Source organism: Cupriavidus sp. CuC1 (assembly GCF_044627735.1).
Classification (GTDB): domain Bacteria; phylum Pseudomonadota; class Gammaproteobacteria; order Burkholderiales; family Burkholderiaceae; genus Cupriavidus; species Cupriavidus ulmosensis.
The window spans coordinates 1-47232 of sequence record NZ_JBIUHC010000080.1 but is presented as its reverse complement, the minus strand read 5'-3'; the positions used below and the strand labels follow the sequence as shown (position 1 = coordinate 47232).

The following is a 47232-nucleotide window of genomic DNA, read 5'->3' as shown; positions in this document are numbered from 1 at the left end:
GGTTCCAATGACAGCACAACGCGGCCGAAAGGTATCGCAGGCTTGCGAATAAGAGAGTGGACTTGCAGCAGCTGCGGTGTTGTACATGATCGCGATACCAATGCCGCGTTAAACATTCTCCGATGCGGACGTGCATCGCTAGTAGTAGGAATCCCCGTCCTTTAGGACGGGGAGGACGTCAAGAAAGCTCCTTCGGTGATGCCATGACCGAAGGTTAGGCGCTTGACATCTATGCCGGTAGCCTATATTTATCGATGCGAACCATCTACGGATTAGATATATGCTCGACGGTGTCTCGCTGGACCAGTTGCGCACATTCATTGCCGCGGCCGACGAGGGCAGCTTCTCCGCCGCAGGCCGCAAGCTGCGGCGCGCACAGTCGGTGGTGAGCCATACGCTCGCCAACCTCGAGAGCCAGATCGACGTGCAGTTGTTCGACCGCAACGGCCGCTACCCGCGCTTGACCGAACAAGGCACTGCGTTGCTGGCACAAGCACGGATGGTGGTAAGCGGCATGGACGGCTTCAAGTCAAAGGCACGCGCGATTGCGGAGGGGCTTGAACCGGAGCTGTCGGTGGTGGTCGATGTCATGTACCCGATGGCTTCGCTGACCGTGGCGGTCGGCGAGTTTCGCGATGCGTTTGCGCACACGCCGCTGCGCCTGTACGTCGAGGCGCTGGGTGCGGTCCTGCGGCCGGTGCTCGACGGCGTTTGCCGGCTCGGCATCAGCGGGTCGATGCCCGCCGTTCCGGAAACGCTCGACGCGGAAAAGCTGCTCGATGTGCCGATGGTCACCGTGACCGCGCCATCGCATCCACTGGCAGCGCACAGAGGTGTGATCCGCCAGCGTGAACTGGAGCCGCACGTCCAGCTGGTCCTGACCGACCGCACCACCCTTACCGAGGGCAAGACCTTCGGCGTATTCGCGCCGCTCACCTGGCGCCTGGCCGACCTGGGCGCCAAACATGCCTTCCTGCGCGCCGGCTTCGGCTGGGGGCACATGCCGGTTGCCATGGTGCAGGAGGATCTCGATGCCGGCACCCTGGTCAAATTGCGCCTGGAGAGCTTCCAGCCGCGAACCCCGCCCATTGCCATGTTCGCCGTCTACCGCAAGGACACGCCGCCCGGCCCCGCCGGCCGCTGGTTCCTCAATCGGCTGATGCAGCCGTTGCCAGGCTCGTCGAAATAGACGTCGAGCCCTACCCCCGCCGTTCGGCAAGCCGCCCCTAAAAAAAGCTTGCTTAGTCATGCTTATGCCCACCTGCCGTTTTGAACGCGAGCCCTCGAGCGGCGCCATCAGCACTGCGGCAAGGCCGGCCATGGGACTATGGACTAAGATAAGCGCTTCTCTTCCGACCTGTCCGGGCCCGCCCCATCCATGACCGCCAACGACAACAAAGCGCCGCCGATGAACGTGAAGACGGCGTTGCGCGTGCTCGAGATCATCGAAACCTTCGCGCGCGAGCGGCGCGCGCTGTCGCTCTCGGAACTTGCCCGGCTGCTGGCGGTGCCGGCATCGAGCTGCCTGGCGCTGATCCGCACCCTGACCTCCCTGGGGTATCTCTACGAGACCGGGCGCCGCCAGGGCTATTACCCTACGGGCCGCCTGCTGGCCATGGCGCAGCAGATCGCGCGGCACGACCCGGTGCTGGACCGGGTGCACGGCACCATGAACGAGCTGCGTGCCGCCACCGGCGAGACCGTGGTGATCGGCAAGCTGCATGAAGGCAGGTGGGTGGTGTACCTGGACGTGCTCGAATCCCCGCACGCGATCCGCTATATCGCCACCGCCGGCGAGCGGCGCGAGCTCCACGCGAACTCGATCGGCAAGGCCTTGCTGTCCGTCATGCCCGATGACGAGCGCAGCGCGCTGATCGCGCAGCTCAGCTTCGAGCGCTTCACGCCCCGCACCATAGCGAACGCGGCGCAGCTGGAAGCCGAGCTCAAGACATCCGCCGAACAGGGCTGCTTTATCAACCTGGGCGAGTCGCTGCCCGACGTTGGCGCGCTGGCCTGGCCGGTGCGCCTGTCGGGCGAATGCTACGGGATATCCATTGCCGGGCCGGCCTACCGCATCGAGCCCGCGCTGACGCGTTTCTCGGCCATCCTCAGGACGGCCTGCTCCGCGCTCGAGCGCGACGAACGCAGCCGCTTCGCGCAATAGCCATCGGCATATCCGCCGTCAACCCGCGGCGGTCGCCTCCGGCATGCCGCACTCGCGCAGCAGGTCGCGCAGTTCGTTGATGACCGGGAACACCTCCTGGTTCCAGTCGGCGCCCTGCTTGTCATGCGCCTCCTGCTCGCTCTCGACGATCCAGCGGTCCTCCTTGAAGATCCGCTCGGTGAACCACACCAGCAGCGGCCATGCCAGATCCAGTATGCCGGGAATGCCCGGCTTCTTGATCGACAGCAGGCCGAACGTGCGGTTGGTGCGCTGCTCGGCGTCGAGCGGCACGTAGACGATCCACAGGTCCATCACCAGCGTGGCATCCCCGGTACGGATCTGCAAGGTCTGGTAGGGATACAAGGTGCGCACCGTCATCACGTCCTTGCCGTCTTGCCCGCCCTTGCTGCCGCCGCCGAACACCAGTGCCTCGCCCACCGGCTGCTTGCCCTGCTCGCGGGAGAAGGTGTAGTCCACCTCGACCCAGCCATCGCCGCGACGGCGGCCGAGCGAGCGGGCGCGCATCTGCCCCATCTGCCGCCGGTGCAGGAACTGATGGTTCATGTCCATCAGGTTCTCGTGCATGAAGGAATAGTGACATTTGACCTCGCGGCCGAATCGCCGCGTCTTGTAGGCCTTGTTGGCCACCGAGCCAAGGCTTGGCAACGGGGTTTCGTCGGCCAGCACCGCGCTGCCGGGGAACACGAAGATCAGCCCCTCCACCTCGCGGCACGGATAGGAGCGCACGCCGTTGGGCAGGCGCTCGCGGCCCAGGTAAGGCACGTCGATGCAACGGCCCGTGCAGTCGTAGGTCCAGCCGTGATAGCAGCAGCGGATCGATTCGCCGTCGACCACGCCCGCATGCAGCGGCACCTGCCGGTGCGCGCAACGATCCTCGAGCGCGAATACCGCGCCGGACTCCGTGCGCACCAGCACGATCGGCTCCCCGGCAAAGCGCACGCCATGCGCCTTGCCACGCTTGACCTCGCGCGACCAGGCCAGGGGATACCAGTGATCGGGATGGATGGTGACGCGGCGCAGGTCGCGCAGCGGGGCTTCGGCGGGGCTATCGCTATCGTTGGCACTGCTATCTAGCAACGGGACTGCATGCATGGGGGACTTCTCCTCGCAAGACTGGAATCTCGATTGGCCGACTGCGTGGCTGGAACTCACTCGGTGATCAGTCTACCCGAAGGCGAGCCAAAGCATGTATGGCCGGCCACGCCCGACGGCAAGCAAACGCCATCGGCGGGTGGCAAGATGCCCCATCCGGGCGCCGTCAGGGCGCGGTAATGCGGGAAGCCGTGCCATCCCGGGCACACAGCCGGCGGCAGGCCAGCAACGGCAGGCGCAGCAGGAAGCCGGCCAGCAGGCGCGCGTGCATCCCGCTCAGCAAGAGGTTGTCGCGCACGTAATTGAAATGCGACACGCCGCCTTCCCCGGCGCTGAAATAGCGCACCGGCGCATCCAGGTTCAGCGGCCGCACGCCTTGCCAGCACATGCGCACCACCGCCTCGGGATCGAAATCGAAACGGCGCATCCAGCGCTGCTTGTGCATGACGGCACGCAGCGGCGCGATCGGGTAAACGCGAAAGCCATAGAGTGAATCGCCGATGCCGGCCCAGAGCGTTTCCAGGTTGGCCCAGGCGTTGGAGATACGGCGCCCGTAGACCCGCACCTTCGGCGCGCTGGCATCGAAGACCGGACGGCCGAGCACCATGGCCCGCGGGTTACGTTGCGATGCCGCCATGAAGGGCGCGATCAGGCCGGCCGGATGCTGGCCGTCGGAATCCATGGTCAGCACGTGGGTGAACCCTTGCGCGGCGGCCTGCTCCAGCCCGTGCAGCACTGCCGCGCCCTTGCCCTGGTTGCGGGGCAGCACAAGCACGCGCAGGCCCGGGTCGGCCGCCGCCTCCTGCTGCAGCCACTCGGTGCTGCCGTCGGTGCTGCCATCCACCACCACCCATACCGGCGACCAGTGGCGCCGCGCCTCGCGCACAGTGTCGCGAACCTTGGACCCCGGGTTATAGCTGGGAATCAGGACGAGATGAGTGGTGGAAGGCTTAGTCATGCGAAGGTGAATCTGAGAGTGAATCTGAAAGTGAATCTGGAAACAGTGAAAAAACAAGAACCGGGGCGTGCGCGGCAACCACGTAAACCCGGCCGCTCAGACATGGTGCACCGCAGCGCAGCCAGCCTTGCCGGGACGCAGCGGCGCCATCTCCGGGCATGACAGCTCAGCCTCATAGTATTGCGCCAGTTCGGCCATGAACCCGCGCTCGCTGTCGGGGGGATCGAAACGCCGGCCCAGCCGGACGCGATAGCAGACCGGCATATCGGGCTTGCGAAAAAACGGCCAGCCCTTGCCCAGGAACGGCGAATCGGTCTCGATAAACAGCGTCTGCACCGGCACGCCAGCACGCTTGGCGATCAGCCCGACGCCGCCCTTGAAAGCATTGACCGGGTAGCGTGTGGTGCGCGTGCCTTCGGGGAACACCAGCACCTGGCCGCCATGCCGCAGTTCCTGCACGGCACTGCGGATCAGGCCGGTCAGCGTGTCGTTGCGGATATAGCGCGCCAGCCTGGCGGCAGCGCCGAGGAAGGGATTGTCCGCCACCTCGGCTTTCATCACGCAGGCCGCCCCAGGCAGCCGCGACAATACCAGCAAGGCATCCAGCAGGCCGGGGTGATTGGCCGCCAGCACGAGGGGCGGCCCGCCGCGCAGGCTGTCCAGTTCGCGCAGGTCGAAGCAGCAAGCGCCCATGGCGGCCAGCGCCCCCAGGTAGAAGCGGAACATGCCCATGATCACGAAGCGGCCAAAGCGCTGCCCCAGCCCGGGCGGCAGCAGCCAATAGCAGGCCACGGCAAAGGGTGCCCATAGCAGCGAGATCAGCGCCAGCAGCAACATGCCGGCGTAGAACGCGGCGTACTCGGCCGCCACCGTGGCCTGGCCTTGCAAGGTTTCGCGTAGTTGCCGGAGCATCAAGGCACCTCCCTGGCCGCGCTCACGCAAACACTTCCAGCCCGTGGCCGGCCGATGCCTCGATTTCCACCAGCAGATCGTCGCGGCAGATGTCGGCCTGCACGTAGGCGATCGGCATGCCGGGCCCCACTGCTTTCTCCAGTTCCGCGCGCACGCTGGCGAGCGTGCCACACTCCTGCGGATGGCGAACGTAGACCCGGTAGGCGAGTTCCGGCAAACCAAGGCCGGGATGGCCGTCGCGCGCGCCCTGCTCCAGCACGGCGGCGATGTTGGCAATGCTCTCGCGCGTTTGCGCGGCCACATCGCCAATGTGCACCGTGCGATGGCCAACGATGCTGGCGGTGCCGGAGACAAACAGCACGGGCGCGGCGCGCTCGTCCTGCTCCTGCGCCTGCGTACTGGGCTGCATACCGGGCTGCGTACTGGCCTCCCACAAGCCGGCACGCGCAAAGGTCGGGCTGCGCGGGCCGTATTGCGCAGGGTAGCGATAGGCGCTGACCTGGCGCGGATTCTCCACCGCGACAGGCGCCCGCGGGCTGGCCAGGAAGCCGATCGACAGCGCGCGCTGCGCCACGGCCTGGCCCACCGTGCCAAGCGCGCAGGCCGCCGGCACATTGCCCACGATCTCCCGGTGGCAAGCGGTGAAGGCATCCTGGCGCCCGATATTGAACTGGCGATATCGCTCCATGCCGGACTCTTCGGCATTGATATCGGCCACGTAGTTCCATACCCGCACCAGGTAGGGATAACCCTGTGCATCCAGCAGGCCGAAGATGTCCCGATAGGCCCGCTCGGTGGCGAGCTGCAGCGTGGCGCCCGATGCACCGGCAAAATCCGCCTCGCGCAGCGTGACGCTGCCGAACATCAGGCCCAGCGCAGCGTCCACGCGGAAATGCACCACGCCGTGCCGCCCGGTGGCGGGCTGGGCCATGGCACCCCAGGCCGCATTGCTGCCGTGCCAGACTTCGCAAACGACCGGATCCTCGCCCAGCGGCGGCGTGGCCACGCGCAGCAGCGGCAGGTCCGCGCCGGCAAGCCCAGGCGGTGGCGCACCGCCGCCATACCAGACGGCGCCCAGCGCGCCCTCCAGCCAGCCCGGCCGCGCCGCCGCCAGCGCACCGGCCGTGTATTGCGCCAGCCGCAGCGGTGTTGCGTTCATCGCATCGCGCTTCATTGGCTGGCCACCGTGCCGGTGTCGTCGAGCGGGCGGATATTGCGGCGGCGTTGACGCCATGCGCCCAGCGAGCGCCGGCAGTTGACCAGCGCCACGCCGTAGTAGAGCACCTTGAAAGCCAGCAGCGAGCGCCAGATCGGCGTCTTGCCGTAGATGTCGCCAGCCAGCACGGACAGCAGCGCCTCTTTCATCCGCAGCAAGTTGCGCGGCCCCATGAACAGATCGCGCATGGTCGGCGTCGTAATGCGGTAGATAAACCAGGAGAACTGCCTGGGCCCGTGACGCACGACCTTGTCGAAACGCTGCAGCGCAGCCTGCGCCCCGGCGGGTTGGCGCAGGCAGGTTTCGATGGCATCGGCCGCGGCAAAGGCGCTGGTCATGGCCAGCATCACGCCCGACGAGAACACCGGGTCGATAAAGGCATAGGCGTCGCCAAGCAGCACGTAGTTCGGGCCGAAGGTCTGCTCGGTCACGTAGGAATAGTTGCCGGTAGCTTCCACATCCGCGATCAGCTCGGCATCCGCCAGGCGCTCCGCCAGCGCCGGACACAGCGCGATGGTGTCGGCGAAGAAGTCCTTGAGCGGCTTGTTGCGGCGTTTGAGGTAATACGGCCAGGTCACCGCGCCCACGCTGGTGGTCCCGTCCGAGAGCGGGATGAACCAGAACCAGCCGTGCTCGAACCAGAAGATCGTGATGTTGCCTTCGTTCTTGCCAGGATGACGCCGCGCGCCGCGAAAGTGCCCGTACAGCGCGGAGCTGTTGTGCTTGGGATTGCGCAGCTTGGTCTTGAAGCGGTTGGCAAGAAACGTGTCGCGGCCCGACGCGTCGACCACGAAGCGCGCCTGCCAGTCCTCCTGGCTACCGTCGTCCCGCACGGCATGCACGACGGCGCCCGCGTCCTGCGCAAGGAACGCCACTTCCTTCACCCGGCATTGCTCGATCACTTGCGCACCCTTGCGCGCCGCATTGCGGAACAGCAACTCGTCAAAGGCAGAGCGACGCACATGGTAGGCATAGGGCATCGACTTGTCCCAGGCATCGGCGAATTCAAAAGCCTGGCCGCCTTCGTGCCACGGCGAGACGAACTCGGCGGCCCATTTCTCGATGGAGATGGCCCGCACTTCGCCGGCCACCCCCAGGCGCTCGAACAGCGGCAGGTTGGCGGGCAGCAAGGATTCGCCGATATGGAAACGCGGATGGCTCGCCTTCTCCAGCAGCGTGACCTGGAAGCCGCGCTCCGCCAGCAAGGCCGCGGCGGTAGACCCGGCAGGACCGCCGCCGATCACCAGCACATCGCACTGGCGCGGGCCGGAAGCCAACAACGCGGCCGGCATGCCGCCACCGGCGCTGGAATGGGCATTGTTATCCATCATGTCTTCTAGCATCCCGCGGCCGCCCTAGGCCATGCCACCATTGATCGAGAGCGTCTGGCCAGTGACGTAGGCCGCCGCGTCCGACACGAGGTAGGCGACCATGGCCGCCACTTCCTGCACGCTGCCGGCCCGCCCCGCCGGCACCAGCTGCCGGATGCGCTCGACCGGAAACGCCTGCCCAATCATGGGCGACTCGATGACGCCAGGCGCCACGGCGTTGACGGTCACCCCGCGCGAGGCCATCTCGATCGACAAGGAGCGCGTGGCCGCGATCAGCCCGGCCTTGGCCGCCGCATAGTTGGCCTGGCCGCGGTTGCCCATCAGCGCCGCCACCGAAGCCATGTTGACGATGCGGCCCCAGCGGGTGCGCATCATTGGCATCAGCAAGGGCTGGGTGACGTTGAAGAAGCCGTTGAGCGAGACATCGATCACGCTGCGCCATTGCTCGCGCGTCATGCCGACCATGGGGGCATCGTCATGGATGCCGGCGTTGTTGACGAGTATCTGCACCGGCCCGTCGGCCAGGATGCGCTGCAATGCAGCGTCGGTAGCATCGGCATCGGTAACATCGAAGGCGATGGCATGCGCACGTCCGCCGGCGGCGCGAATCGTTCCGGCCGCCGCTTCGGCCTGGGCAAGATTGCGGTTGGCGTGGACCCAGACCTCGTGGCCGGCCTGCGCCAGCGCCACGCAGATCGCTTGCCCAATTGCACCACTGCCGCCGGTGACCAGCGCCAACTTGCGCTTCTCTTGCTGCTCCATCCACGCTCCCACAAGCGGCTGCTTCGTTACGGTCACAGGCACCTCTTCCGATACCCGTACAGATACCGCACATTGGTGTGCGTTGTCTGTCCTATTGCCTCTGACATCCCGGGCCGTTGACCCAAAGGCTTCAACGGGACCGATTCTCTGCCGTAAAAGCGGCAAGGCTGCCGAGCGAGGCGAAAATCTCGTGGTTGTGAGGATTATCGGAGCGCAACTCGAAGCCGTATTTCTTGGATATCAGCAGGGCAATTTCCAGGATGTCGATGGAATCCAGGCCAAAGCCCTCACCATATAGGGGCGTCTCGGCAGAGACGTCTTCCGGCTCGATATCGGTGATATCAAGTTCACCGATGATCAACTCGGCGAGTTCATGTTCCAGTTCGGTCATCGTCGCAACGTTGGAAATATCGAGGGGGTCCGCATGCACGCTACAGCGGTCGTGTGGCGCCGGGGCATGCGTGAAGTGAGACTGCTACTGTATACTTCGGCACCGTCTTTGGGGCTGATGCTACCAAGGCGGGGTAAATCCCACTAGAAAAGAGAAGTTTGGTAACAACATTGTTCACCACTTCCGGAATCATCGCTCCACTTCCGCAGTCTTCACGCTATATGCTCTCGTCTTGCTTCCCGGTGCCCAGACAGGCGCCGGTTCGTCCTGTCGGGCGCCATTGCAGGGCATGTGATCCTTGCAGCCGGCAAGACGAGCGCCACCCGTACCCACATAGCGCCCCCACATGTCATCTTGTGATCCATTCGCGTCCCGCCGTGCCGCCGACGTGTCCGCCAGACCGGCGGACGACAGCCTCATCGGCAGCCAAACCGCTGCACCCAAACAGATGCCGGGCACGGCACATGCGGCCGGCGAACATCCGCTGCGCCGGCACGGATGGGTAATCGTTGCTGCACTTTTCGCCTTGTATGAATACGCTTTGCACCGTGTGGCCCAGCAGCCCGGCGCGCAGGTGGCCGGTTTGCTGCTGGGTGCCGCGCCTTTTGTCCTGCTGGCGCTGAGCTTCAGCTGGCGTTCCGGCTGGCGGCTCCCCCTGCTCATTTTGCTGGGGCTCGCCTGTGCCGGCCTGTGGCTGCTGCGCGCCCCGCTCTCGCTGCATTTCGGGTGGACCTACTATTTGCAGCACATGGGCGCAAACACCGCCCTCGGATTGATGTTCGGCCGTAGCTTGCGGCGCGGGCAGACGCCGCTGTGCACCCAGTTCGCCGCCATCGTGCGGGGACCGCTCTCCCCCGCGCTGAAACGCTACACGCGCGCCATCACGCTGGCGTGGACGCTGTTCTTCGCCGTCATGGCAACGGTATCCACGGCCCTGTTCGCGCTTGCGCCTATCGCCACCTGGTCCACCTTCGCCAACCTGTGCAGCCCGCTGCTGGTGGCACTGATGTTCGTGGCGGAAGCGGGCTGCCGCCGTTTTGCGCTCCCGGGACTGGCCCATGCCGGCGTCCGGGAAGCGATCCAGGGCTACCGCGCGGCCATGGCCGCGCGCGCCGGGCTGTCGCGTTGATGCCGGCCGCCCCAGCACATCGGCAGTCCGACATCGTGCGCACCTTTCCGCTGGTTTCGCACGCCTCGCAGGACAGCATCATTGCCTACCATCTCGGCCAGGCGGTGACGGTGCGCCGGTTCCTGGCCGACGTCATGCGGCTTGCCGCCGAGTTGCCGCCGGGTGGCCATGTCTTCAATGTCTGCGCCGACCGCTATTGCTTCACGGTAGGACTGTGCGCCGCGCTGCTGGCCGGCAAGATCAGCCTGTTGCCGTCCACCCATACCCCGGAGATGGTGCGCCAGCTTGCCTCGTTCGCACCCGACGCCTTCTGCCTGCACGACACGCCGGATTGCGATATCGCGCTGCCGCGCTTGCGCATTCCCGCGTTCGTCGGGCAAGCCACCGATGCACCCGCGGCCGAGGTGCGCATACCGTCGATTCCTGGCGAGCGCGTCATGGCCTATGTGTTCACCTCGGGTTCGACCGGACAGCCGGTGCCGCACCGCAAGACCTGGGGCTTCCTGGTCAGCAATGTGCGCGCCGCGGCGGCACGGCTGGGCTTGCAGGATGGCCGCGCCTATACGCTGGTGGGCACCGTGCCGCCCCAGCATATGTACGGTTTCGAGTCCACGGTATTGCTGGCCTTGCAGGGCGGCATCGCGCTGAGCGCGGCGCCTACCTTCTACCCCGCGGATATCCGCGCTGCGCTGGAAGCCGTGCCGCGCCCGCGCGTGCTGGTGACCTCGCCGGTCCATCTGCGCGCGCTGCTGCTTTCTCCCGGCAAGCTGCCGCACGCGGACCTGGTCCTGTCCGCCACCGCGCCGCTGTCGGAGAAGCAGGCCTGCGAGGCGGAGGCGCGCCTGGCGGCGCCGCTGATGGAAATCTACGGCAGTACGGAAACCGGCCAGCTGGCTACGCGCCGCACCGCGCAGACCAGCGCCTGGGAGCTGTTCCCCGAGGTGAAGCTGGAAGCGCGCAGCGGAGCCGGGGAAGATGAACAGATCTGGGCCGCGGGCGGCCACGTGGAACAACCCGTTGCCATGGGCGACGCGCTGGAACTGCTGGACGAAACCCGTTTCCTGCTGCACGGCCGCAAGGCGGACCTGATCAATATCGCCGGCAAGCGCACCTCCCTGGCTTACCTCAATCACCAGCTCAACGCCATCGCGGGCGTGGAAGACGGCGTCTTCTTCATGCCGGACGAGCAGCCCGAGGGCCATGTGCAGCGCTTGATCGCCCTGGTGGTGGCGCCGCGCCTGCGGGCCGCGCAGATCCAGCAAGCGCTGCGCGAGCGCATCGATCAGGCCTTCCTGCCGCGCCCGCTGCTGTTCGTGGATACCCTGCCGCGCAACGCTACCGGCAAGCTCCCGCACGAGATCCTGGCGCCACTGGTGGCGAAACTGCAGGCGGCCCAACGGCGCGGCGACACGGCATGAGGCGCGCGGACCAACCCGGCCACCGCCCCGAGCAAGGCGAAGCGAGCGCTGCGGCCAGCTTCGTCATCGCGCCCGATCACCCCGCGATGGCCGGGCATTTCCCCGGCCATCCGGTGGTGCCGGGCGTGGTGCTGCTGGATCACGCGATCATGCTGATCGGCGCGGCGCTGGCGCAACCGCTGGAGATCTTCCAGATCGGTTCGGTCAAGTTCCTGAGCCCGGTATCGCCCGGAGAACCGGTGACGCTCACGCATGAAACCGATGCACGCGGCACCATCCACTTCACGCTCGACGCCAACGGCCGTGACGTAGCAAGCGGCACGCTGACCCCACCGGGGCCGGCGCCGCAGTCCGGGGAAAACGGCGCATGACGTGGCCTGCCAAGCGACAGCAAGCCGCCAGCGCCGACTGGTCCAGCCGTGAGGAGCGCAGCAACACCACCTTGCTGCGCATCATGAGCTGGCTCTCGTTGCGGCTGGGCCGTCGGTTCGGGCGCGCCGTGCTGCGCCTGATCACCGCTTACTTCGTGCTGTTCTCGCCAACCGCGCGCCATGCCTCGCGCGCCTACCTGGACCGCGTGCTGGGACGCTCCGCCGGCTGGAGCGACGGTTTCAAGCACGTATTCACCTTCGCCTCTACCATCCACGACCGGGTCTACCTGCTCAACGAACGCTTCGACCTGTTCGACATCCGCGTGCATGGCGGCGAGCTGGTGGACGCGGCCATGGCGCGAGGCGGTGGCGCCTTCCTGCTGGGTGCGCACATGGGCAGCTTCGAAGTGATCCGCGCCGTGGGCCGCCTGCGACCCAACCTGCGGGTGGCGATCACCATGTACGAGGAGAACGCACACAAGCTCAACGACTTGCTTGAAGCCATCAACCCGGCCATGCGCCAGGATTTGATTGCGCTCGGCCGCATCGATGCCATGCTGAAGGTGCGCGAATACCTGGAGCGCGGCTTCATGATCGGCATGCTGGCCGACCGCACGCTCTCGCAGCGCGCCACCGATCCCGTGCAGCAGTGCGATTTCCTCGGCGCGCCGGCGGGCTTCCCAACCGGCCCGCTGCGCATGGCGGCCATGCTGCGCCGTCCCGTGATCTTCATGACCGGGCTGTACCGCGGCGGCAACCGGTACGATATTCATTTCGAGACGCTGGTGGATTTCTCGCACGTGGCGCGCGGCCAGCGCGAGCACGAAGTCCAGGCCGCGCTGGCGCGCTACGTGGGCATGCTGGAGCGTCACTGCCACGACGCGCCGTACAACTGGTTCAACTTCTACGACTTCTGGCAGTCCGGCCCGCCGCTTTCCAGCGCGCCGCCGCCCGGCAACGAGCCCTGACCCATGCCCCGATCCCCGAACGCCCGCCAGCCCTGCCGTCTGCGTATTCTTGCACGGCTGTCCGTGCTTGCCTGCATGGCTGGCGCGCTTAACGTGGCCACCCCGGCGCTCGCGCAGGCCGCCGAGCCGCCCGCCACCGCTTCCGCGGCCTGGGGCGTGGATCAGCTGATGTCCGCGCTGGCGCAGCGCAAATCCGGGCGCGTGCGTTTTACCGAGACCAAGTATCTCGCCATGCTCGAGCGTCCGGTGGTGTCGTCGGGCGAGCTGGTCTTCGTGGCGCCGGATCATCTGGAAAAGCGTACCGTCACGCCCAAGCCGGAGAACCTGGTGCTCGACGGCGACATGATGACGGTGGAGCGCGGCGGCAAGCGCTTCGTCATGCCGCTGCAGAACTACCCCGAAATCGCGGCCTTTATCGAGAGCATCCGCGGCACCCTGGCCGGCAACCGCAATGCGCTGGAGCGCTACTATCGCCTCGGCATCGAGGGCCGCGCCGCGCGCTGGACGTTGACCCTGACGCCGGCTGATTCGCGCATGGCGGGCATCGTCAAGCAGATCCGCATCGACGGCGCTCGGGACACGCTCGACAGCGTGGTGATCGTGCAGGCCGACGGCGACCGCTCGGTGATGCAGATCAAGACCGCCGGCACACCATGACCGGACAGGCTCGCGGCGACAACTGGCGCCAGCGCCTGTCCGGGCGGCCGGCGCGCGTGGCGGTCGGCCTGTGGCTGGTATTCCTGCTGGCGTGCGCCGCGGTGGTTTCCCGCACCAGCTTCACCGCGGACTTGTCCGCCTTCCTCCCGCGCGCGCCCAGCGCGGAGCAGCAATTGCTGGTGGACCAGTTGCGTGAAGGATTGGTCTCGCGCCTGATCCTGCTTGGCATCGAAGGCGGCGACGCCGCCGGGCGCGCCGCGCTTTCCAAAGCGGTGGCGGCAAAGCTGCGTGCCGATCCGCGCTTCTCCTCGGTCAACAATGGCGAGCCGGTCAACCAGGCCAGCGATCAGCGTTTCCTCTACGCGCATCGCTACCTGCTCAGCCCCACGGTGACGCCCGAGCGCTTTTCGCCGGACGGGCTGAAGGCGGCGGTGAGCGAGAGCTTCGACCTGCTCGCCTCGCCAGCGGGACTCTTCACCAAGACGCTGTTGCCACGCGACCCCACTGGCGAAATCACCTCCGTGCTGGGCCAGCTCGACAGCAACCAACGCGTGCCGCTGCGCGACGGCGCTTGGATCTCGCGCGACGGCAAGCGCGCCGTGCTGCTGGCGCAAACCGCCAGCGCTGGCTCCGACACCGACGGCCAGGCAAGCGCCATCGCCGCCATCCGCCAGGCCTTCGGGCAAGCGCGGCAAGCACAAGCCGGCGCCGAGGCTTACCGCCTCATGATGACCGGCCCTGGCGTGTTCTCCGTGAGCACCCGCGACACCATCAAGCGTGAAGTGGAGCGCCTGTCCACGCTGGGCATCTGCCTGATCGTCACGCTGCTGTTGCTGGTGTACCGCTCGGTGCCCACGCTGCTGCTCGGGCTGGTGCCGGTGGTTTCGGGCGCGCTGGCCGGGGTGGCCGCGGTCAGCCTGGGCTTTGGCGGCGCGGTACATGGGCTGACGCTGGGTTTCGGCACCACGCTGATCGGCGAGGCGGTCGATTATTCCATCTACCTGTTCGTGCAGTCCGCCCAGTACACGCATGGCGGCCGGCGCGACGAGCGGGCCTGGGTCGGCGCGTTCTGGCCCACGGTGCGGCTGGGCGTGCTGACCTCGATCTGCGGCTTTGCCTCGCTGCTGCTCTCGGGTTTCCCGGGGCTGGCCCAGTTGGGGCTGTATTCCATCGCCGGGCTGGCCACGGCAGCCCTGGTCACGCGCTTCGTGCTGCCGCGGCTGGCGCCGGCCAAACTGCGCATGCGCGACGTCACGCCGCTGGGTACGCGCCTGGCCCGCATCGCCACGCAGGCCCACCGGCTGCGCTGGCCGATGGCCGCGCTGCTGCTGGCCGCCGGCACGGTGCTGCTATTGCAGCGCGGCCCGCTGTGGAGCCAGGAACTCGCCTCGCTTAGCCCGGTGCCCGAGCGGGAACAGGCACTCGATGCCTCGTTGCGCGCCGACCTTGGCGCACCGGACGTGCGTTACCTCGTGGTGTTGTCCGGCCCCGACCAGGAAAACGTGCTGCAGGGCGCGGAGCGCGTGGCCCGGGAGCTGGACCCGCTGGTGGCGCAAGGCGTCATCGCGGGCTACGAGAGCCCGGCGCGCTACCTGCCCAGCCTGGCCACCCAGCACGCCCGGCAGGCCAGCCTGCCACCGCGGCAGGAACTGGCGCAACGGCTGCAGGCAGCGGTAGCGGATCAACCCGTGAAGCCCGGCCTGTTTGCGCCATTCCTGGACGAAGCCGAGCAGGCGCGCAGCGCGGCGCCGCTGCGCCGGGAAGACCTGCGCGGCACCTCGATGGCGCTCGCCGTCGACGGGCTGCTAACCCGCCGCGGCGAGCGCTGGAGCGCCACGCTGCCGCTGCGCGCGCCCGCGACGGCAACGCAGGGCAAACCGAGCCTGGACGCGGCGCCGATCCGCGCGGCCATTGCGCGCGCCGGCTTGCACGATACGCTCTTTGTCGACCTGAAGAACGAATCCGACCATCTCTACGGCAGCTATATGCGCGAAGCGCTGCACCTGTCGCTTGGCGGGCTGGCCGCCATTGCCGTGCTGCTGGCGATCGCGCTGCGCTCGCCGCGGCGCGTGCTGGGCACCTTGCTGCCGCTGGCTGCAGCCACGCTCGTGGTCGTGGCGGGACTGGCCGCCAGCGGACGGCAGCTAACCATCCTCCACCTGGTCGGCATGCTGCTGCTGATCGCGGTGGGCTCGAACTACGCCCTGTTCTTCAACGGCGGCGGCCGGCAGGACAGCGCCATTTCACCGCATACCCTGGTGTCCCTGATGCTGGCCAACATGACCACGGTGGCGGCCTTTGGCCTGCTCGCCTTCTCGAGCCTGCCATTGCTGCAAGCGTTCGGCATGACCGTTGGCCCCGGCGCGGTGCTGGCGCTATTGTTCTCGGCTATCCTGGCACCGCCTGCGCTGTTGTCCGCGCCGGCCAGGAACCAACCATGAACCCCATGACCCATTCCCCTGGCATCCAGGACACCCGCCCGTGGCGTCCCGGCGCCCTGGTCAGCGGTACGCTGGCGTTACATGCCGGCGCTGCCGCGGCCATCGTCGCGCAGCCCGCGGCCCTGCCTTGGGCTGCCGGCGGCGTGATCGCCTCGCACCTGCTGCTGACGGCGGCCGGGTTGTGGCCGCGCAGTACCTGGCTGGGACCGAACCTGCTGACGCTCCCGCCAGCGGCACAAGGCTGCGTGGCCCTGAGCTTCGACGACGGGCCCAATCCTGAGGTGACGCCGCGCGTGCTGGACCTGCTGGACCAGCACCGGGTGCAAGCCACGTTCTTCTGCATCGGCGCGCGCGCCGCGCGGCACCCCGCGCTGGTACGCGAGATCGTGCGGCGCGGGCACGCCGTGGAAAACCACAGCCTGGACCATCGCCATCACTTCTCGCTGTTTGGCCCGGCCCGGCAGATGCGCGATATCGCCGCGGCACAACAGGTGCTGACAGAGCTGACCGGCACCGCGCCGCGCTTCTTCCGCGCCCCCGCTGGCCTGCGCAATCTCTTTCTCGAACCCGTGCTGTGCCGGCTTGGCCTGCACCTGGCCAGCTGGACGCGGCGGGGCTTCGACACCGCCGCCGCCGGCGATGCCGGACGCGTCGCGGCCCGCTTGCTGGCGGGCCTGGCCGAGCGCGACATCCTGCTGATGCACGACGGCAACCCGGGCCACGATCATGCCGGACAGCCATTGGTGCTGGCGGCGCTGCCGCGCGTGCTGCGGGCCATCGAGAGCGCTGGGTTGCGCTGCGTGACGTTGCGCGATGCCGTGCCCGAAGCCACGCGCTGAGACACGCGCTGAAACACGGCGCCACCCAGCGGTTGGTGACGTGGCCCGCACAGGCCTTTTGCTACAATCTGCGCACCGCGCAAACGGATCCACAACGCAGTGTCCCCCCTTCTTTTCTCGCACTACACCGCCACCAGTTGCCTCGGGCATGGCCTCGACGCCACCCTGGCGGCACTGCGCGCGCAACGCGGCGGCCTGGCCCCCTGCGGCTTCAGCGATATCAAGCTGGATACGTATATTGGTGAAGTCGCGCAGGTGGACGAGACCGCACTGCCCGAGGCGCTGGCCGAGTTCGACTGCCGCAACAACCGGCTGGCGCAACTGGGACTGGAACAAGACGGCTTTGCCGAGCAGGTGCGCATGAGCGCGGACCGCTACGGCGCGCACCGCATCGGCGTGTTCCTTGGCACCAGCACCGCCGGCATCCTGCAGACCGAGCTGGCGTACCGCCGGCGCGACCCCGATACCGGCGCGCTGCCGGCGGGCTTTCATTACCGCGGCAGCCACAGCCCCTACTCGCTGGCGGAATTCGTGCGGTGCTACTTCGCCCTGCGCGGGCCGGCGGTGTCGATCTCGTCTGCCTGCTCGTCTGGCGCGAAGGTGTTCGCCTCGGCGCGCCGCATGCTCGAGGCGGGGCTGATCGATGCGGCCGTGGTGGGCGGCGTCGATTCGCTGTGCCACACCACGCTCTATGGATTCAATTCGCTGGAACTGGTTTCCAACCAGCCATGCCGGCCCTACGATGCGCAGCGCAACGGGATATCGATCGGCGAAGGCGCCGCCTTCGGGCTGCTAGAGCGCCTGCCCGCGGCAAGCGCCGGCGATGACATCCTGCTGCTGGGCATTGGCGAATCCAGCGATGCCCACCATATGTCCGCGCCGCACCCGCAAGGACTGGGCGCCCGCATGGCGATGGCGCAGGCGCTGGCCGGCGCCGGCCTGACCCCGGCGCAGATCGACTACGTCAACCTGCACGGCACCGCCACGCGCAGCAACGACGCGGCCGAAGGCAAGGCCATGCTGGACCTGCTGCCCGCCGTCCCGTGCAGCTCCACCAAGGGCGCGACCGGCCACACGCTGGGCGCCGCCGGCGCCATCGAAGCGGTGATCTGCGCGCTGGCGCTGCGTCACCGCCTGCTGCCGGCGGGCATCAACACGACCGAGCCGGACCCCGAACTGCCGCTCGACTACCTGCTGCAAAACCGCGAGCAGCCCGTGTATCGCGTACTGAGCAACGCCTTTGGCTTTGGCGGCTCCAACTGCAGCCTGTTGTTCGGGCGTGCCGATTCGCCAGATTGAACCTACCCATGCAAGTCAGCGCATTCATCGAAGGCCTCGGCCTGCTAGGCCCCGGCTTCAAGGATTGGCCGCAAGGCGCCGCCGTGCTTGCCGGCACGCTGCCTTACGCCAGCGAACCGACCAGGCTGCCGCCACCGGCCGGCCTGCCCCCGGCCGAACGGCGCCGCACCGGTCCCTGCGTCAAGTTGGCGCTGGCACTTGGCCAGCAAGCCGCGGCGGTCAGCGGCATGGATGCGGCGGCCCTGCCGACCGTGTTCAGTGCATCCAGCGGGGACGGCCAGAACTATCACCTGATCTGCGAAGCACTCGCCAGCGACGACCCGCTGATCTCGCCGACGCGCTTCCACAACTCCGTGCATAACGCGGCGGCGGGCTACTGGGGCATAGCCTCCGGCGCCATGGCATCGTCCAATGTGCTGTGCGCGCGCGACGGCAGTTTCGGCGCCGGCCTGCTGGACGCCCTGTGCCAGGTGGCGGTGGACCGCGAAGCGTGCCTGCTGATCGCCTATGACACGGACTATCCGGAACCGCTGCGCAGCCACCGGCCGATCCCCGACGCATTCGGCGTGGCGATGGTGCTCCTGCCCGAGCCTACCGCGCGTTCGCTCGCGCGTATCGACGTGACGCTGACCGATGCACCGGCGAGCCGGATGACGGACCCCGGGCTGGAACGGTTGCGCCAGGGCATACCCGCGGCACGGGCCCTGCCCCTGCTGCAGGCGCTGGCGCTGGGTGGCCCGAGCGAAGTGGTGATCGACTATCTGGACGATTTGCGCCTGCGGGTGGCGACGACGCCTGCCGCGTCGGCATGACGTCATGAATCCGGACACGGCACCGCTGAGGCACGCCTGGATTGCCGCGCATATTCCGCATCAGGGCACCATGTGCCTGCTGGACAGCGTGCTCGACTGGAGCCCGGAATTCATCCGTTGCGAAGCCACCAGCCATACCCACCCCGATAATCCACTGCGCGCCCATGGACGCCTGGCGGCCGTGTGCGGCATCGAATACGCGGCGCAGGCCATGGCCGCCCACGGGGCTGCGCTGCAACAGCCCGCGCAGCGCCCGCGCGTGGGCTACCTGGCCAGCGTGCGCAAACTGGATCTGCGCGTAGCGCGCCTTGACGATATCGCCGCGCCGCTGCGGGTGGAGGCCCACCGCATCAGCGGCAGCGAGAGCAACATCCTCTATGCCTTTGAAGTGAGCGCGGCCGGCCAGCTGCTGCTGGCCGGCCGCGCTGCGGTCATCCTGGATGTCCCGCTTAGCCCGGTTGATTAGCCGCGTTGCTTCGCCGGATCCCTTAGCGGGCCGGCAGGATCTTCCCTGCCACCTCGCCAAAGCCGACGCGATAGCCGTCGCCCTGGCACCAGCCGGCCATGACCACTTCGTCGCCATCTTCCAGGAAACCGCGCCTGCTGCCATCCGCCAGCGTCAGAGGCTCGGCGCCGTTGCGGGTCAGCTCCAGCAGGCTGCCGTAGGAATCCGGCGTGGTGCCGCTGATGGTGCCGGAGCCCATCAGGTCGCCCACGCGGACATTGCAGCCGGACACGGTGTGGTGCGCCAGTTGCTGCACCATGGTCCAGTACATGGCCTTGAAGTTGGTGCGGCAGACGGTGGTGGCCTGCGCGGCGCCTTCGGGGCGCAGCGAAACTTCCAGCGCGATGTCATAGGCATTGCGCTCGGGCTGCTGCAGATACGCCAGCGGCTCGGGTGATTGCACCGGATTGTCACGGCGAAACGGCTCGAGCGCGTCCATGGTGACCACCCACGGCGAGATGGAGGTGCCGAAGCCCTTGCTGTTGAACGGGCCCAGCGGCACGTACTCCCACTGCTGGATATCGCGCGCGCTCCAGTCGTTGAGGATCACCACGCCGAACATGTGCTCGGCCGCCACGGCAGTGCTGACCGGCTCGCCCAGGGTCGACGGCTTGCCGACGATGAAGGCCATTTCCAGTTCGTAGTCGAGCTTCTGGCAAGCAGTAAAGATCGGGCGCAGCGCGTTCGGCGGCTTGATCTGCCCCTTGGGACGGCGCAGTTCCGTGCCGCTCACCACCACCGAGCTGGCGCGGCCGTTGTAGCCGATGGGAATCTCCAGCCAGTTGGGCAGCAGTGCATTGTCCGGATCGCGGAACATGCGGCCAACGTTGGTGGCGTGCTCGCGCGAGGAGTAGAAATCGGTGTAGCCGGGAATGTCCACCGGCAGGTGCAAGGTCGCCCAGGCCATCGGCACCAGGGCCTGCTGATGCAGGGCCGACTTGGGATGCAAGCTGGTATCGTCCGCCGCCAGCAAGGCCGTCAGGCGCTGGCGGGTTTCGGTCCAGACCGGCTTGCCGAGCGCGATGAAAGCGTTGAGCGTGGCGCCGCCAAACACGCCTTTGACGGAAGCCGGCAGCAGGCCAGCCTCGTCCAGCACGGACAGGTCGAGAATGAAGTCGCCGATGGCGACGCCTACACGCGGGCCCTGCCCGTTCGGGGAAAAGATGCCGTAGGGCAGGTTTTGCAGCGGGAAATGCGTAACGCCATCATTGGCGGATTCGATCCAACTTTGCTGGACAGTGGTCATCGGGGGCTCCGGAGGGGAATGACGTGGGGTGCCCGCGACTGCGGCGCGCGCAACACCCCGAATGCATGGTGGTTGGCCAGATGAAACAGGCCTTGGGGCTTGAGGATCAGCGCTCAAAGGGGTTGAAATGCTTCTTCAGGCCTTGCCAGCACCTGTAGTAGTCGTCCTGCAACTGCGCCGACTCCGCTGCATACGGCGTCGGCCGGATCACGGCCGGCGTCTCGAACATGAACGCCATGGTATCGCTGATGCGGTGCGGCTGCGAGGTATCCGCGGCGGTGGCCTTGGCGAACGTCTCGGCATCCGGGCCGTGGCCGCTCATGCAGTTGTGCAGGCTGGCGCCGCCAGGCGAGAAGCCATCGGCCTTGGCATCGTAGACGCCCTCGATCAGGCCCATGAACTCACTAGCGATATTGCGGTGGAACCAGGGTGGGCGGAAGGTGTTCTGCATCGCCAGCCAGCGCGGGCCAAAGATGACGAAATCGATCGTGTCCACGCCCGGGGTATCGGACGGGCTTTGCAGCACCAGGAAAATCGACGGGTCCGGGTGATCGAAGCTGATCGAGCCAATGGTGTTGAAGCGGCGCAGGTCGTACTTGTACGGCGCGTAGTTGCCATGCCAGGCCACCACATCCAGCGGCGAGTGCCCGATCGGGGCGCGCCACAGGTTGCCCTGGAACTTCGCCACCAGCTCGAAATCACCCTCGCGATCCTCGTACCATGCATGCGGCGTGAGGAAGTCGCGCGGATTGGCCAGGCCGTTTGAGCCGAGCACGCCCAGGTCGGGCAGGCGGAACAAGGCGCCGTAGTTCTCGCAGATATAGCCACGCGCTTCGCCGTCCGGGAGCTCCACGCGAAAACGCACGCCGCGCGGGATCACGATGATCTCCTGCGGCTCGACGTCCAGCAGGCCCATTTCGGTCGCCACGCGCAGCCTGCCCTGCTGCGGCACGATCAGCATTTCGCCGTCAGCGTTATAGAAGAAGCGATCCGTCATCGACCGGTTGGCCAGGTACAGATGGATGCCGCAGCCCGACATGGCCTCCGGGCCGCCGTTGCCGGCCATGGTGACGATGCCGTCGACAAAGTCGGTGGGCTCCTTGGGCATCGCCGGCGGGCTCCAGCGCATCTGGTTGGGCGACGGCGGCACCGCATCGAAATGGCTGACGATGCGCGACTGCTCGAGCCGCGTGAACGGCTCGTGCATCGCCGCCGGACGGATGCGATAGCACCAACTGCGCCGGTTGTGCGCGCGCGGCGCGGTAAACGCCGTACCGGAGATCTGCTCCGCATACAGGCCGTACGGCGCGCGCTGGGGCGAATTCTGCCCCACCGGCAACGCACCGGGCAGTGCCTCGGTCGCGAACTCGTTGGCAAAGCCGGATTGGTAGCCGGGCGTACCGTGGTCGGGTGCCTGCCCTGTCACGTTCAATTGCGTCTGCGTCATGTCTTGGATCTTCCTCTTACGCTTGCGATTTCGCTTTCGATGACTCGAGCACGCCCGCACGGGCTAGCTCCATGGCTTCCTGCAGAACCGCAAGATCGCCGATGTGATTGGCCAGCAGCAGGATCAGTTGCGCGTTGGCGGCCTGGCTCTGCGCGTCGGAGAGGTCGCGATGCATGGCGATCAGCGCCTCGTAGAAGTCGTCCGGACTGGCAAGGTTGGGTTCGGTACTCAGCGGCATTGGCATGTCTCCCTATGCCTCAGGTCACTGCCGCAAAGGCATAGTGGCCGAGGGATCACACTAATGGTGTCTTTCAGACGTCGGATCACGAATTTCACAATCCGTAATTGATTTACCATATCGTAATCTCAGGTTCCAGACGTGTCAAACCCGCATTGGCCCCTATTTCGCTGCGGACGGCGAAGACCGGTTGACACTACGTTGGTCGGCACTCCGTTTGTAGGTTAGGCGCGGAAGACGGGCGAGGACAAAGATGCGACGCCAGACGGCGCACAAGCGCAAGCAGCCCGAGCAATGTCGGGCGAACAAGAGAAATGAGAGAAACAAGAGGGGGAAAGCGACAGGCTCGACAGGCAAACGCACTGAACCAGCCTTGGCGCGGGGACCGAGGCTGTCAAAGAAAGGCAAATGCCGCCAGGCGCGGCATCCGGCCATTCCATGTCAAACGGGCAAAACCCCAGCAGCAGGCACGTGGGGGCGTGCCCGCTGCTGGCATGACAAGCGCGCGCCAGTCCGGCCGCAGACCCGGCCGGAACCAGCGCGAGTGCTCAGGCTGGCTTGTGACCTTCGCCCGGGCTCGACGCGAAGCCTGTGCTGACCGGGGTGGCCGGTGCAGGGCTTGCGGCGGTAGGCGTTGCGGCAGGCGCCTGCCCGGCCATGGAAGCGGCCGTGACGCCGCCATTGCGGCTGGCAATAAACGCGTTGACGTCGGCGGCAAGATGCTGGGGGGCCAGCACCACTTCCAGGCCAAGCGCCTCGCAAGCCGCCAGGAAAGTCGACATGCGGGGGTCGGCCTGACCCGATTCTGCCCGCAAGTATGCTTCCCGGGAAATCCCGGCCTTACGGGCGACGTCTTCCTGCTTGAGCTTTCGCGCTCGGCGCAACGCCCGCAGTTGCCGGAACGGTTCGCTAGCGCCTCTAGGCACGGCTGTACTGTTCATGTCGGTCTCCAGTCACCAATGAAAAAAAAGTGCGCGGACGTGCATTCGAGTATAGAGCACGCAAAGCGTTCCGTATGTAATCAGGGCAACACTTTGTGCAGATTTCTTGTTGGCACCCCGCGCAGGCTAATCCTAGCCTGTCAATAGGTCCGATACAGCACAATTATCTGCCTCCGTGGTGACATAACGGGCGGCGATGAAATAGGTTGACGAGAGCGCACAAGCGTAAGGTTGACAATACGACCGGTCGTGCTATTCTCTCCATATGCAGAAAGGACAACTTACCCGCGCAGCCATCATCGAGCAAGCCCTGGACACTGCCGCCCAAGTCGGGTTCGAGCAATTGTCGCTTGCCACACTGGCCGCCGACACCAGCATGTCCAAGAGCGGGCTCTACGCGCACTTCAAGTCCAAAGAGGCCTTGCAGCAGGCAGTTTTGGCGCTCGCGCTGGAGCGCTTCTCGGACATCGTCATCAGGCCGGCCATGCGCCTGCCGCGTGGCACGCGCCGGGTGCAAGCCCTCTTCGAAGGCTACATTCTCTGGCTCGGTGGATCCGTCAATAAAGGCCGCTGCCTGTTCATGGCGCTAGGCCAGGAATACCGCGACCGCCCGGGTGCCATCAGGGAGCTGGTGGTGCAATCGCTGAAAGACTGGCATAGCCTCATCGCCAGGGCCGTGACCGACGCGATCGAGGAAGGCGATCTTTCGCCGGCACAAGACGCGCGGCAGTTCGCCTTCGAGATGGTCGGTATCGGCATGTCCTTTCAACAGTCTTACAAGCTGCTGGGCCGTGAAGACACCGAGATCATGGCCCACCGGGCGTTCGAAGCGCTGCTCCGCCGCGCCGAGCTTGCGCAACCGGCGCGCAAGTAGCAAAGGGCGAGGACGCGCTGGAGCGAGACACCACCTCGAGACAGATCGGGACGAATTTCGAGACGGCTGGATGTCGTCTTTTTTTGAAACAAAAAATAGCACGACTGGTCGGTCTTACTGGAGCGGTATCGCCCCGCTGCGATTGCCCGGCCCGGAATGTCAGAAGTCTTCACTGGAGGTGCCCGCCGTGACGCAAGCGATTTACTCATCCACCAAAGCCCGCCAAGCCGCGCCGCCATCCAGGGCGCCAATGCGCTGGGGCCGCCTTGGCTGGCAATTGGCCGAACTGCTCTATCCGGCCGGCGCGGCGCGCGCGCTCGAGCAAGCATGGTTCCGTCCGCCCCACGGCAATGGCCCGGAGGGCGCTGGCCGCGAGCTGCTTGAGCGCGCACGCACGGACTGGGCGCTGGTGACCGGCCAGGGAACGAGCCGGCGTGTGCGCGTCTATCGATGGGGCAGCACCGGGCCAACCGTCTTGCTGGCCCACGGCTGGGGTGGCCATGCCGCCCAGTGGCAGCCGCTGGTTGCGCCGCTGCTAACGGCCGGCATGCGCGTGGTCGCTTTTGACGCGCTCTCGCATGGCGGCTCCGACGCGGGTGCGCACGGCGCAAGCCAGACTTCTGTTGTGGAAATGTCGCGCGCGCTATTGGCCACGGCATGGCACGCCGGCCCGATCCACGCGGTGATTGCGCATTCGCTCGGCAGCGCCGCACTGGCGCTGGCCGTGCGCGAAGGCTTGCACCTGCAGGCCGCCGTGATGATCGGCCCGCCGGCAGATATGCATAAGGCCGCCGCGGCTTTGGCGTGGCAGCTCGGCATCGGGCCCGGGGTACTGGCGCGCATGCAGCGCAACAGCGAGCGCTGGCTGGGCATGCCGTGGTCGGCCTTCAACGTCCCGGCAATCGGCATCGGCCACGCCCGCCCGGTACCGCCCACGCTGGTGATTCATGACCGGCAGGACAAGGAAGTGGGCTGGGAGAACGGCGCGGCCATTGCCGGCGCATGGCCTGGTGCGCAATTGATGAGCACGGACGGACTGGGCCATCGTCGTATCCTGCATGACGCACAGGTCATCGCACGCGCGGTGTCATTCGTCGGCGGCGCGGCGCGAATGCCCGGCATTGCGGAGGCAACTCGCAGGATGCAAGCCGAGGCCCATGCCTGAGCACTCCCGGACCCTGCCTGCTTTAGCGGTTTTGTGGCATGCCACAAAACCGCTGGTGGCGGATTGGGGTCGGTCTTGGCGGTTAATTGCTGATTAAGCGAAAAAAGGAGGCCGGCTGACACCTCGCCTGCCGGCCTCACTTTGGGGAAACATCAGAAGCCTTCCAGCACCAGCTTGCCGATGGTCTGTCCGCTCTCCAGCATGGCGTGGGCGCGGCGCAGGTTGGCCGCGTCGATCCGGCCGAGGTTCTCCCCAAGCGTGGTCCGCAGCCGGCCTGCATCGACCAGCCTTGCCACCTCGTTGAGCAAGAGATACTGCTCGATCATGTCCGGCGTGCCGAACATCGAGCGGGTGAACATGAACTCCCACACAAAGGTGGCGCTCTTGCTCTTCAGGTCGCCCACGGCCAGCGGACCACTGTTCTCCACGATCGAACAGATCTTGCCTTGCGGCGCAATCGCGGCCGCCATGGCAGCAAAGTGGCGGTCCGTGTCGTTAAAACACAGGATGTAGTTGACTTCGGCAAACCCGAGCTTGCGCAACTGGGCCAGCATGTCGCCGCGGTGATCGATGGTGTGGTCGGCACCCAGCTCGCGGCACCAGGCAGCCGATTCTGGCCGCGACGCGGTGGCGATGACCGTCAGCCCCGCCAGCGTCTTGGCCAGCTGGATGCCGATGGAGCCCACGCCCCCTGCCCCGCCGATGACCAGGACGGAGCGCCCGGCATGCTCGCCCTGCGGCGAGACACCCAGGCGATCGAACAATGCCTCCCACGCCGTAATGGCGGTCAGCGGCAACGCGGCGGCTTGGGCAAAATCGAGCGATGCGGGCTTATGGCCGACGATGCGCTCATCCACCAGGTGAAACTCGCTGTTGGCGCCCGGCCGGGTAATGCTGCCCGCGTAGAAAACCGGATCACCCACCTTGAACAGCGTAACCTCGGGGCCTACCGCCGCCACCGTGCCAGCCGCATCCCATCCAAGCACGCGCACGGCGGGCTCGACCTTGTCCTTGGGCGCGCGCACCTTGGCATCCACGGGATTGACCGAGATAGCCGCCATCTTGACCAGCAGGTCGCGGCCTTCGGGCACTGGGGTGGCGATCTCGACGTCGACCAGGGATTGCGGGTCGTCGATCGGCAGGTAACGGGTCAGGCCAACGGCTTTCATTGCGGGTTCCATCAAGTCAATCAAGCAGGTTCTGCGGCACGGGATTGCGCCATGACCACAGCGTAGCCCCGTTGCCCCACATTGATTAGCGGGAAAATACAGCAATCAATTTCCCGATATTCCGGAAGATCTAGTCACTCCCTTACTGGATGCCCGCCGCCAGGATCTGCCCGCCCCCAAAACTGGACTGCCGCGGCACCTCTCCGCCCAGCGTAATGCGGATCGCGCAGTACTTGAACTCCGGGATCTTGCCAAAGGGGTCCAGCGCCGCGTTCGTCAGCTTGTTGATGGCGGCCTCGTAATAGCAGAACGGCACGAACACCGCGCCGCGCGGCGTGCCGTCGTCCACCCGGGCAAACAGCGATACCTCGCCCCGCCGCGATGCGAGCGTCACCACGTCGCCCGGCTGGCCACCGATGGCGGCGAGGTCGAGCGGATGCACCAGTGCCACCGGCTCCGGCTCGATGGCATCCAGCACGCCCGCGCGCCGGGTCATGCTGCCGGTATGCCAGTGCTCGAGTTGCCGGCCGGTGATCAGCACGACCGGATATTCCTGGTCGGGCCGCTCGGCGGCGGGAATGATGTCGGCCGGAACGAAGCGGGCCCGGCCCGAAGCCGTCGGAAACGCGTCCGTAAAGATCACCGGCTCGCCCGGGTCGCCTTCGGCGCGGCAGGGATAGGTCACCGCGTCCTCCCGCTGCAAGCGCTCCCAGGTAATGCCGCCGATGCTGGGCATGGCATGGCGCATCTCGTCGAACACCTCGGCCACGCTAGCGTAAGACCAGTCCAGCCCCAGCCTGGCGGCCATCTGCTGGATGATCCACAGGTCCTGGCGCGCTTGCCCGGGCGGATCGATCGCCTGGCGGCCAAGCTGCACCGTGCGGTCCGTGTTGGTAAAGGTGCCGGTCTTCTCCGGGAACGCCGACGCCGGCAGCACCACGTCGGCGAGGTAGGCGGTCTCCGTCAGGAAGATGTCCTGCACCACCAGGTGGTCCAGCGCAGCCAGCGCCTCGCGCGCATGCTGGGCATCGGGGTCCGACATGGCCGGGTTCTCGCCCATGATGTACATGCCGCGCACTTCGCCCCGCTCGATGGCCTGCATCACTTCGACCACGGTCAGCCCCGGCTGGCGATCAAGCGGCATGCCCCACAGCGACTCGAACCGCGCAATGGCCTCGGGATCGTCGACACGGTGGTAGTCCGGATACATCATCGGGATCAGGCCGGCATCGGAAGCACCCTGCACGTTGTTCTGGCCACGCAGCGGATGCAACCCCGTGCCCGGCCGGCCGATCTGCCCCGTCATCAGCGCCAGCGCGATCAGGCAGCGGGCATTGTCGGTGCCGTGGATATGTTGGGAGATTCCCATGCCCCAGAGGATCATCGAGGCTTTGGAGCTGGCATACAGCCGCGCCACATAGCGGATGGTGTCAGCATCAATGCCGCAAACCGGCGCCATCAGCTCCGGGCTGTAGGCCGCCACATTGCGCTGCAGATCCTCATAGCCGATGGTGCGGCTGGCGATGAAATCCTGATCGACCAGTCCTTCGGCCACGATCACATGCATCATGGCGTTGAGCAGCGCCACATCGGTATCGGCCTGGAACTGCAGGAAGCGATGGGCGAAGCGCGCCAGGTCAGAGCGGCGCGGATCGGCCACGATCAGCTTGGTGCCGTTCTTTACCGCGTTCTTGATCCAGGTCGCCGCCACCGGATGGTTCACCGTTGGATTGGCGCCGATCACGATCACCACCTCCGCGCGCGCCACATCCATCACCGGATTGGAAACCGCGCCCGAGCCGATGCCTTCGAGCAGCGCCGCCACCGACGACGCGTGGCAAAGCCGCGTGCAATGGTCCACGTTATTGCTGCCGAAGCCGGTGCGCACGAGCTTTTGAAACAAGTAGGCCTCTTCGTTGCTCCCCTTGGCGGAGCCGAATCCGGCCAGCGCGCGCTTGCCGTACGTGTCGCGAATGGCCGACAAGTTGGTGCCCGCGAGCGCAAGGGCCTCTTCCCAGCTGGCTTCGCGGAACACGTCCATCACGCGCGCGGGATCCATCACGAAATCGCCGCGCTTGGACGCGCCTTCGCGCCGCACCAGCGGCACCGTAAGCCGGTGCGGGTGCTGGGCGTAATCGAAGCCGTAGCGGCCCTTCACGCACAGGCGCTTCTGGTTGGCCGGCCCATCACGCCCTTCGACGAACTGGATGCGGTTGTCCTTGACGTTGTAGGTAAGCTGGCAGCCCACCCCACAGTACGGGCAGACCGATTCCACCTGGCGATCCGGCACCGGCAACGCGGCGTCGCGCGCCGGCATCAGCGCACCTGTGGGGCAGGCCTGCACGCACTCGCCGCAGGCAACGCAGGTGGAGGCGCCCATCGGGTCGGCCATGTCGAACACGATCGCGGCCTCGTCGCCGCGAAAGGCCAGGCCGATCACATCGTTGACCTGCTCCTCGCGGCACGCGCGCACGCAGCGGGTGCACTGGATGCAGGCATCGAGATTGACGGCGATGGCCGGATGGGACAAATCGGCCGGCACGGCGGCGCGCGGCGCAAAGCGCGGCTTGCCGATGCCCAGCCGGGCGGACCACTGGTCCAGCTCATTGTTGCGCGTGTAATGCGCCTCGGGCATATCGGACTGCAGCAGCTCCAGCACCATGCGCTGCGAGCGCAGCGCGCGCTCGGAGGCGGTCTCCACCTCCATGCCCTGCGCAGGGTAACGGCAGCACGACGGCGCCAGCACGCGCTCGCCCTTGATCTCCACCATGCAGGCGCGGCAGTTGCCGGCGGTATCCAGGCCGTCCTTGTAGCACAGGTGCGGGATGTCGAACCCCTCGCGCTGCGCCACCTTGAGCAAGCTCTCGCCAGGCCCGGCGCACACGTCCCGGCCATTCAGGCGGAACGTCACCGTGGTGTCCAAGGAGGCTTCCACTTGCGCGCGCTCGGCGCGGGTCAGTGCATTCATATCGTCCTCGCGGCTCAGGCCAGTTCCTGGGGAAAGTACTTGATCACGCAATCCACCGGGTTGGGCGCGGCCTGTCCCAGCCCGCAGATCGACGCGTCGCGCATCACCGCCGACAGGTCCGCCAGCGCGGCGAGGTCCCATTTCGGCTGCGCGATCACGTCCAGTGCCTTGGCCGTGCCCACACGGCATGGTGTGCATTGCCCACAGGATTCATGCTTGAAGAAGTGCATCAGGTTGCGCGCCACGGCCACCGCACTGTCCTGCTCCGAGAACACCACGATGGCGGCCGAGCCGATAAAGCAGCCGTAGGGCTGCAGCGTATCGAAATCCAGCGGAATATCGCCCAGGGACGCCGGCAGGATGCCTCCCGAAGCGCCGCCCGGGAGGTAGCCATAGAAGCGATGGCCGTCCTGCATGCCGCCGCAGTATTCCTCGATCAGCTCACTCACGGTGATCCCCGCCGGCGCCAGGTGCACGCCGGGCAGCTTCACGCGCCCCGACACCGAAAAGGAGCGCAGCCCGTGCCGGCCATGGCGTCCCTGCGCGGCGAACCAGCCCGCGCCTTTCTCAAGGATCTCGCGGACCCAGTAAAGGGTTTCGAAGTTGTGCTCCAGTGTGGGCCGGCCGAACAAGCCAACCTGGGCCACATAGGGCGGGCGCAGCCTGGGCATGCCGCGCTTGCCTTCGATCGATTCGATCATGGCGGACTCTTCGCCGCAGATGTACGCGCCGGCGCCGCGCCGCATCTGGATTTCAGGCAGCCCTGGCATGGGCGGGTCGGCATGCAGGCGGCGCAGCGCTTCGCCAAGCACCGCGCGGCATCCGGCGTATTCGTCGCGCAGGTAGATGTAGATCGCGCTGGCCTGGGTCACCGCGGCGGCGATCAACATGCCTTCCAGGAAGCGATGCGGATCGCGCTCCAGGTAGACGCGATCCTTGAAGGTGCCGGGCTCGCCCTCATCCAGGTTGACTGCCATCAGGCGCGGGGCCGGCTCGGCCATCACGATCCGCCATTTGCGCCCGGTGGGGAAACCCGCGCCGCCCAGGCCGCGCAAGCCGGAATCCTCCATCGTGCGCAGCACGGATTCTGTATCGCGCTCGCCCGAGGCCACTGCGCGCAGCAACTGATACCCCCCTTGCGCGCGATACTCGTCATAACCCAGATGCGCTTCGGCCGCATGGCGCACCGCGCGGGCGGCCACCGTGTCCACTACGCTTTGCACGCTCGCAAAATCCACCGGGTTCTGCCCGACCAGCGCGGCGGGCGCACGCTCGCACCGGCCGATGCAGGGCGCTGCCACCACCTTGACTTCGCTGCCCAGCAGGGCCGGCAGCCGGGCGAGCAGGTCGCGCGCCCCACCCAGCTCGCAGGCGATGCCTTCGCACACCCGTACCGTCACCGCGGCCGGCGGCTGGATGGAGCCGTGCGCATCCTCGCGCACGACATCGAAATGATGGTAGAAAGTGGCGACCTCATAGACCTCCGCCATCGACAGCCCCATCTCCTGCGCCAACGCCACAAGGTGCGGGATCGCCAGCTGGCCGTAGTGGTCGTTGATGGCATGCAGGTGCTCGATCAGCAGGTCTAGCCGGCGCGGGGCGTCGCCCAGCACGGCCTGGACTTCGGCCAATGCTGCCGGCTCGGGCTGCCGCCCCTTTGGCTGGCGGCGCTTGCGCGCCTTGCCGATATCCTGGACCGCGATGGGAATGACGACCTGGTTCATGGCAATCTCGAAATGCTGTCTCTTGTGGGTGCCGAATGGCAACGGGGCAAGCGCTTTACGTGCTTGCCCGCCGCCCTGGTTTTATCTTGCACTGCCCGCCGTCTCGCCAAGTTCCGCGGGCATCACGGGGAGGCCTTCGCCTTCGATCATATCCCTATTCCCTCGATGCACTGGCCGCGCTGACCCACGCCGGCAAGCGCCTCAGGTCAGGTCCTCCGGCACCGCACGATATCCCATCGGCGCGGTGGTATTGGCATGCACATACTTCTTGGCGTGGGCTTCGCGCATGGGCTTGAGCACGAACAGAGCCAGGAAGGCGGACAAACCAGCCATGCCGGAGGCAAGCATGAAGACCGCGTGCCAGTCGCCGGTGGCGGCAGTGATGACGCTGGAAAACGGCACCAGCAGCGCGGCCGTGCCCTTGGCGGTGTACAACAGGCCAGCATTGGTGGCAGCGAACTTGGGCCCGAAGGTGTCGCCGCAGGTTGCCGGGAACAGGCTGTAGATCTCCCCCCAGGCGAAGAACACGGCACCGGTCAGCACCACGAAAGCAACGGGATCCTGCCCGTATTTAGCCAGCAGCAGAATGCCCACCGCCTCGATCGCAAAGGCCAGGAACATCGTGTTCTCACGGCCGATATTGTCCGAGATCCAGCCAAAGAAGGGGCGCGTCAGCCCATTGAGCACGCGGTCGATGGTGAGGGCGAAGGTCAGCGCAGGCAACGTCAGGCCGAGCAGCGAAACCGGCACGCCATCGAGGCCGAAATCCTTGGCGATCGGGCCCAGCTGGGCGGTAGCCATCAGGCCGCCGGCCGCCATCATCACGAACATCGCGTACATCACCCAGAAGATCGGCGAAGACAGGACCTGGCGCGGCGACGCGTTGTAGGCAGCGGTCTTGACCGCGGACGTGACCTGGTTCAGCACCTTGGCCGAAGGCGGATAGAGCGCCATGCCCAGGAAGAAGACGATCAGGCCCTGGCCCAGGCCGAACCACAGGAAAGTGGCTTCGTAGCCGCTGGTCTTGATCATGTTGGCAATCGGCACCACGGTCAGCGCCGAGCCCGCGCCAAAGCCGGCGGCGGTGATGCCTGCCGCCAGCCCGCGCCGGTTGGGGAACCACTTCAGCGCATTGCCCACGCAGGTGCCATACACCGCGCCCGCCCCCACTCCGCCCACCGCTGCGGCGAAATAAAGCATCGGCAGCGACGAGGCCACGGAGTTCAAGGCCCAGGCAATCGCGCACAGCAGGCCGCCACCCACCACGACCGGGCGCGGGCCGTACTTGTCCACGAGGTAGCCTTCAATCGGCACCAGCCAGGTTTCGGTGACGACGAAGATGGTGAACGCCACCTGGATCGCCGTGCGGCCCCAGTGGTACTTGTCGTCGATCGGGTTGACGAACAGCGTCCAGCCGTATTGCATGTTGGCGATCATTGCCATGCAGATCACGCCAAAAACGAGCTGAACCCAGGGTGAGGCGAAGCGTGACTCGGGCGCGTTTTGCTGATGTTCCATGGTGTCTCCTTATGGCGGGCGGGGCCGCCTTATGTGAAAAGGGCGTCTTTGGACACCTCTGTTGGGAAGGCACTTCTTGTGCTGCATCCCAGATACTGCCGTCGTTTCAGTGCTATACAGTATGTGATATATCAATATAGTCAAGACGCTTTTAGCCCACTTGGCGAACCCTGAAACTGGCTGGAAACGGCGACGGCGATGCACCGGAAAGCGCCACGGAGGTTACTCGTGCGCCACGCGCATCAAAGCACGCGACCGGCGCAAGCCGGCCTGCTGAAGGATCAATGACTTAGGGCGTTGCGCCTCATCAATGGCGCGCGCGCACAGGCGGCTATCGGGATGCAAGACCGGGTGCGGGGAGCTTGCTGGCGCAGCGCCTCAAAGACGATCCTCGGGAAAGTCCCTAGATAAAGTCAGGCGGGACAGCGGATCAATGTACTGAATGTCTGGCCCTTCAGGACAGAAGAGCGAAGGGGTTACGCATGGCGGCGTGCAAACCGCAGAACGGCAGAACGCCAGAACGGCAGAACGGCAGAACGGCGAAAGGCGCCCGGGAAGGGTTGAACAAGCAAACGCTGTATCAAACCAAAGTCAAAGCAAAGGAATCTGCCAGGGCAAGGCCCCTACCCCCGCGTAGCGGCAGCGATTGGCAGCCGGGCGGCCCGCCAATCGCACCACGCGAGCATCAGGCGCGGGCCAGTTGGGATTGCGCGTTGACGCCGAACGAAGCCGGGCTGGCGCGCCCAATGCCGGCGGTTTCCTGCGACGCGCCGAGGCCGGCAAAGCGGCCATGCTCCTGGGCACGGGCCAGCACGGGGGTCGGCACACGGGTGGCAATCAGGAAAGTAACGCCAACGCCGAGGGCAATCAGACCAAAGGCGAGACCGAGAAGAAGAGCGCTGTCCATCAGAAAACTCCAGTAAGGATGGTGAGTAGGAGTTTTCATTATATGCTGCGGTGCACTATGTGTAAATATCCTGTATGTGATATATCACGAAAAATTGGCGGTTTACGCAACACCGCTTGCGCTACCCCACACGCGCCAGCAACGTCTGCTCATGCTCCATGCCTCGCAGCACATCCCAGATGGCAGCTGCGTTGGGTTTGAGCGAACGGCTCTTGCGCCGTACCAGCATCACCGAGGATGTGACCTGTGGCCGCAATGGCCGCATCACGGCAGCGGGAATCAGCCCGCCCGCCTGGGCACGCGACGGCACGATGCCGATGCCCAGCCCCAGCGCCACCATGCCGAAGATCGCTGCGAAGTGGCCAAGCACCTGCAGCGAGCCTGCGCGCACGTGATACACCCCAAAGGCCTGTTCCACCGCTGGCTGGATGCCCGAGTGCTGGTCCAGCATCAGCACATTGGCATCGTTAAGGTCGCCCCACCCTACCGCCTCGCGCGTGGCCAGCGGATGCTGCGACGGCAGCACGGCATGGAACGGATCGACGCAGAGGGCCTCGCAGTAGAGGTCGTCCCCGGCCGCCGGGTTCGTCGCGATGCCGAAGTCCACCTCACCGCTGCGCACGCACTGCAACACGGCCTCATGCGAGCGGTCTTTCACGCAGATGCCGATGCCCGGCCAGGCCGCGCGGCAACCCGCAAGCCAGCCCGGCAGCGACATCGACGACAGCACCGGATCGGAAGCGATCTGCACCGCGCCTTGGCACGGCCTGGCCGCGCCGTGGCTCTCGCGCAGCGTCTGCTCGACTTCCTCGATCAGGTGGCAGATGCGCTGCGACAGATGCTCGCCGGCGTCGGTGAGCTCGACCTGGCGCGTGGTGCGGTCAAACAGCCGCTGGTCGATCTCGTCCTCCAGCTCGCGCACGCTGCGGCTGATGGCGGACTGCGTCAGCCCGAGCTCGGCCGCGGCGCGGGTAAAGCTCTTCTGTCGCGCGACAGCCGCGAACGCCTTGAGCTGGGGAAGCGAAATATTCATGATCACCCCTTCTGTATGCATTGGGCGCGGCGAACGGCTTGGCCATTCCCCGCGCTGCGCATCGTGATAGACATCGGGCCCGGATTCGCGTCACGCTATCCGGGCCCGGCTGGTGATTCAGTCGCTCTTGCGGGGGGAGAGTCCCGCCAGGTACGCCGCGTGATCAGTTGCCGGCACCAGGGACTCGGCATGCCCGGTGATAAACCGTCGTCTCATCGGGGCCAGCACGAACTTGGCGGACAACCCGGCCGCGATGGTCACGATCGCCGCTACCGTAAACACGGCATCCCATCCGCCACGCGCTGACAAGATCGAGGCCAGTGGCACCAGCATCGCCGCCGTGCCCTTGGCCGTGTAGAGCGTGCCGGCGTTGGCCGCGGCGAACTTGCTGCCGAAGGTATCGGCGCACAGCGCGGGGAAGATCGAGAAAATCTCGCCCCAGAACAGGAACGTCAGCGCCGCGAACGTCATGAACAGATAGGGGTTATGCCCGAACTCCATCAGGCCGAGCAGCGACAGCCCCTCGCCAATGAAGATGAAGAACATGGTGTTTTCCCGGCCGATGCGGTCCGAGATAAAACCGCACAGCGGCCGCGTAAGACCGTTGCACAGGTTATCGATCGACAGCGTCATGGTGAGCAGCGGCAGCGTGAACCCCAGCATCGTCACCGGCATCGACGCAAAGCCGAAGTCCCGTGCAATCGGTCCCAGTTGCGCCGTGGCCATGATGCCGCCGGCGGCTACCGCCACGAACGAGGCGTAAATGACCCAGAAGACTGGCGTCTTCACCATCCGGCCCGGCGTGAACTCGATTGGATTGATCAGCACCTTCTTGGCCGCCACGGCGCCGACAGGCGGACGCGGCTTGACCAGCAGCAAGGCCATCAGCAGGATGCAAACGCCTTGCAGGATGCCGAAGGTGATAAAGGCTTGCTCGTAGCCAGCACGCTGGATCATGTTGGCGATGGGGATCACGGTGAGCGCCGAGCCCGCGCCGAAACCGGCGGCGGTCAGCCCGGCAGCCAGGCCGCGCTTGTCCGGGAACCACTTGAGCGCATTGCCAACGCAGGTGCCATACACGCCGCCCGCGCCGATGCCGGCAATCACCGCCGCCAGGTACAGCTGCGGCAAGCTGGTCGCATACGCATTGATGACCCAGGCCAGCCCCGCGCACACCGCGCCGCACGCCACCACCGGGCGCGGCCCGATCTTGTCGACCAGCCAGCCTTCAAGCGGCACCAGCCAGGTCTCGGTCACGATGAAAATGGAAAAGGCTACCTGGATGGCCGACTCGCCCCAGTGGTGCTTGGCATTCATCGGGGTAACGAATAATGTCCAGCCGTATTGCAGATTGGCTACCAGCCCCATGCAGACCACACCGATCGCTAGCTGGAACCAGCGGTTGTGAAGCCAGCCAAAACGGCTTGTGGCGGCTGTCGCCGAATTGTCGTACGCCATGTCGTGTCTCCTACATAGTGCGTGTCGCGCTCTGTGACGCGACGGGTAGGCTTCTCTGGGAGGGGGAGCCCTTGGTCACTACCTGATTGAGCGCGCCTGACATTGCGGCACGTGCATCCGTGGACTGATGCTAGTTCAAACTAAGTTCAGCAAAGCATAAAGTTTTTTATTATGATCATTTACGATCCTTTATATATTGGACGGACGAGTGCATGAAGAACGCCACGCTGCGCCAGCTGAAGGTTTTCGAGACGGTCGCCCGGCACCTGAGCTTTTCCCGCGCGGCGGAAGAGCTACACCTGACGCAGCCCGCCGTGTCGACGCAGGTGCGCCAGCTCGAGGGCCACGTTGGCCTGCCGCTGTTCGAGCAGCTGGGCAAGAAGATCTACCTCACGCCGGCCGGCATCGAGATGCTGCATTACAGCCGCAGCATCATGCAGCAATTCCGCGAAGCGGAAGACGCGATGTCGCAGCTCAAGGGCATCTCCGGCGGAAGGCTCAATGTGGCCGTCATCAGCGCCGGCGATTACTTCTTCCCGCGGCTTCTCGCGGAATTCATGCAGCGCCATGACGGCGTAACGCTCAACCTCGCAGTGCACAATCGCGAGGAATTGCTGCACCAGCTCGCGGGCAATCTGACCGACCTGGCGGTGATGGTTCGGCCACCCGAGGGCATGGACACCATCAGCGAATCCTTCGCGCCCCACCCTTATGTCATCGTTGCCGCGCCCAACCACCGGCTGGTGGGCGAGCGCAACATCCCGCTGGCGGCGCTGGCCGACGAAGCCTTCGTCGCGCGCGAGAAAGGCTCCGACACCTGGAACTCCATGCAGGAAGGCTTTGCCGGGCGGCTGTCCAACCTGCGCATTGCCATGGAAATCAAGAGCACCGAGACCATCAAGCAAGCGGTGATCGCCAATATGGGCATCGCCTTCCTGTCGGCCCACACCGTCGGGCTGGAACTGCAGACGGGCAATCTTGCCGTCCTGGATATCGAGGGCTTCCCCGTCATGCTCAACTGGTACGTGGTGCATCGCAAGAACAAGCGCCTGCCGCCGGTGGCGCTTGCCTTCAAGCAGTTCCTCATGGAAGAAGGCGCCACCCTGATCCAGCGCATCACCGGCGTGGACAACCTGATTAAACATAAACGATAGGTTATGGTTATTGACTTAAACTTTAATTATCGTTAATTGATCGGCAAACCTATCCTCGTCTCAGGCCCAACTTTCACTGAGCGCCCGAGGAGTCCGATCATGAACCAGGTCCAGTTCGAAACCCGCACCAGTTCCCATGCCGACACCGCTGCCAGCGCACCGCGCGGCGTCGACGAGTCGCAGCTCGCTGCTTACAACGCCGCGTTCTCCGAACTCGGCCTGCGCTTTCGCTGGGACAACGAGATGTTCGCCTGGCTGTGCGGCATCGAATGCGAGCAGAGCCGCATCGCGCGCTATATCGAGCAGTACCACGCACACTTGCTCAAGGCCTATGACGCCAACTTCCTTAGTCGCCTGATCCTCGACAAGAAAGCCGATTACCTGCATGCCATGGCGCATCGGGCCAACTGAGCACCCGATCGCCTTTCCCCGGCGGGCCTGCGCCACGCACCAAAATGGCGCCGAAAGTGCGCCACCGCACTTTTCATCGGCGCCAGGCTCGCTAATGTCTGCCTACCAATCAAGGAGAAGGAGGCAGCCATGGGGTCACAGTCGATGTTCGGCGCCGACGCGCCGGTCGGCACGCTCGCGCAGCAGCGCGAAGGGGCCTTCGCCAGCACCTGCGATTTGCCAATGCAGAATTGCCCGATCGAGCCCACCTGGATCCGTACTGGGGCCCCGCAATCGCGGGCCGCGCAGCACTCCCGCGCGATCGACGGCCTGGCGTCCACCAATGTGTGGGAATGCACGGGTGGCACATTCGAGTGGTACTACGGCTGGGAAGAGACCGTGCTGATCCTGGAAGGCCAGGTCAGGGTCACCAGCGCAAGCGGGCGCGTGCATGTGCTGCGGGCCGGCGACATCGGCTATTTCCCTGCCAACACGACCTGGTTCTGGGAGGTCGACGGCTATGTGCGCAAGGTGGCGTTCTGCCGCAAGCAGGTCCCGGTCACGCTGCGCTTTGCCACCCGCGTGCTGGCACGGCTGAACTTCACCAACCGCGCCGGCGAGGCCTGCGGTGCCGCCACGGCCGTGCTGCGCCGCGCGTTGGCGCGGCTTGGCCTGCGCGATACGTCCGCCCTTACCCTGCTGATGACCCTGCCGCTTTGACGCGGAAAAGGCAAGCGCCGGTGCGAACCGGCACTTGCCTTGCTGGATCCTTGCTGGATGCCAGCGTCCGGCCTAGCCGCGCATGTGGTTGACCAGCGAGCCGATGCCCTCGATCGTGACCTCGACCACGGCCCCGTCTTTCATCGAGCCGACGCCAATCGACGTGCCGCAGGCGATCACATCGCCCGGCATCAGCGTGAGATCTTGCGAGAGCAAGCTGACCTGCTGCTCAGGCGAGAAGATCAGGTCGGACAGCGGATAGTTTTGCCGCTGTGCCCCGTCGAGCCGCGTCACCACGCTGGCGGCGCGCCAGTCGAACTCCGTGACGATCGTGGGGCCCAGGCAACCGAAGGTATCGAAGCCCTTGGCGCGGCACCACTGCGGAAAGTTCGGGTCCTCGGCGATCAGCTCGCCGGCGGTGACGTCGTTGACCACGGTGTAGCCGAAGATATGCGCCGCGGCATCCTCCGGCGCCACGTTGCGGCAGCGGCGGCCGATCACGATGCCAAGCTCGCCCTCGTAGACGATCTTGCCGCTGTAGCTACGGGGCCGCAGGATGGCGTCGCCTGGCCCCGCCAGCGAGCTCGCCGGCTTGATCAGGAACAGCGGATGCGCCGGCACCGGCTTTTCCAGCTTGCGCGCCAGCGCATGGAAGTTGTTCCATAGCGCCACGATCTTGCCCGGCTCGCAGGGGCTCAGCAGCCGCAGGCCCTCGCGCGGCAGGGTCGCGCCGGTAGGCTCCGGCCGCGCGTGGCCGGGGCCGTCGTACTCGATGACATGATCGCCCTCGATCCGGCCGAAGCCGACCTCGCCGTCACCGGTCTGGAAGCGAATCCACGTTTGCATCGCAAACTCCTTTGGCGGGCGCGGCAAGGAGCCCCGCGTCCGCGCGTGTGCCGCATTGTCGGAATTCGGGCCCGCGCATGCACGCATGGCGGGCCCGGCTTTACTGCTTGGCTTTACTGCTTGGCATTAAGCTCGGATCTTGCCGGCGCCTCGGGCCCACTTGTACTTGGCGCCCAGCACCGCGACCGGGATCTCGGTCGAGTACGCGTAGGACGGCACGCCGTGCTCGTACAGGTATTCGGCAGCCTCCTCCACCTGCACGTCGCCCGCCAGCGAGGCCACGATCGGTTTCTCGATGCCACGCGCCGCCATCTCCTCCTTCACCTCGACCACCAGCTTGGCGAACACCATCGGCGGCGTGATGATGGTGTGCCAGTAGCCCAGGATGATGGCGTGGATGCGCGGGTCCTCCATGCCCAGGCGCAGGGTGTTCTTGTACGTGGCGGGCGGCTCGCCGCCGGTGATGTCAACCGGATTGCCCGCCGCGCCAAACGGCGGGATGAACTTGCGGAAGGCCGCATCCAGGTCGTCCGGCATGGTCATCAGCGACAGGCTGTTGTCCACGCAAGCGTCCGACAGCAACACACCCGAGCCGCCGGCGCCGGTGATGATCACCACGTTCTCGCCCTTGGGCGTGGGCAGCTTGGGAATGCCGCGCGCGAACTCCAGCAGGTCGCGCAGCGAGCGGGCGCGGATCACGCCGCACTGCTTGAACACGTCCTCGTAGATCTTGTCGTTGCCGGCCAGCGCGCCGGTGTGCGAGCTGGCGGCGCGTGCGCCCATGCTGGTGCGCCCGGCCTTGAGCACCACCACCGGCTTGTTCTTCGATACGCGCCGCGCGGCCTGCGCGAAAGCCCGGCCGTCTTTCAGGTCCTCGCAGTGCTGGGCGATGATCTCGGTGTTGTCGTCCTGCTCGAAGAACGTCAGCAGATCGTCCTCATCGATGTCCGACTTGTTGCCCAGCCCGACGATGGCCGATACGCCCATCTTGGCCGAGCGCGAGAAGCCGATGATGGCCATGCCGATGCCGCCGGACTGGGACGACAGCGCGGCCTTCCCCTTGATGTCGTAGGGCGTGCAGAAGGTGGCGCAGAGGTTCTTGGGCGTGTAGTAGAAGCCGTAGATATTCGGCCCCATCAAGCGGACATCGTGCTTGCGCGCAATGGCCACGATCTCCTCCTGCCCTTCCACATTACCGGTCTCGGCAAAGCCGGAAGGAATCAGCACGGCGCCCGGAACATGCTTCTTGCCCACCTCTTCCAGCGCCCCGGCCACCAGCTTGGCGGGAATGGCGAACACCGCCACATCCACCTCGCCCGGCACATCGAGCACGCTCTTGTAGGCGGTCATGCCCATGATCTCGCCGCCCTTGGGATGGATCGGGTAGATCTTGCCCTGGTAGCCGCCGTTGATCAGGTTCTTCATCACCGAGTTGCCGATCTTGCCGTTCTCGTTCGATGCGCCGATCACGGCCACCGAATCGGGACGCATGATGCGGTTCATCTGCCTGACGATGTCTTCCTGGCTGGGGCGATAGCGCTGCGGCTGCGGCGCGAAGTCCACCACGATGCGCACGTCCGCGGCAATGGCACCGTCCCTGCTGGCGAACACCGGGTTCAGGTCCAGCTCCGAGATTTCCGGGAAATCGCTCACCAGCTCGGAGACCCGCTGGATCATGCCGGCCAGTGCTTCGCGATTGGCCGGGTCGGCGCCGCGCACGCCCTTGAGCACTTCGGCTGCGGCAATGCCATCGAGCATCGACAGCGCATCCTCCTGGCTGGCCGGGGCCATGCGGAACGTGACGTCCTTCAGCACTTCCACCAGCACGCCGCCGAGGCCAAAGGCCACCAGCTTGCCGAACGACGGATCGGTGACCGCGCCGATGATCACCTCCTGCCCGCCGGCAATCATCTGCTGCACCTGCACGCCAACGATATTGGCCTTGGCGTCGTACTTCTTCGCGTTCTCGATGATGGTCAGGTAACCGCTCTCCACATCCGCCGCGCTCTTCAGGCCCACCAGCACCCCGCCCGCCTCGGTCTTGTGCAGGATGTCGGGCGATACGATCTTGAGCACCACCGGATACCCCATCTTGTCGGCCAGCCCGACCGCACCGGTCGGCGACTTCGCCACGCCCTCGCCCGGCACCGAGATGCCATAGGCGTCGCAAACCAGCTTGCCCTCGGGCGCTGTCAGTGCATTGCGGCCGTCTTCCTTCACGGCGGCGAGGATCTTGCGCACCGCGTCCTTGTTGTGTGCCATGCCAGGTCTCCATCTGTTCATGGATTGCGTAGGGATGAGCCGGTCCGCGCCCTCGCGTGGGACGCGAGGGCGGGCGGCTGTGTGAACTCAGTCAGGGAAGTGCTTGAAGTACGCTGGGACGCTCAGGGCGTCAGACTGCCCCGGCAGCACGCAAGGCTGCGATCTGCGACGGCGTGCGGCCCAGCCAGTCGAGGATTTCCTCCGTGTGCTCGCCCAGCAGCGGCGAGCGCTCCACCTCCACGGGAGACGCAGACAGCGTGATCGGGCAGCCAAGCTGCACGTACTGGCCGCGCTCCGGGTGGTCCAGCTCCACCAGGTAGCCACGCTCGTACATCGACTTGTCCTCGATCAGGTCCTTCATCGACAGGATCGGGCCGCACGGCACATCGACCTCATTGAGCGCCTCCATCACCTCGAACTTGGTGCGCGTGCGCGTCCATTTCTCGATGATGGAGAAGCACTCTTCCAGGCATTTGAGGCGGGCCTCCGGTGTGGCGAACTGCGCATGGGTGATCAGGTCTTCCCTGCCGCACAGGCGCATCAGCGGCTCCCAGCCCTGCGGCTGGACGATCACGTAGACGTAGTCGTTGGCGCCTCCTGGGGCACAGCGCAGCGCCGCGCCGGGCTGGCCGCCGCCGGAGGCATTGCCGGCGCGCGGCACGAAATCGTCGAACGCCTGGTTGGGATACTCGCGCATCGGGCCGGCGGCCAGGCGCTGCTGGTCGCGCAGCTTGACCCGGCACAGGTTGAGCACCGAATCCTGCATGGCCACTTCCACCCGCTGCCCGCGCCCGGAATGCTCGCGATGCAGCAGCGCGGCAAGGATGCCGACCACGCAGTGGATGCCCGTGCCGGAGTCGCCGATCTGGGCGCCGGTGACCGTGGGCGCGCCATCCGCCGCGCCGGTGGTGCTGGCCGAGCCGCCCATGCACTGGGCCACGTTCTCATACGCCTTGCAATCCGCGTACGGTCCCGGGCCGAAGCCCTTGATCGATGCATAAATGAGGCGCGGGTTGAGCGTCTGCAGGCGGTCCCAGTCGAAGCCGGCGCGATCCAGCACGCCGGGGCCGAAGTTCTCCACCAGCACGTCGCAGCGCTGCACCAGGTCTTCCAGCAGCGCCTTGCCTTCCGGCGTCTTCATATTGAGCGTCAGGCTGCGCTTGTTGGAGTTGAGCATCGTGAAATAGAGGCTGTCGGCATTGGGCACATCGCGCAGCTGGCTGCGCGTGATGTCGCCGCGCCCCGGCAACTCCACCTTGATCACGTCGGCCCCCAGCCATGCCATCAGCTGGGTGGCCGAAGGGCCGGCCTGCACATGCGTCATGTCCAGGATCCGCACACCTTCGAGTGCCTTGTTCATGGTCTTGTCTCCTTGCGCCGGGGTTACTTGTACATGGTCTGGTTCTTGGTGCCCGGCGCGTACTCGCGCGGGTCCACCCAGATATTGATCACGGCGGACTTGCCGGTGCGCTGCACCGCCTCGCGCCCGCGCTGCAGCGCGCCGGCGATCTTGCCCGGGTCGCGCACTTCCTCGCCGTAGCCGCCGAGCATTTCGGCGAACTTGGAGAACGGCACGTCCGACAGCAGGTTGCCCACATTGCCGCGCTCCTCGCCGTACTTGGCAAGCTGGCCGTAGCGGATCTGGTTCATCGCCGAGTTGTTGCCGATCACCGCCAGGTAAGGCACCCCGAAACGGTTGGCGGTCTCCATGTCGAAGGCCGTCATGCCGAACGAGCCGTCGCCGTAGTAGCAGAGGATTTCCTTGTCCGGGTTGGCGAGGCCAGCGGCGATGGCAAAGCCAGTGCCGACGCCCAGCGAGCCCAGCGCGCCCGGGTCCATCCACTGCCCGGGACGGCGGGGGCGCACCGCCTGCGCGGAGATGGTCACCACGTCGCCGCCGTCGCCGATATAGACGGTGTCGTCCGACAGGAACTCGTTGAGCTCATACGCCACGCGGTAAGGATGGATCGGCGTGTTTTCCGAGCGGAACAGCGGCATCAGCTTCTCGGCCGCCACGGCCTCGGCTTCGGTCAGCTGGCCCATCCACTTCTGGCGCGCCTGGCGCTTGTCGTTCTTGATGCGCCCGCTGGCGGCCTGCAGCACCGCGCCGAGGATCGCGCCGGGGTCGCCCACCAGGCCAAGGTCGATCTCGCGGTTCTTGCCCACCGTGCGGTAGTCCATATCGATCTGCACCAGCGTCAGTTCCTTGCTGATGCGCTTGCCGTAGCCCATGCGGAAGTCGAACGGCGTGCCCACGATGATCAGCACGTCGGCATTGGCGAAAGCTTGCGTACGGGTGCGGTCGAAGTGATGCGGATCGCCCGGCGGCAGCAAGCCGCGGCTGGCGCCGTTGAAGTAGCCGGGAATATCCAGGCCCTTGAGCAACGCGATGGCTTCTTCATGGCCGCGCGCGGTCCAGACCTGCTGGCCATAGAGGATGGCCGGGCGCTCGGCATTGACCAGGACGTCGGCCAGGCGCTCGATATCCCTCGGATCGCCAATCGACCTGGTGGAGGCGCGATAGTGGCCGGGGCGCGGAATCACCGCGCGCGACACATCGACTTCGCGGTCGAGCACGTCACGCGGGATTTCCAGGTAAGCCGGGCCGGGGGCGCCATTGAAGCATTCGCGCGCCGCCATCGAGATCATGTCCGCCACCCGCTCGGTGCTGGGGATGGTGGCGGCAAACTTGGTGATGGCCGACATCATGTCCACGTGCGGCAGGTCTTGCAGCGAGCCCATCTTGTGCTGGGACAGCGCGCCTTGCCCGCCGATATGGATGATCGGGCTCTCCGAGCGGAAGGCCGTCGCCACGCCGGTCACGGCATTGGTGCAGCCCGGCCCTGCGGTGGTCACCACGCAGCCCAGCTTGCCGGTCTGGCGGGCGTAGCCATCCGCCGCGTGCGCGGCAACCTGCTCATGGCGTACGTCGATGATACGGATGCCCTCGTCCACGCAGCCGTCGTAGATGTCGATGATGTGGCCGCCACACAGCGTGAAGATGGTGTCGACGCCTTCGTTCTTCAGGGCCCGCGCTACCAGGTGGCCGCCTGAAATCACGCCGGCATCGCGGGTTTTCTGCTTCAAGGTGTCTTCGGCCGTGGTGGATTCGGGCCGCGTGGGTGCGACTGCAGACATGTCTTGGTCTCCTCGTTGACTGGGTTGCGACAGGCTGTGACGCGGACCTGGCCCGTTGTCACGACACCTTTTCGCCCTTTTGCTGCTTGGCTGCCTGGCCGATGCCTGCCCTGCTTGTCACCGGTCCTGCGATGCTATCGATCCTTTTCGCGGGATCTTGATGACATACGGTATGTGATATATCAAAGAAGCTCAAGTGAAATTTGGGGGTTGGGGGAGGTGTTTCAACGATGCGATGCAGCAATCCGGCCCAAACTGGTTGGTAAATAAGCGAAATTGCTGAGTCTGCCGGCATCCATTCCGATTCCTCATGGGTTGGAACTGCTCGCCACCTCACGCTGCCTGGACAGGCAAAGCGGCCTTGTTTAACGTTGATATATTACATACCATATTTCACAGCGCGTCTTGTCGGACTATCCGGTTTGGCGGCTCGCCGGCACGCGCATCACCGAGAGCGAGGAGACTGTGAACATTCACGAATATCAGGCCAAGGAATTGCTCAGGCGCTTCGACGTGGCCGTTCCACGCGGCGCCGTTGCCTTTACTCCGGAGGAAGCCGCCAGCGCGGCGCGCAAGATCGGCGGATCGACATGGGTGGTGAAATCCCAGATCCATGCCGGCGGCCGAGGCGCCGGCCGCTTTGCCGGCGACCCCGGCGGCAAGGGCGGCGTACGCGTGGTGAAGTCCGTCGACGCGGTGCGTGCGCAGGCCGAGCAGATGCTCGGCAAGGTGCTCGTCACCAAGCAGACCGGGGAAGCCGGGCGCGAGGTACGGCGTCTATATGTGGAGGAAGGCTGTGAGATTGCCCGCGAGCTTTACCTGGGCATGCTGATCGACCGCGCCACCTCCCGCATCACCCTGATGGTCTCGACTGAAGGCGGCATGGAGATCGAGGAAGTGGCAGCCCGCACGCCGGAGAAGATCCTGAAGGTGGCAATCGATCCGGCCAGCGGCATCCAGCCCTTCCACGCGCGCCGCCTGGCCTTTGGGCTGGGGCTCGCCGGCAAGCAGGTAAGCGCCGCCTCGCGCTTTATCCTGTCCGCCTATCGCGCCTTTACCGAGTTGGACGCCTCGGTAGTGGAAATCAACCCGCTGGTGGTCACGCGCGCGGGCGACGTGATTGCGCTCGACGCCAAGTTCAACTTCGACGACAACGCGCTCTATCGCCATCCGGATATCGAAGCCCTGCGCGACGAGACCGAGGAAGACCCGCTTGAGGCCGCCGCGGCCCGTCATGGGCTCAACTACGTCAAGCTCGACGGCAGCATCGGCTGCATGGTCAACGGTGCCGGGCTGGCCATGGCCACCATGGACATCATCAAGCTCTACGGCGGCGAGCCGGCCAACTTCCTCGACGTGGGTGGAGGTGCCACCAAGGAGCGCGTGACGGCGGCCTTTCGCCTGATCCTGGACGACCCCAAGGTCAAAGGCATCCTGGTGAACATCTTTGGCGGCATCATGCGCTGCGACGTGATTGCCGAAGGCGTCGTGGCCGCCGCGCGCGAGATCGACCTCATGGTGCCGCTGGTGGTCCGGCTAGAAGGCACCAACGTGGAACTCGGCAAGGCCATCCTGCGCGACTCGGGACTGCCGATCCTGTCGGCCGATCATCTTGCCGACGCTGCCGAGAAGGTGGTCAAGGCCGTGAAGGTCGCTCAAGGACACGTTCAAATCCAGGGAGGGCAATGACATGGCCGTACTGATCCATCAAGGCACCAAGGTGATCTGCCAGGGCTTTACCGGCGCGCAAGGCACCTTCCATTCCGAGCAGGCGGCGGCCTATGGCACGCGCATGGTCGGGGGCGTGACGCCCGGCAAGGGCGGGCAGACGCATCTGGGGCTGCCGGTGTTCGACACCGTGGCCGCCGCGGTAGCGCGCACCGGCGCCGACGCCTCGGTCATCTATGTGCCACCGCCCTTCGCTGCCGACGCCATCCTGGAAGCCGTGGATGCCGGCATCGGCCTGATCGTGTGCATTACCGAAGGCATCCCGGTGATCGACATGGTGCGGGTCAAGCGCGCGCTCTGCGCATCCGGCAGCCGCCTGGTCGGGCCCAACTGCCCGGGCGTGATCACCCCGGGCCAGTGCAAGATCGGCATCATGCCGGGCCATATCCACCGCCCCGGCAAGATCGGCGTGGTCTCCCGTTCCGGCACCCTCACCTATGAGGCCGTGGCGCAAACCACCGCCGCGGGGCTCGGGCAGAGCACCTGCATCGGCATTGGCGGCGATCCGGTCAATGGCACCAGTTTCATCGATTGCCTGGCGCTGTTCCTGGCGGACGATGACACCGAAGGCATCATCATGATCGGCGAGATCGGCGGCTCGGCGGAAGAGGAAGCGGCGCTGTTCCTGCAGGATGCGCGCAGCGGCGGGCGCGTCAAACCCGTGGTGGGCTTTATTGCCGGCACCACCGCCCCGCCGGGACGCCGCATGGGGCATGCGGGTGCGATCATCTCCGGGGGCATGGGTACGGCCGAGGCCAAGATCGACGCCATGCGCGCTGCGGGCATCCGGGTAGCACGCTCGCCGGCCGAGCTGGGCAAGACCATGGTGGAGGCGATGGGGGCGTAGCGGCTGATGGCCCAATAAACACGGCGGACAATGTCCGCCGTCTCAGCTTGCTGACAAAGCCGGATCTGCGCTGTCTCGCTCCCCTCTCCCGCGTGCGGGAGAGGGGCTGGGGGAGAGGGCGGGCGCTCGTTACGCCTGCGTGCTGGAAAACACCATGGGCTTCGCTTCAAGTG

The 47232-nt window shown here is 66.0% G+C and carries 40 protein-coding genes and 1 pseudogene; 19 read left to right on the top strand and 22 right to left on the bottom strand.

What is annotated here, in order from left to right; translation table 11 throughout:
* The 3 genes from ACGLHR_RS29635 to ACGLHR_RS29625 form a co-directional block, all read left to right on the top strand.
* On the top strand, positions 1-165 hold a 165-nt coding region (locus tag ACGLHR_RS29635; RefSeq protein WP_400098048.1), incomplete at its 5' end, for a zinc ribbon domain-containing protein.
* 115 nt (positions 166-280) lie between these two features.
* On the top strand, positions 281-1189 hold the full coding sequence (locus ACGLHR_RS29630; RefSeq protein ID WP_400098043.1) for a LysR family transcriptional regulator: 909 nt from the start codon (positions 281-283) through the stop codon (positions 1187-1189).
* Positions 1190-1408: 219 nt separating this feature from the next.
* Complete coding sequence (locus tag ACGLHR_RS29625) at positions 1409-2164, top strand: IclR family transcriptional regulator (RefSeq protein WP_318231058.1); 756 nt, start codon at positions 1409-1411, stop codon at positions 2162-2164.
* A gap of 18 nt (positions 2165-2182) precedes the next feature.
* Here ACGLHR_RS29625 and ACGLHR_RS29620 read toward each other — a convergent pair whose 3' ends face one another.
* The 7 genes from ACGLHR_RS29620 to ACGLHR_RS29590 all read right to left on the bottom strand — a co-directional run bounded on the left by ACGLHR_RS29620 (position 2183) and on the right by ACGLHR_RS29590 (position 8847).
* Positions 2183-3277 carry a Rieske 2Fe-2S domain-containing protein gene (locus ACGLHR_RS29620; protein ID WP_400098041.1) on the bottom strand — a complete coding sequence of 365 codons (1095 nt, stop codon included), beginning with the start codon at positions 3275-3277 and terminating at the stop codon, positions 2183-2185.
* A 166-nt stretch (positions 3278-3443) separates the two neighbouring features.
* On the bottom strand, positions 3444-4235 hold the full coding sequence (locus ACGLHR_RS29615; protein WP_400098039.1) for a glycosyltransferase family 2 protein: 792 nt from the start codon (positions 4233-4235) through the stop codon (positions 3444-3446).
* Positions 4236-4331: 96 nt separating this feature from the next.
* Complete coding sequence (locus tag ACGLHR_RS29610; RefSeq protein WP_400098038.1) at positions 4332-5147, bottom strand: lysophospholipid acyltransferase family protein; 816 nt, start codon at positions 5145-5147, stop codon at positions 4332-4334.
* A gap of 22 nt (positions 5148-5169) precedes the next feature.
* Positions 5170-6306: an endoribonuclease L-PSP gene (locus ACGLHR_RS29605; RefSeq protein ID WP_400098036.1), complete on the bottom strand. Its 1137-nt coding sequence runs from the start codon at positions 6304-6306 to the stop codon at positions 5170-5172.
* A gap of 11 nt (positions 6307-6317) precedes the next feature.
* Entirely contained in the window at positions 6318-7694 is a 1377-nt protein-coding gene (locus tag ACGLHR_RS29600) for an FAD-dependent oxidoreductase (RefSeq protein WP_400098034.1), read from the bottom strand.
* Between the two features lie 24 nt (positions 7695-7718).
* Positions 7719-8456: a 3-oxoacyl-ACP reductase FabG gene (gene fabG / locus ACGLHR_RS29595; protein ID WP_400098032.1), complete on the bottom strand. Its 738-nt coding sequence runs from the start codon at positions 8454-8456 to the stop codon at positions 7719-7721.
* 130 nt (positions 8457-8586) lie between these two features.
* Positions 8587-8847 carry a phosphopantetheine-binding protein gene (locus tag ACGLHR_RS29590; RefSeq protein ID WP_318230974.1) on the bottom strand — a complete coding sequence of 87 codons (261 nt, stop codon included), beginning with the start codon at positions 8845-8847 and terminating at the stop codon, positions 8587-8589.
* Between the two features lie 526 nt (positions 8848-9373).
* On the opposite strand from ACGLHR_RS29590, the gene ACGLHR_RS29585 reads away from it, so the two are divergent.
* The 9 genes and pseudogenes from ACGLHR_RS29585 to ACGLHR_RS29545 all read left to right on the top strand — a co-directional run bounded on the left by ACGLHR_RS29585 (position 9374) and on the right by ACGLHR_RS29545 (position 19247).
* Entirely contained in the window at positions 9374-9976 is a 603-nt protein-coding gene (locus tag ACGLHR_RS29585) for an acyl carrier protein (RefSeq protein WP_400098045.1), read from the top strand.
* Positions 9976-11765 (top strand): annotated as a pseudogene (locus ACGLHR_RS29580) (AMP-binding protein). Before ACGLHR_RS29585 ends, ACGLHR_RS29580 begins: the two are co-directional and overlap by 1 nt.
* On the top strand, positions 11762-12733 hold the full coding sequence (locus tag ACGLHR_RS29575) for an acyl-CoA synthetase (RefSeq protein ID WP_400098030.1): 972 nt from the start codon (positions 11762-11764) through the stop codon (positions 12731-12733). Before ACGLHR_RS29580 ends, ACGLHR_RS29575 begins: the two are co-directional and overlap by 4 nt.
* A 3-nt stretch (positions 12734-12736) precedes the next feature.
* Positions 12737-13390 carry a LolA-related protein gene (locus ACGLHR_RS29570; protein WP_400098028.1) on the top strand — a complete coding sequence of 218 codons (654 nt, stop codon included), beginning with the start codon at positions 12737-12739 and terminating at the stop codon, positions 13388-13390.
* Positions 13387-15831, top strand: coding sequence for an MMPL family transporter (locus ACGLHR_RS29565; RefSeq protein WP_400098027.1), 2445 nt, complete (start codon positions 13387-13389; stop codon positions 15829-15831). Before ACGLHR_RS29570 ends, ACGLHR_RS29565 begins: the two co-directional genes overlap by 4 nt.
* The gene (locus ACGLHR_RS29560; RefSeq protein WP_400098024.1) at positions 15828-16670 is read left to right on the top strand and encodes a polysaccharide deacetylase family protein; all 843 of its coding nucleotides are present in this window, start codon (positions 15828-15830) and stop codon (positions 16668-16670) included. Before ACGLHR_RS29565 ends, ACGLHR_RS29560 begins: the two co-directional genes overlap by 4 nt.
* A gap of 99 nt (positions 16671-16769) precedes the next feature.
* Complete coding sequence (locus tag ACGLHR_RS29555; protein WP_400098022.1) at positions 16770-17969, top strand: beta-ketoacyl-[acyl-carrier-protein] synthase family protein; 1200 nt, start codon at positions 16770-16772, stop codon at positions 17967-17969.
* 8 nt (positions 17970-17977) lie between these two features.
* Entirely contained in the window at positions 17978-18781 is an 804-nt protein-coding gene (locus ACGLHR_RS29550) for a beta-ketoacyl synthase chain length factor (protein ID WP_400098020.1), read from the top strand.
* 4 nt (positions 18782-18785) lie between these two features.
* Positions 18786-19247 carry a 3-hydroxylacyl-ACP dehydratase gene (locus tag ACGLHR_RS29545; RefSeq protein ID WP_318230966.1) on the top strand — a complete coding sequence of 154 codons (462 nt, stop codon included), beginning with the start codon at positions 18786-18788 and terminating at the stop codon, positions 19245-19247.
* Positions 19248-19269: 22 nt separating this feature from the next.
* On the opposite strand, the gene fahA is transcribed toward ACGLHR_RS29545, so the two are convergent.
* From fahA to ACGLHR_RS29525, 4 genes are all read right to left on the bottom strand, one after another.
* The gene (fahA, locus tag ACGLHR_RS29540; protein ID WP_400098018.1) at positions 19270-20532 is read right to left on the bottom strand and encodes a fumarylacetoacetase; all 1263 of its coding nucleotides are present in this window, start codon (positions 20530-20532) and stop codon (positions 19270-19272) included.
* Positions 20533-20638: 106 nt separating this feature from the next.
* Positions 20639-21979, bottom strand: a complete 1341-nt coding sequence (gene hmgA / locus ACGLHR_RS29535; RefSeq protein WP_318230964.1) for a homogentisate 1,2-dioxygenase — start codon at positions 21977-21979, stop codon at positions 20639-20641.
* Positions 21980-21995: 16 nt separating this feature from the next.
* Positions 21996-22217, bottom strand: a complete 222-nt coding sequence (locus ACGLHR_RS29530; RefSeq protein ID WP_318230963.1) for a DUF2783 domain-containing protein — start codon at positions 22215-22217, stop codon at positions 21996-21998.
* Positions 22218-22765: 548 nt separating this feature from the next.
* Entirely contained in the window at positions 22766-23158 is a 393-nt protein-coding gene (locus ACGLHR_RS29525) for a helix-turn-helix domain-containing protein (protein WP_150986631.1), read from the bottom strand.
* A 265-nt stretch (positions 23159-23423) separates the two neighbouring features.
* Between ACGLHR_RS29525 and ACGLHR_RS29520 the strand changes: the two genes are divergently transcribed.
* On the top strand, positions 23424-24032 hold the full coding sequence (locus tag ACGLHR_RS29520; RefSeq protein WP_400098015.1) for a TetR/AcrR family transcriptional regulator: 609 nt from the start codon (positions 23424-23426) through the stop codon (positions 24030-24032).
* A 187-nt stretch (positions 24033-24219) separates the two neighbouring features.
* Entirely contained in the window at positions 24220-25197 is a 978-nt protein-coding gene (locus tag ACGLHR_RS29515) for an alpha/beta fold hydrolase (RefSeq protein ID WP_400098014.1), read from the top strand.
* Positions 25198-25349: 152 nt separating this feature from the next.
* Here ACGLHR_RS29515 and ACGLHR_RS29510 read toward each other — a convergent pair whose 3' ends face one another.
* From ACGLHR_RS29510 to oxlT (ACGLHR_RS29480), 7 genes are all read right to left on the bottom strand, one after another.
* Complete coding sequence (locus tag ACGLHR_RS29510) at positions 25350-26366, bottom strand: zinc-binding alcohol dehydrogenase family protein (protein ID WP_400098012.1); 1017 nt, start codon at positions 26364-26366, stop codon at positions 25350-25352.
* Between the two features lie 142 nt (positions 26367-26508).
* Positions 26509-29334 (bottom strand): formate dehydrogenase subunit alpha, encoded by a 2826-nt coding sequence (gene fdhF / locus ACGLHR_RS29505; protein WP_400098010.1) that lies wholly within the window; start codon positions 29332-29334, stop codon positions 26509-26511.
* Positions 29335-29348: 14 nt separating this feature from the next.
* Entirely contained in the window at positions 29349-31058 is a 1710-nt protein-coding gene (locus ACGLHR_RS29500) for an NADH-ubiquinone oxidoreductase-F iron-sulfur binding region domain-containing protein (RefSeq protein WP_400098008.1), read from the bottom strand.
* A 201-nt stretch (positions 31059-31259) separates the two neighbouring features.
* Entirely contained in the window at positions 31260-32576 is a 1317-nt protein-coding gene (gene oxlT, locus ACGLHR_RS29495) for an oxalate/formate MFS antiporter (RefSeq protein WP_400098006.1), read from the bottom strand.
* 685 nt (positions 32577-33261) lie between these two features.
* Positions 33262-33483, bottom strand: coding sequence for a hypothetical protein (locus tag ACGLHR_RS29490; protein ID WP_400098004.1), 222 nt, complete (start codon positions 33481-33483; stop codon positions 33262-33264).
* A gap of 121 nt (positions 33484-33604) precedes the next feature.
* Positions 33605-34516, bottom strand: coding sequence for a LysR family transcriptional regulator (locus ACGLHR_RS29485; RefSeq protein ID WP_400098002.1), 912 nt, complete (start codon positions 34514-34516; stop codon positions 33605-33607).
* Between the two features lie 117 nt (positions 34517-34633).
* The gene (gene oxlT, locus ACGLHR_RS29480; protein ID WP_400098000.1) at positions 34634-35974 is read right to left on the bottom strand and encodes an oxalate/formate MFS antiporter; all 1341 of its coding nucleotides are present in this window, start codon (positions 35972-35974) and stop codon (positions 34634-34636) included.
* A 212-nt stretch (positions 35975-36186) separates the two neighbouring features.
* On the opposite strand from oxlT (ACGLHR_RS29480), the gene ACGLHR_RS29475 reads away from it, so the two are divergent.
* The 3 genes from ACGLHR_RS29475 (at position 36187) to ACGLHR_RS29465 (ending at position 38238) form a co-directional block, all read left to right on the top strand.
* Complete coding sequence (locus ACGLHR_RS29475; RefSeq protein ID WP_318230953.1) at positions 36187-37128, top strand: LysR substrate-binding domain-containing protein; 942 nt, start codon at positions 36187-36189, stop codon at positions 37126-37128.
* A 99-nt stretch (positions 37129-37227) separates the two neighbouring features.
* Complete coding sequence (locus tag ACGLHR_RS29470) at positions 37228-37539, top strand: LysR family transcriptional regulator (protein ID WP_400097998.1); 312 nt, start codon at positions 37228-37230, stop codon at positions 37537-37539.
* A 129-nt stretch (positions 37540-37668) separates the two neighbouring features.
* Entirely contained in the window at positions 37669-38238 is a 570-nt protein-coding gene (locus ACGLHR_RS29465; RefSeq protein WP_400097996.1) for a cupin domain-containing protein, read from the top strand.
* Positions 38239-38310: 72 nt separating this feature from the next.
* Here the strand turns inward: ACGLHR_RS29465 and ACGLHR_RS29460 are convergent, their stop codons facing one another.
* The 4 genes from ACGLHR_RS29460 to ACGLHR_RS29445 all read right to left on the bottom strand — a co-directional run bounded on the left by ACGLHR_RS29460 (position 38311) and on the right by ACGLHR_RS29445 (position 44484).
* The gene (locus ACGLHR_RS29460) at positions 38311-39084 is read right to left on the bottom strand and encodes a fumarylacetoacetate hydrolase family protein (RefSeq protein ID WP_400097994.1); all 774 of its coding nucleotides are present in this window, start codon (positions 39082-39084) and stop codon (positions 38311-38313) included.
* Positions 39085-39210: 126 nt separating this feature from the next.
* Positions 39211-41346: an acetate--CoA ligase family protein gene (locus ACGLHR_RS29455; protein WP_400097992.1), complete on the bottom strand. Its 2136-nt coding sequence runs from the start codon at positions 41344-41346 to the stop codon at positions 39211-39213.
* A gap of 130 nt (positions 41347-41476) precedes the next feature.
* Positions 41477-42706, bottom strand: coding sequence for a formyl-CoA transferase (frc, locus tag ACGLHR_RS29450; RefSeq protein WP_400097990.1), 1230 nt, complete (start codon positions 42704-42706; stop codon positions 41477-41479).
* 23 nt (positions 42707-42729) lie between these two features.
* Positions 42730-44484 (bottom strand): thiamine pyrophosphate-binding protein, encoded by a 1755-nt coding sequence (locus tag ACGLHR_RS29445; RefSeq protein ID WP_400097988.1) that lies wholly within the window; start codon positions 44482-44484, stop codon positions 42730-42732.
* A 465-nt stretch (positions 44485-44949) separates the two neighbouring features.
* Here ACGLHR_RS29445 and sucC point away from each other — a divergent pair, with 465 nt between their 5' ends.
* Together sucC and sucD are read left to right on the top strand one after the other, a co-directional pair.
* Positions 44950-46173, top strand: coding sequence for an ADP-forming succinate--CoA ligase subunit beta (gene sucC, locus ACGLHR_RS29440; RefSeq protein ID WP_400097986.1), 1224 nt, complete (start codon positions 44950-44952; stop codon positions 46171-46173).
* Position 46174: 1 nt separating this feature from the next.
* Positions 46175-47059 carry a succinate--CoA ligase subunit alpha gene (gene sucD / locus ACGLHR_RS29435; RefSeq protein ID WP_318230946.1) on the top strand — a complete coding sequence of 295 codons (885 nt, stop codon included), beginning with the start codon at positions 46175-46177 and terminating at the stop codon, positions 47057-47059.
* Positions 47060-47232: the final 173 nt, after the last annotated feature.

Coding starts and splice junctions, on each gene's coding strand:
- ACGLHR_RS29605 (WP_400098036.1), bottom strand. CDS start 6,306: ATGAACGCAACACCGCTGCGGCTGGCGCAATACACGGCCGGTGCGCTG.
- ACGLHR_RS29465 (WP_400097996.1), top strand. CDS start 37,669: ATGGGGTCACAGTCGATGTTCGGCGCCGACGCGCCGGTCGGCACGCTC.
- ACGLHR_RS29455 (WP_400097992.1), bottom strand. CDS start 41,346: ATGGCACACAACAAGGACGCGGTGCGCAAGATCCTCGCCGCCGTGAAG.
- ACGLHR_RS29475 (WP_318230953.1), top strand. CDS start 36,187: ATGAAGAACGCCACGCTGCGCCAGCTGAAGGTTTTCGAGACGGTCGCC.
- ACGLHR_RS29460 (WP_400097994.1), bottom strand. CDS start 39,084: ATGCAAACGTGGATTCGCTTCCAGACCGGTGACGGCGAGGTCGGCTTC.
- hmgA (WP_318230964.1), bottom strand. CDS start 21,979: ATGACGCAGACGCAATTGAACGTGACAGGGCAGGCACCCGACCACGGT.
- ACGLHR_RS29520 (WP_400098015.1), top strand. CDS start 23,424: ATGCAGAAAGGACAACTTACCCGCGCAGCCATCATCGAGCAAGCCCTG.
- ACGLHR_RS29490 (WP_400098004.1), bottom strand. CDS start 33,483: ATGGACAGCGCTCTTCTTCTCGGTCTCGCCTTTGGTCTGATTGCCCTC.
- ACGLHR_RS29590 (WP_318230974.1), bottom strand. CDS start 8,847: ATGACCGAACTGGAACATGAACTCGCCGAGTTGATCATCGGTGAACTT.
- ACGLHR_RS29550 (WP_400098020.1), top strand. CDS start 17,978: ATGCAAGTCAGCGCATTCATCGAAGGCCTCGGCCTGCTAGGCCCCGGC.
- oxlT (WP_400098000.1), bottom strand. CDS start 35,974: ATGGCGTACGACAATTCGGCGACAGCCGCCACAAGCCGTTTTGGCTGG.
- ACGLHR_RS29575 (WP_400098030.1), top strand. CDS start 11,762: ATGACGTGGCCTGCCAAGCGACAGCAAGCCGCCAGCGCCGACTGGTCC.
- fabG (WP_400098032.1), bottom strand. CDS start 8,456: ATGGAGCAGCAAGAGAAGCGCAAGTTGGCGCTGGTCACCGGCGGCAGT.
- frc (WP_400097990.1), bottom strand. CDS start 42,706: ATGAACAAGGCACTCGAAGGTGTGCGGATCCTGGACATGACGCATGTG.
- ACGLHR_RS29620 (WP_400098041.1), bottom strand. CDS start 3,277: ATGCATGCAGTCCCGTTGCTAGATAGCAGTGCCAACGATAGCGATAGC.
- ACGLHR_RS29530 (WP_318230963.1), bottom strand. CDS start 22,217: ATGCCGCTGAGTACCGAACCCAACCTTGCCAGTCCGGACGACTTCTAC.
- ACGLHR_RS29500 (WP_400098008.1), bottom strand. CDS start 31,058: ATGAACCAGGTCGTCATTCCCATCGCGGTCCAGGATATCGGCAAGGCG.
- ACGLHR_RS29445 (WP_400097988.1), bottom strand. CDS start 44,484: ATGTCTGCAGTCGCACCCACGCGGCCCGAATCCACCACGGCCGAAGAC.
- ACGLHR_RS29610 (WP_400098038.1), bottom strand. CDS start 5,147: ATGCTCCGGCAACTACGCGAAACCTTGCAAGGCCAGGCCACGGTGGCG.
- ACGLHR_RS29510 (WP_400098012.1), bottom strand. CDS start 26,366: ATGAAAGCCGTTGGCCTGACCCGTTACCTGCCGATCGACGACCCGCAA.
- ACGLHR_RS29545 (WP_318230966.1), top strand. CDS start 18,786: ATGAATCCGGACACGGCACCGCTGAGGCACGCCTGGATTGCCGCGCAT.
- oxlT (WP_400098006.1), bottom strand. CDS start 32,576: ATGGAACATCAGCAAAACGCGCCCGAGTCACGCTTCGCCTCACCCTGG.
- ACGLHR_RS29630 (WP_400098043.1), top strand. CDS start 281: ATGCTCGACGGTGTCTCGCTGGACCAGTTGCGCACATTCATTGCCGCG.
- ACGLHR_RS29470 (WP_400097998.1), top strand. CDS start 37,228: ATGAACCAGGTCCAGTTCGAAACCCGCACCAGTTCCCATGCCGACACC.
- ACGLHR_RS29600 (WP_400098034.1), bottom strand. CDS start 7,694: ATGATGGATAACAATGCCCATTCCAGCGCCGGTGGCGGCATGCCGGCC.
- ACGLHR_RS29560 (WP_400098024.1), top strand. CDS start 15,828: ATGAACCCCATGACCCATTCCCCTGGCATCCAGGACACCCGCCCGTGG.
- fdhF (WP_400098010.1), bottom strand. CDS start 29,334: ATGAATGCACTGACCCGCGCCGAGCGCGCGCAAGTGGAAGCCTCCTTG.
- ACGLHR_RS29625 (WP_318231058.1), top strand. CDS start 1,409: ATGAACGTGAAGACGGCGTTGCGCGTGCTCGAGATCATCGAAACCTTC.
- ACGLHR_RS29565 (WP_400098027.1), top strand. CDS start 13,387: ATGACCGGACAGGCTCGCGGCGACAACTGGCGCCAGCGCCTGTCCGGG.
- sucD (WP_318230946.1), top strand. CDS start 46,175: ATGGCCGTACTGATCCATCAAGGCACCAAGGTGATCTGCCAGGGCTTT.
- ACGLHR_RS29615 (WP_400098039.1), bottom strand. CDS start 4,235: ATGACTAAGCCTTCCACCACTCATCTCGTCCTGATTCCCAGCTATAAC.
- ACGLHR_RS29485 (WP_400098002.1), bottom strand. CDS start 34,516: ATGAATATTTCGCTTCCCCAGCTCAAGGCGTTCGCGGCTGTCGCGCGA.
- ACGLHR_RS29570 (WP_400098028.1), top strand. CDS start 12,737: ATGCCCCGATCCCCGAACGCCCGCCAGCCCTGCCGTCTGCGTATTCTT.
- fahA (WP_400098018.1), bottom strand. CDS start 20,532: ATGACCACTGTCCAGCAAAGTTGGATCGAATCCGCCAATGATGGCGTT.
- ACGLHR_RS29525 (WP_150986631.1), bottom strand. CDS start 23,158: ATGAACAGTACAGCCGTGCCTAGAGGCGCTAGCGAACCGTTCCGGCAA.